This is a genomic window from Kutzneria sp. NPDC052558, assembly GCF_044547355.1.
GTDB lineage: Bacteria > Actinomycetota > Actinomycetes > Mycobacteriales > Pseudonocardiaceae > Kutzneria.
The window spans coordinates 1-57671 of record NZ_JBIUAG010000050.1 but is presented as its reverse complement, the minus strand read 5'-3'; the positions used below and the strand labels follow the sequence as shown (position 1 = coordinate 57671).

Below are 57671 nucleotides of genomic sequence, written 5' to 3'. Positions count from 1 at the left end.
CTGGACGGCGCGATCGGCGACGACGCGCTGGAGCTGCTGGCCACCGGCGCCGACATCTACGTGACCAACGTGATCGTGTTCGCGCTCTGGTACTGGGAGTTCGACCGCGGCGGCCCGGCCATGCGGGCCCGCGGCGAGCGCGAGTACCCGGACTTCCTGTTCCCGCAGATGTCCAGCCCCGAGATGGCGCCGAAGGACTGGGAGCCCTGGTACCTGGACTACCTGTACCTGTCGTTCACCAACGCCACCGCGTTCAGCCCGACCGACGTGCTGCCGATGCGCCCCTGGGCGAAGCTGGCGATGATGGCCCAGTCGCTGGTGTCGCTGGTGATCGTGGTGCTTGTGGTGGCCAGGGCGGTCAACGTGCTGCACTGACCGGGAAAAGCACGGAGCCCCCGTCAAGGGACGGGGGCTCCGGTTTCCCGTCACCAGGGGGGAGGGGTGACGGGAGGTCTGTGTTGTTCGAACTAGGACCAGCCTAGGGCATCCGACGCAGAGAGCAACCCCCGGGCCCGGGAAACCTGTCGATTGGCCAGGAAAAAGGTACCCAAGGGGCGGCTTGACTGCACGTAAGTGCTCGGAAAAGGTTTGCTACGCCAACCTCACTGCGCGTTTGTGAACGGGCCGTTCGGCGTTAGCCGTATGTGATCAACACCACAGTCGACCTCCAGTCCGTGCCACATCGTGGGCCACTCCCAACATGGGCGAACCGTAGAATGGGGTCATGAACGCGCCGGACCGGACCACCTCGCTGGAACTGCCGGAACGGATGCTGCGCCTGCCCAGTTTCCTGTTCGTGCACCTGGCCAAGCAGTGGCGCCGGCTGGGCAGCCAGAAGAGCGGCGGCCAGTTCGGCACCGACCTGCGCGGGCAGCACCTGATGATCCTGGCCTCGCTGGAGGACCACGGGGCCTCCTCGCAGAAGGAGATCAGCGAGCGGCTCGGCATCGACGCCAGCGACCTGGTGGCGCTGCTGGACGACCTGGAGAAGGCCGGGCTGGCCAACCGGAAGCGGGATGAGCGGGACCGTCGGCGCTACGCCGTGATGCCCACCCCCGCCGGCACGAAGACGCTGCGGCAGCGGCTGGTCGACGTGGAGCAGCTCAACCGGGAGATGCTCGCGCCGCTGACCCAGGAGGAGCGCGACGAGCTGCACCGGCTGCTGCTCAAGATCTTCGAGGGCAATCGCTGACCGACCCCGGACACAGGTGTGGGCCGGCGCGGTCCCTGCCACCGCGCCGGCCCACCGGTCAGGTGTCCGTGTGGTCCCTGCCACCACTTCGGCACCTGGTCCTCGGAACTTGTCGTTCCATGAGGTCTACGGTCGGCCAACGCCCGAGCTCACCAACCTTCACTCGAACGGCTGAGCAAGCGGCCGGAACGACCAGTCGTCACGTGACGTAGATAACGGCCAACCGGCAGTGACAGCAAACGTTGTTACACCGTAGACACAAACGGGGCGCACGACGCCGTGCGCGACAGAAGATTTTTTCGCGAACCTAAATGAATTCGCAACTTCTTCCTGACGTGCCTACGAGAGGACGGCAATGCGACAGCAGCCACCGGGCCAGACCTACGAGGTCCCGGCCCGGTTCTGGGAGGAGTGCGCCAAGGTCCGGCCCCAACTGGTCGGAATCGCGGCCCGGCACACCGCGGGCAGCGGGCAGGCGGAGGACATCGTCCACGACGCCCTGCTGCGCGCCGCGCACTTCTCCGAGCTGGACCTGGACCGCCTGCACCCCTTCCTGGTGACCGTCGTCAAGCGGCTGTGCGTGGACGAGGCCCGCCGCCGCTCCACCGCCACCCGAGCCCACTCGCACACCAAGCTCGACCCGCTGGCCGACGCCGACCCGGCCGAGCTCACCTGCGACAAGGCCGAGGCCGACTGGGTGGCGTCCACCCTGGCCCGGCTCACCGCCTACGAGCGCGAACTGGTCGGCCTGGTCGCCGACGGCCACCCGCACAGCGATATCGCCCGCATGCTCGGCACCACCCCCCGCGCCACCCAGACCGCCATCCACCGCGTCCGCGGCAAGATCAAGTCCTGGGCCCAGTGACCACCCCCGGCGAGTCCCGCTCACCGACACACCGAACGTAGGTTTCCGGCACCCCCCACCCCCAACCAACACCACATGTGGCCCACATTCGACTCCTGGAGTCGAATGTGGGCCACATGTGGCAGAACTGGGGGGGTGTGGAGGGGGCTCAGGGAGCGGGGTCAGTAGCCTCCGCCGCCGGAGCCTGAGGTGCCGGCGGTGCCGGTGTTGTTGCTGTTGGGGTCGGTGCCGGCGACGCCGCCGGGGTTGTCGGCGGGCGGCGGGGCCTGCGGCACGGTCGGGGCCGGCGGCGGCGAGGACGGCACGCAGGTCAGGTTCTTCTTGCCCTTGGAGTCGATCACCCACCAGGTGTTGCCGACGGCCTGGCCGGCCCACTTGCCCGGCTCCTTCTCGTTGGAGAAGTTGTAGAGCGGCCAGCCGGCCAGGGTGACCTGCATGGTGCCGTCGGGGCGGGCCACGGTGCCCACCAGGGACGGGTCGACGCCGGCGATGGTCGGGGTGCCGTTGGTCAGCACCGGCGGCCAGATCAGCGCGCAGGTGTCCACGCAGTTGGACTTGGGCGGATTGGCGGTGTCCTTGTCGAATCGGTACAGCACGAATCCCTTGTTGTCCTCGACCACCGACCCCATCTTGGGGATGTCGGTGGCGGTCAGCGCGGCCGGGCCGAGCGCGTTGGCCGCGGGCGGGGCGCCGGCCGATGAGGACGGCGCGCCGGCGCTGGGCGAGCCCGGCGCGGACGAGGAGGGATCACCCAGCTGCACGGTGACCGGGGCTTGGGCGGCGGCGTTCGTCACCGAGCCGGGTCCGGACTGCGCCTGGTTCGCTCCCAGCTCCTGGATGCCGAGCCAGGTCAGCGCGGTCACGGCGGTCAGGCCGCTGGCGATACCGATCGCGATACGACGGCCTCGTGTCACGAGAAGCCTCCGTGGGTAGGTGGTGGTGCCCTTGCTGCCCACCTCTACGACTTCCCCGCCCGGGCGGTTCAGTCCCCCGGGAGAAAAAGGATCAGGCGATTCGCGTGGTTGATCCGACACGGGCGGTGATGTTCACCCGCTCGTGACCGACTCCCAGGTTCCTCCAAGGATTCGTCCAGCGTGCTCGCACAGTGGGCCGCCATACCTGAACGTGGGCTCGATCCAGAGCCGTTACCGCGACTGGGGTCAGGTGGTCTGACATGAGTGGAGCGGCCGTTGCCGGGGAGACCGACACGGATGCCCGATCAGGGCACTGGTCGGTCGGCAAGACCGCGACCGTGGACATCGTCGTTCCGGTCTACAACGAGGAACGCTCGCTGCCCGGGTGCATCGAGGTGCTGCACGGCTTCCTGACCGAGCAGTTCCCGTTCGAGTGGACGATCACCGTGGCCGACAACGCCAGCACCGACGCCACCATGGAGGTGGCCAACGGGCTGGCCGACAAGTACCCGGGCGTGCGGGTCCTGCACCTGGACCGCAAGGGCCGCGGCCTGGCCCTGCGCAAGGCCTGGGGCTGGAGCGACGCGGACATCGTGGTCTACATGGACGTGGACCTGTCCACCGGGCTGAACGCGCTGCTGCCGCTGGTCGCCCCGCTGGTCAACGGGCATTCGGACGTGGCCATCGGGTCCCGGCTGGCGCCGGGCTCGCGCACCATCCGCGGCCCCAAGCGGGAGATGATCTCCCGCTGCTACAACGCGATGATCCGGCTCTCGCACGGCGCCAAGTTCTCCGACGCCCAGTGCGGCTTCAAGGCGGCCCGCACCGACGTGATCCGGCGGCTGCTGCCGCACATCGCCGACGACTCCTGGTTCTTCGACACCGAGCTGCTGCTGCTGGCCGAGCACAACGGCCTGCGGGTGCACGAGGTGCCGGTGGACTGGGTCGAGGACATGGACACCCGGGTCAACGTGACCAAGACGGCCACCGAGGACATCCGCGGCCTGATCCGGGTGGCCCGGGCCAAGGCCACCGGCGCGGCCCAGGTCGCCGACCTGCCCCGCCGGCCGGACCCGAAGCCGGAGCACCCGGACGCGGTGGTGGCCCGCCGCGAGACCGGCCTGCTGTGGCAGCTGCTGTCCTTCGCGGCGATCGGCGTGGTGTCGACGGTGGCCAACCTGCTGCTGTACGGCATCATGCGCACGTGGTGGCCGGCCCTGGTGGCGAACTTCGTCGCGCTGACCGTGACGACGCTGCTGAACACCGAGGCCAACCGCCGCTTCACCTTCCTGCGGTCGTCCGGCTCCCCGAGCCGGATCCACCTGCAGGGGCTGATCGTGTTCGCGCTCTACTACGCGTTCACCTCCGGCGCGCTGCTCGCGCTGGGCGCCTTCGACCCCACCGCGTCGAAGGCGACGGAACTGCTGGTGCTGCTGGCGTCCTCGCTGATCGGCACCGCGGCCCGGTTCGTGCTGCTGCGCGCCTGGGTCTTCAAGAACACCGTCAAGGAAGGACAAGCATGACGACGGCCGCAGAAGCGACCGCGCCACCGGCGGGCCCGGCGACTCCCAGCGAGTCGCCGGGCCTTCGGCCGAAGTGGCGTCCGTACGCGCTGGGCGCGATCGTGGTGGTCGCGGCCCTGTTGTACGGATGGGACATCTGGGGAACCGGCTGGGGCAACGAGTTCTACTCGGCGGCCGTGAAGTCCATGTCGCAGAGCCTGACCAACTTCGTGTTCGGCTCGTTCGACCCGGCCGGCGTGGTCACCGTCGACAAGCCGCCGATGGGCCTGTGGCCGCAGGTCGTGTCGGTGTGGATCTTCGGCTTCCACCAGTGGTCGCTGGCCCTGCCGCAGGCGATCGAGGGTGTGGCCGCGGTGTTCCTGCTGCACCGCACCGTGCGCCGCTGGGCCGGCGAGAACGCGGCGCTGATCGCCGCGGCCGTGCTGGCGCTCACGCCGATCACCGTGGCCATCGACCGGGTCAACAACCCGGACGCCGCGCTGACCCTGATCTGCGTGGCCGCCGCGTACGCCTTCACCCGCTCGGTGGAGATCGGCATCCCGGCCCGCAGCGCCACGAAGTGGTTGCTGCAGGCCGCTTTCTGGGTGGGCTGCGGCTTCCTCACCAAGAGCCTGGCCGCGTGGATGATCGTGCCGGCGCTGGGTCTGGGCTATCTGTTGGGGCGCAACGCCTCCTGGGGCCGCCGGATCGGCGACCTGGCGGCGGCCGGCGGTGTGCTGCTGGCCAGCTCGTTCTGGTGGGTGCTGCTCACGGTGGTGTGGCCGAGCCCGAAGCCGTATGTGGGCGGCAGCACCGACGGCAGTGAGCTGTCGCTGATCTTCGGCTACAACGGCCTGGGCCGGGTGTTCGGCGAAGGCGTCGGCGGTGGCGGTGGCGGTGGCGGGTTCCCCGGCGGCGGTGCTCCCGGCGGCGCGGCCCCGGGCGGCGCTGCCGGCGGTGCGGTTCCCGGCGGCGGCGCGGCCCCCGGCGGTGCGGCTCCCGGGGGCGGTTTTCCCGGCGGTGGCGGCGGTTTCGGCGGCGGCGGTGGCGGCCGGGGCGGGGGCGGCGGCGGTTTCGGCGGCTTCAGCCAGGGCAACGGCATCGGGCGCATGTTCGGCCAGGAGGTCGGCGGCCAGATCAGCTGGCTGATGCCGCTGTGCCTGTTCGTGCTGGCGATCGTGGCCGTGATCGGCGTGATCTCCATGCGCCGCAAGCTTCCCGCGGACCACCAGCAGCGGGCCGGCTGGTGCATGTGGGGCGCGTGGCTGATCGTGCTGAGCCTGGTGTTCAGCTTCCAGCAGGGCATCTTCCACCAGTACTACACGACCCAGCTGGGCCCGTCGATCGCCGCGCTGACCGGCGGCGGCCTGGTGCTGCTGTGGCGCTACTACCGCAAGCCGGTCGGCTACAGCTGGCTGCTGCTCCCGGCCGGCGTCCTCATCACGGCGGTGTGGGCGTGGGTGCTGGTGGCGCGTGACACCTCGTGGAACGGGTGGCTGCGCTACGCGGTCGCGGTCGTCGCCGGCATCGCGATCATCGGTCTGGTGCTGGCCAAGCTGGTCAACCTGCCCGGGGTCCGGGTGATCGGCGTGCTCGGCATCGTCGCCGTGCTGCTCGCGCCGGGCGTGTGGTCGGCGGCCGCGGCCATCGACCAGGCCAGCGCCGGCGGTCCCGGCGGCCTGGCCACGGCCGGCCCGCCCGGAGGGGCCTTCGGCGGCTTCGGCGGCGGTGGCGGCGGTGCTCGCGGCGGCGGTGCCGGTGGCGCCGGCGGGGCCGGCGGCTTCCCGGGGTTGCCCGGCGGCGAGCAGCCGACCGAGCAGCAGCTGGAGGAGCTGATGGAGCAGTTCGGCGGCGGCGGTCGCGGCGGTCGCGGCAGCGGGCTCACCGCCGACGACCAGAAGATCCTCGACTACGTGGTGAAGAACGCGCCCAACGCCAAGGTCAAGCTGGCCGTCGAGGGCGGGGCCAACGCGTCCGAGACCTACATCGTCAACAGCGACGTGACGGTGATCGGCATGGGCGGCTTCATGGGCAGTGACAACGCCCCGAGCGTGGATCTGCTCAAGCAGTGGAAGTCCGAAGGCAACCTCGGTTTTGTGCTCACCAGCGCGCCCGGGGCGACCACCGGGGCCCGGGGCGGCGGCGTCGCCGAGCAGCGGACCCAGTGGGTGCAGCAGAACTGCAAGGTGGTTCCGTCCAGCACGTACGGCGTGACCGCTTCGTCCACTTCGGACCAGCCGGCCGGCGGGTTCGGCGGCGGCCGCTTCGGCGGGGCCCAGACCCTGTACGACTGCCTGGCCAAATAGGACGAAGGACAGCGGTGGGGTCCCCCGGACGGGCGGTCCCACCGCTGTTCTCAGGTTCCTCCCAGCGACCTCACAGGTTCGCCGACCAGACTTGCCGGGTGGACACTCCGACCGCCGGGCCGCCGGCGACCGTCCTGGTCGTCGACGACGAGCCGAACATCCTGGAGCTGCTCTCGGCCGCGCTGCGGCTGAGCGGCTTCGACGTGCACGCCGCCGACACCGGTGTCGCGGCGCTGTCGGCGGCGGCCCAGGTCAGACCGGACATCGTCGTGCTGGACGTGATGCTGCCCGACTACGACGGGTTCACCCTGGCCCGCATGCTGCGGGCCGGCAACGACCGGGTGCCGGTGCTGTTCCTGACCGCCCGGGACGCGGTGGAGGACCGCATCGCCGGCCTGACCGCGGGCGGCGACGACTACGTGACCAAGCCGTTCAGCCTGGAGGAGGTCGTGCTGCGGCTGCGGGCCATCCTGCGCCGCACGCACGCCCTGGACGACCCCGAGCCCAACGACGGCCGGCTGCGCTACGCCGACCTGGAACTGGACGAGGACGCGCACGAGGTGCGCCGCGACGGCCGGGAGATCCGGTTGTCCCCCACCGAGTTCAACCTGCTGCGCTACCTGCTCGTGAACGCCGAGAAGGTGGTGAGCAAGACCCAGATCCTGGACCGGGTGTGGAACTACGACTTCGGCGGCGACAGCCGGATCGTCGAGTCCTACATCTCCTACCTGCGGCGCAAGGTGGACGCCGAGGGCCCGCCGCTGCTGCACACGATCCGCGGCGTCGGCTACACCCTGCGGCTGCCGCGGGCCGACGGCGAGCACTGACATGGCCGGCCGACCCTGGACGCTGCGGACCCGGCTGCTGGTCTCGCTGCTGGCCTTCGCGGCGGTCGGGCTGGCCCTGTTCGGCACGGTGACCGGGCTGCTGCTGCAACAGTCCCTGGTGGCGCGCATCGACTCGCAGCTCAAGGACAACATCGCCAAGATGGTCGCCCGGGACCGGCCGCCGCCGCACCGGGGCCCGCTGATCACCGCGACCTCGCTGCCGACCAACTTCCGGATCTACTTCTTCCATCCGGACGGCAGCCCGGACGCCACGATCACCCCGGACGACGCGGAAACGGTGGCCCCGCAGCTGCCGCCCATGTCCATCGCCTCGGTGGCCCAGCACGGCTCGACCCCGTACACCACCGACGACGCCGGCACCGGATCCGGGCAGTGGCGGGTGGCCGTCGGCGTGCAGGCGCCCAACCAGTGGCAGCCGGCGGGCGGAACCGTCGCGGTGGCGGCGATGCTGGACGACACCCAGTCCACTGTGGTCACCATGGCCGGGGTCGAGATGGCGGCCGGGGCGATCCTGTTGCTGCTGCTCGGTTTGACCGGGCTGATCGTGGTGCGGATCGGGCTGCGGCCGCTGACCCGGATCGAGCACACCGCGCAGGCCATCGCCGGCGGCGAGCTGGACCTGCGGGTCGCCGACACCGACCAGCGCACCGAGACCGGCCGGCTCGGGTCGTCGTTGAACGTCATGCTGGTCCGGATCTCGGCGGCGCTGACCGCCAGCGCCCAGTCCGAGCAGCGGCTGCGCCGGTTCGTCGCCGACGCCTCGCACGAGCTGCGCACTCCCCTGACCTCCATCCGCGGCTTCGCCGAGCTCTACCGCCGCGGCGGCGCGCCGTCCCCGGCCGACGTCGAACGGCTGATGGCCCGCATCGAGAGCGAGTCCATCCGGATGGGGCTGCTGGTCGAGGACCTGCTCATGCTGGCCCGGCTGGACCAGGAGCGCTCCCTGGACTTCGCCGAGGTCGACCTGCTCGTGGTGGCCGCCGACGCCGTGCACGACGCCCGGGCCGCGACCCCCGAGCGGGACATCGTGCTCGACGCCCCGCACGGCGCCGTCCGCGTCATCGGCGACGAGCACAAGCTCCGGCAGGTGGTGATGAACCTCGTCACCAACGCCGTCACCCACACCCCGGCCGACGCCTCCGTGCGGATCGCCGTCCGGCAGGAGCGGACCCGGCCCAGCAACCACGCCGTGGCCGTGGCCGGCGGCGACCTGCCCAAGATGTCCCGGTTCGCCGTGCTGGAGGTCATCGACAGCGGCCCCGGCATCCCCGATGACCAGGGCAAGCTGGTGTTCGACCGGTTCTACCGCGCCGACCAGGCCCGCTCCCGGGCCAACGGCGGCTCCGGCCTGGGGCTGGCCATCACCGCCGCCATCCTGGAGGCCCACGCCGGCCGCATCGAACTGCTCAGCACCCCCGGCCGAGGCACCCGTTTCCGCGTCCTGCTGGCCCCCGCCTGACCACCCCCGCGAGTCCCGCCCGGCGTCAGACCGAATGGGTGAAACGGATTCATTCACCCGGTATGTCCGTGGGCGGGACTCGCGGGGGTTCGGTGCGGAGTTCGGGGGTGAGCAGGCGGCCGACCTTCTGGCGCAGGGCCATCATCTCGTAGGCGAGCACGCCGATGTCGCTCTCCGGCGCGGCCAGCACGGCCAGGCACGAGCCCTCGCTCACGGTCATCGTCAGCAGCAGGCCACGGCGCATCTCCACCACCGTCTGGTCCACCTCGCCGCCCTCGAACAGGGTCGCCGCGCCCTTGGTCAGGCTCTGCAAGCCGGACACCACGGCCGCCAACTGGTCGGCACGGTCGCGCGGCAGCGAGTCGGAGGCGTTGAGCAGCAACCCGTCGCTGGAGACCACGACGGTGTGCGCGGCCCCCGGCGTGCCCCGGGTGAACGAGCTGAGCAGCCAGGTGAATTCGTCCGAAGTGGACAGGCTCGGGGAGGTCACGGAGTAGCCCTTCCGGTGGTGTCGTGGGGATTCGCCGCCGGCACGCTGCCGCGCAGCAGCAGCGCCCCCTTCACCCGGCGGGGCAGCCCGGCGGCGGTGAAGCCGGCGGTCACCGGGTTGTCCAGGGGGTCGCCGGCATGCCAGAGCACGTCGGCGTCGGCGCGCCAGTCGCGGTCGTCGTCGTGCCGCCCGGTGGACCGGAACCAGGCGGAGGCGACGGCCTCGTACAGCGGCGTGCCCTCGGCCGGCTCGTCCACCGGCCACTCGGGCTGGGCCGGGTCGGCGGGCTTGCGCTGTAGTTGGCTCGCGACGACCGCGGCCAGCGCGAAGTTGCGCTGCCCGGGCACGACCGCGACGTGTCCCGGCTCGGGCGACTCGATGGCCGGCCGCAGCAGGTCAGCCGGCAGGTCGACCTCGGCGACCGTGCCGGCGCCGGTGTTCGGCCGCAGCCGTACGGAAATCTGCCGCCGAGCGGCCAGCCGGCTCACCACGAACAAGCCCATCCGCCGCGACGCCGCCGCCTCGATCGGGGCCTGATCGGTCAGCTGCCGGTTGAGCGTGGCCAGTTCGTCGGGTGGCAGCCCGACGCCCTCGTCGGCGACGCGGAGCCGCAGCGCGCCGTCGCCGTCCCTCTCGCACGCCACGGTCACCGGGGTGTCCGGCGGGGAGTAGGACGTGGCGTTGTCCAGCAGTTCGGCCAGCAGGTGCACGATGTCGCTGACCGCCGCCCCGACCACCACGTCGTCCGGCGCCGGATCCAGGGTGATCCGGGTGTACTGCTCGACCTCGGACACCGCGGCCCGCAGCAGGTCGCCGACCGGCACCGGCTGGCTGCTCGTCCGGCGCGGCGTGGCCCCGGCCAGCACCAGCAGGTTCTCGCTGTTGCGCCGCATCCGGGTGGCCAGGTGGTCCAGCTTGAACAGCCGGTCGAGCTGGTCGGGGTCCAGCTCGTCGGCCTCCATGCCGTCGATCATCTTCAGCTGGCTCTGCACCAGGCTCTGGGTCCGCAGGGACAGGTTCACGAAGATCTCGTTGACGCTGTGGCGCAGCGCCGCCTGCTCGACCGCCAGCCGCACCGCGGCCGCGTGCACCTCGTCGAAGGCCCGCGCCACCTGGCCGATCTCCTCGGTGGAGGTGACCTCGACCGGGGCCGGGGCCAGCTGTCCGGCGTCGGCCGGGTCGTGCGCGAGCCGGTCGATCACGCCGGGCAGGTCCCGTTCGGCGATCTCCAGCGCCCGCCGCCGCAACGTCCACAATGGACGAATCATGGTGACGGCGAAGTACAGCGCGACGGCCAGCCCCAGCAACAGCGCCCCGACGATGATCCCGCTGTCCCGCAACGAGTTCGCCCGCGCCGACTCGCCGAGGTGCTGGACGGTGCTCCGCAGCGAGCCGGCCAGCGCGGCCTCGAACACCGTCAGCTGGTCGGTCACCGGCTGCACGGCCTGCTGCCACGCCGGCGTGGTCAGGACGGGCGACTTTCCCGCCTCGGCCCGGGACAGGGCTCCGTCGCGGAGCTGATCGAGCCGGAGCAGGGCGGCGCCGTCGACCGAGCGGCTGTAGTTGGCCCGCTGGTCCGGGGCCAGGGATTCGCGCATCTCGGCCAGGGCGTCGTCGGCCAGCGCGCCGGCGACCCGCACCCGGGCATAGCCGTCGGCGCTCAGGGTCGAGCCGAGCGCGAGCACCGTCCGCTCCACTTGCACCTGCTCGATCGCCTTGCCCACAGTGGAAAGCGCGTTGGCGGCGGCGATGACCGACGGGTCGCCGGCGTCGACCGGCACGGTCACGCGCACGGCCAGCAGCGGCGCGATGACCGTCGAATAGTCGTCGAACACCGCGAGCCGGCCCGGTCCGGCCGAGTCGGCCGCCTTGCGCGTCGTGGCCAGGTCGCGCAGTTTCTGGCGCGCGGCTTGGACATCGGCCGATCCGGCGGCGACCGGATCGGCGGCCAGGTCCGAATCAAGGGCGACGATCGCGCCGTCGACCTCCGCCCGGGCCGCGTTCAGGTCCTTGCGCGTGGCGCCCGGCGTCACCGCGAGATCCCGTTCCCGTTGCAGGCTGTGCAGGACATCGGTCACGCGGCCCACCGCCGCCACCCGGCCGCCGAGGTCGTCCGCCTGCCCGGACAGGTCCAGTTGCGCCCGCACCTGGGCGACGCCCAGCACCACCGCGACCACCGTCGGCGTCAGCAGCACCATGGCCAGCTTGGTGCGCAGCGGCCAGTCCGCGACCCGGCGCAGCCGCGCCCCGAGCGCGCGAATGGCCAGGTGGTGACGCCCACTGGAGGCGGTCAACACGATCACTTCCTCGCTTCGACGGGCACCCGATCAGGCGACATTCCTAACTTCCTGTGACGGTTCCCGCCAGGGGCCCACGGACTTGACCACACTTCCAGGTGACAGATACCCGTTGCCCCGTAACGAATTTCCCGAGGTCCCGCTCTACCCAGGGCCAACCCGGCCTGACGTTGGGTAATCAAAAAAGGCCCTTTCCCCGCGGGGAAAGGGCCTTTGGCTCCTGGCGGTCAGGCGCCGGGCAGGGTGTCGCCCTGGACGGCCTGGATGTCGAGCTCGACCCGCAGCGTCGCGCCGATGGCGCCGATGCCGGCCCGCAGCACCTGGTTGTAGGTGATGGCGAAGTCGTCCCGGTGCAGCTCGGTGACGGCGTGGAACGCCGCCCGCGTGCCGCCCCAGGCGTCCGGGCCGGTGCCCAGGTAGGTCAGGTCCAGCTGCACGGGGCGGGTGACGCCGTTGAGGGTGAGCTCCCCGTCCAGCGCCCAGCGCTCCTCGCTGAGCTGGGCCAGTCCGGTGCTGCGGTAGGTGATCACCGGGTGCGCCTCGACGTCCAGGAAGTCCTTGGAGCGCAGGTGGTCGTCCCGCATCTTGTTGGCGGTGTCGATGCTGGCCGCCCGGATCTCGGCGGTCACCGATGACCGCTCGACCGGCTGGGCGATCGTGACCCGGCCGCCGAAGTCGTCGAACCGGCCCCGCACGCTGGACATGCCCAGGTGCCGGGCGGCCACGTTGATCGACGAGTGCGCGGGGTCGATGGTCCACACGCCCGGCGGCGGCAGCTCGGCCCCGCCGACCCGGTTCAGCGTGATGGTGCCGAGCGGGGCCGAGCCGCTGGCGGTGACCATCGCGGTGCGCGCGACCGGCGCGTAGCCGGCGGCGGTGAGGATCGCGGTGTAGGTCCCGGCGGGCAGCACGTCGGTGCTGACCACGCCGTCCTGGTCGGCCCCGCTGCGGGCGACCTGGTTGCCGGACAGGTCGGTGACGGTGAGCACCGCGTGCTGCACGGCCCAGCCGTCGCCGGTGCGGATCAGCGCGTGCACGCCTTCGGCCTGGCTCATGGCGAATCCCCTTTTAGAAACTCAACTCGATGTCGTGCCGGCTCTGGTTGCCGCCGCCGATGCGCAGGGCGCTGGCCGCCGGCGGGTAGCCGGTGGCGATGATCGTGTACTCGCCCTCGGGCACGTCCTCGAAGACGTAGCTGCCATCGGGCTCGGTGGCCGTCGCCGCCAGCACCGCGCCGGCGGCGTCGACCAGCGTGACCCGGGCGTCCGGCACCGGCCGCTCGCCGCCGGCCCGGACCACGCCGCGCACCCGCGCGCCGCCGGCCAGCTCCACGTCCTGCGTCACCCGGCCGGTGGCCGGCACGGTGACGGTCAGGGCGACCGGCCGCAGCGTGGCGGCGCTGACCGCCAGCGTGTACGTGCCGGCGACCAGCTCGTCGAACGCGTAGCCGCCGTCCGCGCCGGTGACCCGCGAGGCCACGACCTCGCCGCGGCCGTCGGCCAGCGTCACCGCCGCCGACGGCACCGGGGAGCCGCCGGAGGAGTGCACCAGCCCGCTCAGGCCGCTGGTGCCGGTCAGCGTCACGTCGATGCGGGAGCCGTTGGGTTCCACCATCACGGTGACGGCCTGGGGCTGGTGCCCGGGGGCCGTCACGATCAGCACGTGGCCGCCGCTGGCCGCCACGTTGAAGTGGTACGTGCCGTCCACTTCGGACGTTGTCCGGCCGACCTGCCGCCCCGCCGAGTCGATCAGCGTGAGCGCGGCCCGTCCGATCAGCGCGCCGTCCGCGCCGATCACCCTGCCGCGAATGAGCGAGGAGTCCATCAGTGCCGCTCCTGTTCCGTGCCCGTCGCGAAATCCTCCAGCACCTCGAGCGCCCGGGCCAGCGCACGCACCTGATCGGCTGGCAGTCGGCTGATCCGGTCGGCGAGGTAGCCGGTGCGGATGCCGCGCATCCGCTCCAGCAGCGCCTCCCCGGCCGGGCTCAGCGCGACGTTGCTGACCCGCAGGTCCTTGGTGCTGCACGCCCTGGTCAGCAGCTCGTGCTCGACCAGCCAGTCCACCAGGCGGGACATGGTGGCGGCGGCGATGCCGACCCGGTCGGCCAGGTCGCTGATGCGCAGCGGCCCGTGCTCGGCCACGGTGGCCAGGGTGACCAGCCGGGTCGGCGTCAGCTCGTCGCTGGCGGCGTGTGTCTTCATCCGGTGCGAGATGGCGCTGATGGCCATCTGCAACCGGCCCGCGAGTTCCTCGTCGTCACGCACGGCGCTGTGCGTCATGACGGTTCACCTCCCGAAGACCACATCGGCCGTGGCCAGCTCGCCGGCGCGGGCGCTGACCCGCACCGCGACCGGCTCGTACACGCTGGTCACGACGGTGTAGTCGCCGCTGGGCAGTCCGGTCAGCCGGTAGCTGCCGTCCGGGCCGGTGACCGCGCTGGCCACGACCCGGCCGTCGCCGTCCAGGGCGGTCACGGTCGCGCCCGCCACCACCGGGCCGTCGGGCGCGGTGACCACACCGTGCACGGCGGCCGGCACCGGCAGGTCCAGGTCCACAGTGGACGGACGGGTGGCCGAGACGCCCACCGGCTCGGCGGTCGGCTCGTAGCCGGGCGCGCTGGCGGTCAGCACGGCGTCGCCGTCGGGCAGCCCGTCGATCCGGTAGCGGCCGGCCTCGTCCGCCGCGACCTGGGCCAGGATCTGGCCGTCCACGTCGCTGGCCAGGATCGCCGCCAGCGGCACCGGGATGCCGTCGGAGCGGACGATGCCGCTGACCTGGCCGCCGCCGGCCAGCTCGAAGTCCTGCTCGCCGGGCGTGCCGGTGATCGCGACCGTGCCGGCGGCCGGGCGGTAGCCGGGGGCCGTGACGATCAGCGTGTACGTGCCGTTGCGCAGGTCGTTGAGCTCGTAGTGGCCCTCGGTGTCGACCGGCACGCGGTCGACCTGCGAGCCGTCGGGGCCGGTGACCGTGATGATCGCGCCGCCGACGCCCGAGCCGCCGCGGGTGTGCACCCGTCCGCTGAAGACGACCTCACGGACCGGCACCACCAGGTCGGAGTCGGTGAACGCGCCCTCCCCGGCCACCGCGGCCAGCTCCTCGCCGACCGACTCCGGCTTGATCGCCTTGTTCCGCTTGCCGACCAGCCAGGAGGCCACGGCGGCGACGACACAGGCGATGACCGCGAACCAGAACACGACCTGAAGGCCTTCCTGGAACGGCCCGGAGATCAGGTTCGGGAAGAAGCTGCGGCCGGTCAGGAAGCTGGCCTTGTCGGCCGGCAGCTGCTGCAACACCGGGCCCAGCAGCTGCTGGATCGGGTTGTAGCCGAGGAACGCCGCGAACAGCACGCCCACCGCCGGCAGCGCGGCCACCTGGTCGGCGGCGGCCTGCGGCACGCCGTTGGCGACCAGGCCGCTGGACAGCGTGCCGGGCAGGCTGCTGGACAGGCCGGCGATGATCAGGCTGAAGAAGATGCCGATGGACAGCACCATCGCCGAGTTCTGGAAGGTGGCGGTCATGCCGGCCCCGACGCCGCGGGCGTTGGTGGGCAGGCTGTTCATCACGTCGGCCCGGTTGGGCGAGGAGAACAGGCCCATGCCGATGCCGTTGACCAGCAGGATGGCCGCGAAGGCCCAGTAGTTGAAGTCGACGGGCAGCACGATCAGCGCCACGAAGCTGGCCGCGGTGATCAGCATGCCGCCGGTGGTGAAGGCGCGGGCGCCCCAGCGGTCCGACAGCACGCCGGACAGCGGCGCGGACACCAGGAAGCCGACGGTCAGCGGCAGCATGTAGATGCCGGCCCACAGCGGCGTGGACTCGAAGCTGTAGCCGTGCTGCGGCAGCCAGATGCCCTGCAACCAGATGATCAGCACGAACTGGAGGCCGCCCCGGCCCAGCGAGGCCAGCAGGTTGGCGACGTTGCCGGCGGTGAAGGCCCTGATCTTGAACAGGCTCAGGTTGAACAGCGGGTTGGCGACCTTGGTCTCGATGACGCCGAAGGCGACCAGCACCAGCGCGCCGAAGATCAGCGAGCCGTAGACCCAGGGGTTGCCCCAGCCCATGCTGGAGTCGCCGTAGGGCTGGATGCCGTAGGTGATGGCGACCAGGACGGTGATCAGGCCCACCGCGAAGGTGATGTTGCCCCACCAGTCCATCTTGGCCTTCTGCCGGATGCCGTTGTCGTGCAGCTTCAGGTAGGCCCAGATGGTGCCGAAGACGCCGAACGGCGCGGAGACGATGAAGACCAGGTGCCAGTCGACCGGGGCGAGCACGCCGCCGAGGACCAGGCCGAGGAAGGAGCCGGCGATCGCGGCGACGGCGTTGAGGCCCAGGGCCGTGCCGCGCTGGTTGGGCGGGAAGGCGTCGGTGAGGATGGCGCTGGAGTTGGCCATCAGGAAGGCGCCGCCGATGCCCTGGACGATGCGCCAGCCGATCAGCCACAGGGCCGCGTTGCCGCCGTCGAACCAGGTGACGCTGAGCAGGACCGACGAGATCGCGAAGATCGCGAAGCCCATGTTGTACATCTTGACCCGGCCGTACATGTCCCCCAGCCGGCCGAAGCTGACCACCAGCACCGCGGTGACGACGAGGAAGCCCATCATCATCCACAGCAGGTAGCTGGTGTTGTCCGGGGCCAGCGGGTTGATGCCGATGCCCTTGAAGATGTCGGGCAGCGCGATGAGCACGATGGACGAGTTGATGGTGGCCATCAGCATGCCCAGCGTGGTGTTGGACAGCGCGATCCACTTGTACCGCGGCCCTAACGCTGCTGTGGTCCTGGTCGGCGCCTTGGCGTGTTGAGCCGTCGACACTGGTCCTCCCCTCGGACGGAACTTGCTTGACGTAGGCTAACCGATATTGTTGCTTCGGACAACTATCAACGTCGAGCAGGTCTTCCGTTCAAGGGAGAAGGTGTCGGGGATCACACGAAATAGCGGAACTCCGGGGCCTTCGGCCAGCCCGGGTCGCCGGTCCTGGTGAACTGCGCCACGGCGTCCCCGAAATCCGTGGTCCGCGGCTTGTCCGGGTCCAGCATCGGGCTTGCGGCGAAGGCGTCGAACGTGCCGAACAGATACGGCAGCTCGACGCAGTGCGGGGCGCCCAGCGGGCCCGTGCGGTCGAACCGGTAGGTGAAGGCGGTGGCGCTGGCCTCGGCGATCGTCCGCACACTCGCCTCGAACATGCCCTGCAAGCCCGGGAAGGCCGCGGCCTCGTCCTTCGTGAAGCCGATCAGGACGTCGAGGTCGGACAGATCGGCGTCCGGCCAGGCCTTCGGGTACCCCGGGCCGCCCAGCACCGGGTAGAACGCCGGCGCGCCCGGGGCGTTGCCGGGGAGGGTGGTGGTCGCTTGCAGGATCTGCTCGGCCGGGGCGTCCCGGTCGACGTGCTCGAAGAAGGCCTTCGCCGTGCGCTCGGCGACGTCGGGATCCATCGGCGGCAGGCCCCAGGGGCCGCTCTCCAACACGATCCGGCGGATCAGGGGCTTGGTCGCCGGATCGATCGCCAGATAGAGGCTCGAGTACGCGCCCGCCGACTGGCCGCCGACCGTGATCTGCCCCGGGTCGCCGCCGAAGGCCGCGATGTTCTCGTGCACCCACTCGAGGGCGGCTTGCTGGTCCTGCGCGCCCAGATTGTCGGCGCCCAGGTAGCCGAACGGGCCCAGGCGGTAGTTGATCGTCACCACCACGATGTCGTGGTTGGCCGCCAGCAGGCCGCCGTCGTACCAGTCCCAGCCGCCCGAGCCGCTGCTGAAGCCGCCGCCGTGGATCCAGAACAGCACCGGCTTCCCGGCGTCGACGCCCGTGGTCCAGACGTTCAGGTTCAGGCAACCGTCCTCCGCCCAGTTCGCCTCGTGCTCGCCCATGACGTGGGCCAGGCGCGACCGGAGCTGCGGGGCCGCCGGTCCCGGGTTGCTCGCGTCTTTCGTCTCCGTCCACCGGGGATGCGGCGACGGCGGCTGGAATCGCTTCGCCGTGGCGTAGGGGATGCCGCGGAAGGCGGTGACCGTGCCTGTCGTGGTGCCTCGGACCGGGCCGCCGGTGGTGTTCACGTCCATGCCTCAGGTCTACGACTTCCCGGCACCGATGGGGAGCTTTGCGGGGTTCGTCGGACATATTTCGGTCTAGAATCGCCGAAGTGCGACAAATGCTGGATGAGACCGAGCGCCGGATCGTCTCCGTGCTGCTCGCGTCCCCCCGTGCCTCGTGGCGGGCCGTCGGCGAGGAGCTCGGCATCTCCGAACGCACCGTCGTCCGCCGGGCGCTGCCGCTGTTCCAGGATGGCACCCTCCGCGCCACCGCCGTCCGCAACCCCATGCACTTCCCCGGCCACATCCCCATGGCGCTCCGGATCCGCTGCCGCCCCAACCGCATCCGCGCCGTCGCCGCCACCCTCGCGAAGCGGCCCGACACCGTCACCGTGGACATCATCGGCGGCGGCGACGAGATCTGCGCGCTGTTCCAGCTCGTCGGCACCGAGGCCCGGAACCTGTTGCTGCTGCGGGATCTCCCCGCCACCGCCGCCGTCGAGTCGTGGACCTCGTACACCATGCTCCGCGTCTTCCCCACCGCGTTCCTGTGGAACGGCAAGGCCGTCAAGCCTTCATTCGCCACGGCGTCGCTCGTTCCCCCTTCCCATCACGAGGTCGACGAGGCCCTCATCGCGGGGTTGGTCGCCGACGGCCGCGCCAGCTACACGGAGCTGGCTGCCCGCTGCGGCACCTCCGCTCTCACCGCACGACGCCGGGTCGATGCTTTGGTGCGCGGCCTGAGCCTTCGCCTGGCCATCGAGGTCGACGTCGGTTTGCTTGGGGTGCATGGGGAAGCGCTGCTGTGGCTCAACGTCGCCCCCGGGGAGCTCAACGCCACCGGGGAGGTCCTGAGCCAGCACCCCTCCGTCCGGTTCGCCGCCGCCACCACCGGCCGCGCCAACCTCGTCGTCGCCGTGGCGGCGGCGGATCTGGGGGCGCTGTACGGATTTCTGACCGGGGGCGAGTTGGACCGGAGTGTGGGTATGGAGGTCACCCCGATCCTGACCACCATGAAGCGGACGGGATTGGTTAGGGCCGGCGTGTGAGGCGGGGTGGTTGTGTCGGATTCCCTGCCCTTCCTCCACGCCACCTCGCTCTTCCCGCGTCGCCGTCAGCCAGTCATGCTCGTTGCACCCCCAACGCGACACGCTCCTACTTGCTGCCAGTGCGGCGGCGGCAGCGCGTCAACGGACGCCGCTAAGGGCCCGCACCATCTCGTACAGCTTGGCTGTCAACGCTTGGGGATTGGCGGGCGCGGCGTACACCCAGTTGCCGCCGGCCCCGTTCGTGGCCTCCTGCGTCATCCACCGGCCCTCCGCTGAGCGGCCAGGGGCAACGTCGATGACGCTCAGGTTGTGCGTGGCCCGCACCCGCCGGCCGAGGCCATCGCGCACCGCCACATAGAGCTGGCTGGTTGCGGTACGGGGCTCGTTCATCAACGTGTTGAACAGCTTCACGTCGGTAGACGGCCCCGTCTGCGAGCCGAATCCCGCAAACCCCTCGTCGCTGTCCTGGGCTGGTCGCGCCCCGCTCAGATCGGTCTCCGGCACGTTCAGCGACCGCCCGTGCGCCGGTGGAACGGCGGGCAGCTGCGCCACGACCGCCTCAGCGAGGCTGTCCGGCCGCGCGGCGTACAGCGTCACGGTCTCGTCATGCCGGATGATCAGCACCGCTTCCGAGCCGGACGCCACCGCGAGCACACCGGTCATGTCTGGGCCGGTGGAGATCCAGCCGTAGAACTCCACCGCCGGCCGCGCGATCGCGCCCATCGTCGCCCGGAAGCCGGCGTCAACACCACGACCGTCGGCCAGGCCACGATTGGCGAGCTCGGCCAGCACCTTCCGGTCGACCTCACGGCGGGTGTCGTCGTCCATCCACAGCGCGGTGACGGCCAGCACCGTGTGCGGGCGGTCGATGCCTTCCCAGCGCAGCACTGTGGTCAGCACGTCAGCGGGTAGCTCGACGCGATCGCGCAGCACGCAGTTCCCCCAGCGGTCTCGTGTGTCAGTCCATGCCGATGACCGGCGGCACCGTGCGCGGCAACTCGCCGACGATGTCATCGGAGTAGTCGTCTTCCAGGTAGGCCGCCGTCTTGTGCTCGGTGTCCTCTTCCTTCTTGCCGCCGCGCCCGCCCGCGCCCATGCCGCCGGCTCCGGCTGCACCGGCCGCACCGGGACGGCCCACAACGGACGCTGCACCCGGACCGCTCTCGCCGGCTACGCCACCGGCACCGGCGCGGTTGCCTGCTCCCTGGGCGCTACCGCCCCCCGCTGAGCCCGAGCCGCTGAAACCGCGGGCTGTGCCGCTGCCACCGCCGGCCGAGCTGCCGCCATACCCGCCGCCACCGAAACCGCCACCCAACGCGCCACCCCCGAACGCCGCGGCATCCGCACTTCCGCCGGGGCCGAACGGGGACTGCGAGCCATAGCCGGGCTGCCCGTACCCGGGGTTGCCGTAGCCGGGGCCTTGGCCCGGTGCTCCGCTGCCTGGCCACCCTTGGGTGCCGGTCGAGGACCCGGGGCCGCTGTATCCGCCGCCGACCGGTCCGCCGCCGGGTTGGCCTCCGGAGTTGGCCCCGCCGTAATTCGGCGTGTTAGGGCCGCTGGAACCGCCAACACCGGAGTAGGTGCCGTATTGTGTGTATCCGCCGCTGTGACCGGGGCCGTATCCACCCGTTCCGGGGCCCGGCCCGGGGTTCGGCGGAGCGCTCGGAGTCTGCGTGATCTGCACGTTCGTCGGCGTGCTGCTGTTTGACACGTCGCCGTAGGTGGTCGGCATGTTGTCGTGGTTGTAGTTGCTCGCCGACGTGTAGCTGTTGTAGACCGCGATGTTCTTGCTCTGCGCGTCGTTCCACTGGTTGATCTTGTCGTCAAGATCTGTGTGCCACGGTGTCATGACGTTGAGAAGGTTGTTGCTCGGCTTTGCCGGGACAGGCACCAACGAGTGGGTGGCGTCATGGAACGACCCGCTCTGCCTGGATGAGATGTTCTGCGCGTGCCCCAGGTCGTCCTGCGATTTCTGCAACACGGCCTGCAAGGGCGTGATGTTGTCCTGCGCGTACTGCGCGGCGTCACCCTTCCAGGCGTCCATCAGCTTGGACAGGACACCGCCAACGTGGCCTTCGATCTCCGCGTGGATTCCTTGAACCTGAGTGGCGGCGCTGGAAGCGGCGTCCAGCGTGGGGGTCCCGTTGGCAGCGGCACCCTTCATTTTGTCCACGATCTGTTCGGCACTCAATCCGCCTGATGTCGCGTCATCGTCAAGAAAGGCCATCACGAACCTCCCCGCAAGGTCGTCATCACCAAATCAGCGATCTTCTCCGCCACCGGGCACGGGTCGCTCCTGCTCGGAGCCGTGGTCGCCGACGTCAAGGCGACTGAGTAGTCCAGAGTGTCGGACACCCCGACCGCGACGCCACAGGTCCCGCTACTGCGGTCGTCAACCGGCGAGTACAGAACGGCGGGATATCCCTGAATGTCGGCGATTGGCGTGAAATATCCGCCGTCGTTCAGCGAGTCCTTCTGAGCGTAGAGCGTGCTCAAACCCTTAGTGTTAGAGGTGACGAACTGGACGGTGAAGCCCGTCCCACCGTCGTTTTGGGTCCAGCGGCAACCTGGACCGAGAGCGGTGGCGACATCAGCGGTACTAGCTTGTGCGTTAATCCCAACGGATTGCACTTGAGCGGAAGTGAGAGTACTGCACGGGGCGGCCTGGAATTTCATGGTATCCAAGGGGGTCTTCACCTTTGGGGCACCGGAACTAGCCGCCGAATCACTATCCGTTGTGGTTGTCGTGCCGGTCGGGGTCGGCGAGGGAGTTGGCGAACATCCACTTGCCAGCGCGGCAACCGCGGTGGTACCGAGAACGACTGCCACAATACGGTTTCGCACTACATGTTCCCTTGGATTTTGTTGATCGAGCCGGCCGCGTGCTGTTCCTGGGCGAGATAGTCGTCCCGAGCCTTGGTCAAGCTGTCACGAAGACCTTCGAAATGAACTCTCAACTCGTCGTTATGCTTCATGTACGACTTGCCGCTGTTGTTGACTCCGTCTGCCGCGTGATGGCTTGACGGCTCATCGCCCATAGGTAGGACCTGGACCATGGGCAGTGCAGCTGAACGGGCAGCTGCGATCTTGTTCAAGATGGTGTTGATGTCGGTGAGGACGCTGTTGAATCCGGCTTCGTCGAATTCGTAGTGTCCGCTCGCCCCGGCCGGTGCCGCCTGCGGCGCTCCACCAGGCGTCAGGATGGTGTTCATGATCCCAGGCACCCCGTCGCCGGTGGTGGGCGTGACGGGGGTACCGGGCAACGGCAACGGGGGCAACGCCCCTTGGCTGTTGGCGTTCTGCCCCATGCTCCCTACCCCCAAGGTCGTCGCGGTCACCATCGTTCGACGGACTTCGACTCACCGTGGTTCCCCGGTTTGTCACAGTCTGGCGCTCGATCGTAGCGCTGCGCAGTCCCCAGCCGGGTGGGGTTGCGAACACGAACCACCCGACCAGTCCATGCCGCTACAAGCGGGCGGTCACCTGGTCGGGTAGATACGCGACATCCGTCACACAGACGGTCGACGGCCCGCGATGGCCTCCAAGTTCTCCAGCAACATGCCCAGCTCAACACCGGAAAACGTGAGCACCTCGCCCGAGGCCGTGGTCAGCACCACCTTGCCGTCCACCACGGCCATGGCCAGCTGCACACGGTTGCCGGCCGCGTCCGCGTAGAAGCACCAAAAGGGGCTGAACATCGCCATGTTCGGGGCGCTTGGCGTCTCGGCGGCCTGGCGCTCGTCATGGGAGGGGGTGTCGCTCGACATGATGCTCCACTTCATCGACAACAAGACGCTCGTGAGTAAGACGCACGAGCGCGGTCAGAAGATCCTTAGCGGTCACGCACCATCCGCTGATGGCATCCACAGGACCGGTACGGACGCCACTGGTCAGGCAACACAGGACGGCTTCACAGCGGTGCACGGTCACTGCATGGTGTGATGTCCGCGCCGGGTGCGGTGAGCGGGGCACCCGGCTGTCCCTGGCGCGGCAACCGCGCCAGGGCGAACAGCAACCCGGCCACAGTGCGATGGCGAGGTCCAGCGGGTTCACGCGTCGTCCCCCCGGACGGACCCGGCGGAGGTGATGGCCGGGGTCGGGGCACGGAATGCGCGGTCACGACGGGAAGCTACCTCCAGTTCGTGGGGGACTAGAGCTAACGGCGCTTCGAGGGGGACTGGGGGCGGGGGAAGACGCCGGCGGACGGGGACTCGGAGACCAGTTTCAGGGGCTGGGCAACGGAAAGGCCGGTGACGGGGTGGGCAAGGGCGGCGGAGATCCACTCGATGGTGGGGCCGTCCTGCCAGCGGAGCTCGCCGGCGACAACTCGGGGCGGTAGCGGGAAAAGGCACGAGCGGCGGAGCAGGGCGCTGAGGACGGGGGCCAGCTCCGGCGGCGAAGAAGGGGACGACGACACGGAGAAGTCGTCCATGAGGGCGGTCCAGCGTTCGCCGCCGACACCGGCCAGGACGACGGTGGCCTGACCGAGGGACAAGAAGACGTGCATGCCGATGGGCCGGGAGATGAGGCCGGGGAGACGGGCGTAGAGGGCCTGCACGAGCTCGGCGGCGACATCGGGCATGAGGGACAGGCGGACCTGGTCTGGACGGGGCTGGATCATCCAGAAAACGGGGCGGGGCAAGGTGGAGGCGGCGTCGAAGACGGCGGCCTCGAAGCGTTGTTGAACGGGGTCGAGGGCGTCGGGCAGCACCAGGCGGCGGACGCGGTCGGGGACGGGACCGGGGAGATGGCCCAGCAGGTGCGAGAGCTCCACCGGGGAAAGATCAGCCAGCGCACCGCCGACCTCGGGCTCGACGGCCCACTGCGGCTCGCCGGTGTAGGGCCGGCGAAGACGGGCGACTCTGGACACGAGCGGGGAATGACGGGGCATGGCGCGTCCTCGGGAAGCGGGCCGCCCGGCACGGCGCACGTCCACAGGAGACGCGGTGGGCTATGAGCCAAAACCCTTCAACGCGATGCGCCACCGGAGCCGGGGATGTGACGCCGCTCGGCACCCGCGTGGTGCCTTGTCACGCACTGTACCGCGCGGCGGCAAGACCCGTCACCAAGGGTCACCCGGCTGCGCCGGCCTGGAAGGCGACGATGGCCAGCTGGGTGCGGTTGTCCAGGCCCAGCTTGGTCATGGCCCGGCTGACGTGCACCTTGACGGTGGCCTCGCTGACCGCCAGGCGCGCGGCGATCTCGGTGTTGCCGGCGCCGGTGGCCACGGCCAGCACGACCTCGCGCTCACGGTCGGTGAGACTGTCCAAACGGGCCTGGGCGGCGGCCTGCCTGGCCACGGCCCCGCCGGAGTAGCGAACGGCCATGCGCCGCAGCGCGGACGGGGCCAGCACGGCATTGCCGGCGGTGACCATCTCCACGCCCCGCACCAGATCCCGGGGCGGAGTGTCCTTGAGCAGGAAGCCGGCCGCCCCGGCGCCGAGCGCCTCGTACACGTACTCGTCGAGATCGAACGTGGTCAGCAGCAGCACCGGCGGCGGGGACGGCAAGGCGCGCAGGCGATGGGTGACCTCCAGACCGTCCACAGTGGGCATCCGGATGTCGGTGACGACCAGGTCGGGCCGGAACTCCCGCACCAGGTCCACGGCGTCGACGCCGTCGTCCCGGTCGGCGACGACCGCGATCCGGCCGGTGCTCTCGAGGATCATCTTGATGCTCAGGCGCACCAGCTCCTCGTCCTCCAACAGCACGACCTTGATCACCGGGGCTCCTTCGGAAACGTGGCGGCCACCTCGAAACCGCCCTGGGGGCGCGGCCCGGCCGACAGGACGCCGCCGGACAGGGCGACCCGCTCACGCATGCCGATCAGACCGAAACCCGACTTCGGAGGCGCGGGCACGGACCGGGGCGGGGCGGCGGTGTTGACCACCCGGACCTCCAGCCGGCCATCGAAGTCCCGCAGGGAAACGGAGATCTCCGCGCCGGGGGCGTGCTTCGCCGTGTTGACAAGGGATTCGTGCAGCAGCCAGTACACGGCCCGAGCAGTGGAGCCGGGCACCTCGGGCAGCGAAGCCGGCAGCTCGGCCCGTACGTGCTGCCCGGCGGCGGTGGCCTCGTCGATCAGGGCGCGCGCGGCGGCCAGGGTGGGCTGGGGATGCTTGGGGGCGTCGATGTCACCGTCCTCACGACGAAGCACGCTGAGCATCTCCCGCAACTCCTCCATGGCAGCGGCGCCGTTCTGGCGCACGCCCTCGGCGAAATCGGCCAGTTCCCGGTTGGACGACAGGGAAACCGCCCCGGCCTGCACGGTGAGCAGGCTGACCCGGTGGGCCACGACGTCGTGCAGTTCCCGGGCGATCCGGGCCCGCTCGTCGGCGACGGCCTTGGCCGCCAACAGATCCCGCTGCCGCTCGGCCTGGCTGGCCCGGTCCCGCAGGCTGATGATCAGCTGCCGGCGCTGCCAGACCCACAGCCCGATCAGCAGCGGGAAGCCGATCAGCACGGTCTCCAGCAGGAAGCTCAGGAAGAAGTCGTTGACGTCCAGTGTGGACCGGAACCGCAGCTGGAAGCCGGGCCACCACGGCACCAGCATCACCACCAGCGCCCAGGCGGCGACCAGCCAGGTGTCCCGGGTGTTGCCGCGCCTGGCCCCGAGCGTGTAGACGGCGAACAGCAGCGGGGTGAACACGCCGTCGAGGATCATGAGCAGCGAGGTGGCCAGCACCACCGAGCGGGGGAACAGGCTGCGCACGGCCAGCGGCAGCGAGCCGGCCACGGCGACCGCGATCGCCACCGGCCCGTAGTACAGCAGTCCGAAGGAACTGGTGAACGCCTCCTGGACCGACAGCCACGCGACAAGGGCGGCGATCACCGTGTCTCGGGCGATAACGCCGTACCGGCTGTCCACCCAGGACAGAAGCTTCCTCACCCGACAGACCCTAGGCGTCGCGACGGCTCAGCGTCACCCAGCTCGCGGCCAGGAACGCCGCGGCCAGCACGAGCAGCGTCACCGGCGCGGACCACTGCGCGGTGGTGATCAGCCGGGCGGCCGAGGAGAACGGGATCAGCGCCGCGTCGACCTTGCCCAGCGTCATCAGCGTCTCGACGATCGTCGGGAAGCCGATCATGGCGACCAGGGCGACCACCGAGTTGCGGCTGACGGCGGCGACGCCGAGCCCGAGCAGGCAGCTGAGCACGGCGAACACGATCGCGCCGAGCAAGGCCTGGCCGATGGCGGCGCCGTCGGTGAACAGGGCGCCGGCGACGGCCTCGGCCAGCAGCGTGGCGGCCACCAGGGCAGCTCCGGAGACGGCCCCGAACAACGCCGTCACGACCGCCTTGGCACCGAGGATCCGGGCCGGCGTGCGCAGCGTGAGCGTGGTGGTGACGATCGTTCGGAACCGGTACTCGTGGCCGAACGCCCCCACCCCGACGGCGACCGCCGGCAGCACGGCCAGCACCAGGAACACACCGATGAAGGCGTTGTCGAACCGGGTCCGCAGCGGCATGTCCCGGTGCGTGGCCCAGATCAGGGCGAACAGGAACTGGATCACCGGCCCGGTCGCGAACAGCACCCATGTGCTGCGCAGCGAGCGGAGTCGGAAGGACTCGTAGCGAATGGCGTCGAGCATCGGATCAGGCCCTTCCACGGTACTGCGCGGCGCCGGCGGTGGCGGTGAAGAACGCGTCTTCGAGGCTGCTGTGGCGAACGGTCAGCTCCCGCAGCACGATCCCGGCGCGCATGGCGATGGTGGCGATGGCGTCGGTGTCGTGCGTGGCGACGACCAGCGCGCCGTCGGGGTGCGGTGTGACGGCGAACCCGGCGCGGCCCAACAGGTCGGCCAGCATGCCGGGGTCGGCCGGGCGGACCAGCACCTCGGGCCGGGAGTTGCGGGCGACGAAGGCGTCGGTCGACTCGGCGGCGACCAGCCGGCCCTGCCCGATCACGACCAGGGCGTCGGCCAGCACGGCCATCTCGTTGAGCAGGTGCGAGGACACGAACACGGTTCGGCCCTCGGCCGCCAGCGCCTTGAGCAGGTCACGCAGCCAGCGCACGCCCTCGGGGTCGAGGCCGTTGGCCGGCTCGTCCAACATCAGCGCCTGCGGATCGCCCAGCAGCGCGCCGGCCAGACCGAGCCGCTGCGACATGCCGAGGCTGAAGCCGCCGGCCCGCCGGTCGGCCACGTCCAGCAGGCCGACACGGTCCAGCGCCTGGTCCACGCGTGAAGCGGGCAGCCCGGCGCCGGCGGCGATCATGCGCAGGTGGGCGCGGGCGGTGCGGCCCGGGTGCACGGCGCGGGCGTCCAGCAGCACGCCGACAGCGCGGGCCGGGTGGGCCAGCTCGCCGTAGCCGCGGCCGTCGAACTCGGTGCGGCCGGCCCCGCGGTCCAGGCCCAGCATCAGCCGCATGGTGGTGGACTTGCCGGCCCCGTTCGGACCGAGAAACCCGGTCACCACCCCGGGATGCACGGTGAACGACAGGCCGTCCACCGCCGTCACCGCTCCATAGCGCTTGGTCAGTCCCCGCGCGACGATCATCGCTCACACCTTCCCGGTCAGCCTCGGCTGCGTCGGGGTCAAAGATCGCTCCGGGCGGGCTGCGGCGTCGTCACCACGAGGTCGGAGTTCCCCGTACGACAAAAGATGTAGCCGTTACGATGACGGCAATGGCTGCCTCACCCGATCGGCCCCCGCTGCGGCGGGACGCGGAGCTCAACCGTCGCCGGCTCATCGCGGCGGCGCACGAGGTGTTCCGGGAGCGCGGCCTGAGCGCCACCCTCGACGACGTGGCCCGGCACGCCGGGGTCGGCGTGGGCACGGCGTACCGCCGCTTCGCCAACAAGGAGGAGCTGGTCGACGCCCTGTTCGAGGACATGGTCGACCAGGTGGAGGCGATCACCCTCGACGGGCTGGCCGATCCGGATCCCTGGCGGGGCATCGTGTCCAGCCTGGAGCGGCTGTGCGAGGTGCAGGCGTTCGACCGGGGCCTGCGCGAGGTGATGCTGGGCGCCGGGCGGGCGACCCAGCGGCAGGCCCAGATGCGCGACCGGGTGAAGCCCTCGGTGGACCGGCTGGTGGCCCGGGCCCAGCGGCACGGGGTGCTGCGGGCCGACCTGATCCCGCTGGACCTGCCGATGGTCCAGGTCATGGTGGCGGCGGTGACCGAGCAGACCGGCGATCCCCAACTGTGGCGGCGCTACCTGCACCTGCTGCTGGACGGCCTGCGGGCCGAGGCGGCCACACCGCTTCCCCAGGTGATTCCACCCGAGCTCTGAGCAAGATGTGGATAAAGGCTATCCGCTTACCGGTTACGGTTGACCGGCACACGGAAATGCCAGCTCCATTGATGTTTCGGAGGTCACAAGTGGTCGATTCGACGAGGACGGTCGCCGCGCTCGCGGCCGCGACCCTCCTGCTCGCCGCGGGCGCCGGCCAAGCGGCCGGAGCGACGCCGACACCGGCCGCGGCCTGCCCGTCGTCGGTGATCCCGATGCCGCCGGGCATGGGCCTGACGCTGGCCACGACGATCAAGCCGGTCAACACCGCCAACAGCACCGTGCTCAACCCGAGCGAGCCACAGATCCAGTGCGGAACGAAGCCGCTGACCACTCACAACGACGTCGTCTACACCTCGGGCACGGCCCAGCTGAAGCTGGACATCGTGGCCCCGGCCACGCCCGGACCCAAGCCGCTGGTCGTCTACCTGCCCGGCGGCGGCTTCATCACCGCGGACCGCACCCAGACCCTCGGCAAGCGCACGTACATCGCCGAGCAGGGCTTCGTGGTGGCCAGCGTGCAGTACCGGGCGGCGGCCGACGGGGCCGTCTACACCGACGCCCTACAGGACGTGAAGGCGGCGCTTGCCTTTCTGCGCCTGCACGCCCCGGAGTACGGCATCGACCCCGGCCGGATCGCCCTGTGGGGCCAGTCCGCGGGCGGCTACATGGCCGCGATGGCCGGACTGGACGGCAACGGGGTGCGGGGAGTGATCGACGCGTTCGGACCGTCCGATCTGTCCGCGGTCGGCGCGGACTACGACGACACCGCCAAGGCCGCGGATGTCGCCCCGGGCAACAACTACGCACGGTGGGTGTACGGGCCGGGGACCACGAAGTCGACCGCCGACTACACGCCCGAGGTCGCCGCGGCCGACCCCAGCACCCACGTGACCCCGCTGTCGCCGCCGTTCCTCCTCCTGCACGGCACCGCCGACCAGCTGATCTCCCCCAGCCAGACCCTGCTGCTGGCCAATGCCCTCAAGGCCAAGGGCGTGCCGTTCACGCGCTACCTGGTGCAGGGCGGCAATCACGGCGACTTCGCGTTCACCGACAACGACCCGGCGGTCGCCCTCTGGACCTCGGTGACCGTGATGTCGAAGATCGTCGACTTCCTGAGGCAGCGCCTGCGCTGATGTGATCCAGGCCCAGAAGTGGAGAACACCTCTCCACTTGGTGCTAGCGTGGCCAATAAGCGGAGAAGACTTCTCCGCTTATTGGGAGGTCACGATGATCAAGTCAACGAAGGCGGCCGCGGTCGTCGCCGCCGCGGCACTGCTGCTCACCGCCTGCTCCAGCAGCACGACCGGCGCATCGTCGACCACAACAACGACGACCTCGGCGGCGGGCAAGGACTGCCCGACCACGACGCTCACCGGCACGCCACCCGAAGGTCAGCAAGGTCAACAGGGCCAGCAGGGCAGTCTCGGGGCGGCCACCTCGATCAAGCCGGCCGACACCGCCAACAGCACCGTGCTCGACCCGACCGGACCGCAGATCCAGTGCGGCAAGGTCGAGCTCACCAGCCACAAGGACGTCGTCTACGCCACACCGACCACCGCCGGCAAGCAGGTCGAGCTGAAGATGGACATCCAGGCCCCCGCGACCGGCGGCGCGAAGCCGCTGGTGATCTACCTGCCCGGCGGCGGCTTCATGAACGTGAGCCTCGACGACAACATCGGCCAGCGCACCTACGTCGCCGAGCAGGGCTATGTCGTGGTGGCCATCGAGTACAGAACCGAGTCCGACGGGGCGATCTACAGCGACGCCGTGCAGGACGTGAAGTCGGCCATCGCCTTCTTGCGCCAGCACGCCACCGAGTACGGCATCGATCCCACCAAGATCGCCGTTTGGGGCCAGTCCTCCGGCGGCTACATGGCCGCGATGACCGGGGTCAGCGACAGCGGGGTGCAGGCGGTGATCGACCAGTTCGGGCCGTCCAACCTGTCCAAGACCGGCGACGACTTCGATGATGCCGCCAAGGCCGCCAATGTGGCCGCCGGCAACAACTTGGCGAAGTGGGTCTACGGGCCGGACACCACGAAGTCGACCGCCGAGTACACGCCCGAGGTGGCCGCCGCCGATCCCAGCACCCACGTGACCTCGTCGACGCCGCCGTTCCTGCTGCTGCACGGCACCGCCGACGCGCTGGTGTCCCCCAGCCAGACCCTGTTGGTGGCCGACGCCCTCAAGGCCAAGGGCGTGCCGTTCACGCGCTACCTGGTGCAGGGGGCCAATCACGGCGACCTGTCGTTCGTCAGCGACAGCGGAGCGACGAAGTACTGGACCACCGTGACCGTGGTCTCGAAGATCACGGACTTCCTCAAGCAGCGACTGGGCTGAGAGCAAACCTGCGGATGCCCCAGGGCTTTGGGGCATCCGCAGGCGGCACAGCGGCCGTCCCCACCGGCGAACGCCGGCCCTCCGCGGGGAATGGCCGCCGCGCGTCAGAAGCGCGGAGATCAGAAGTACGTGATGTCCCAGTGGTTGCCCTCGTCGCAGTAGAGGTTGCCGGCCGCGGACTGCCACTGCGGGTAGCCGTCGCCGCGCAGCCCGATGTAGCTGAAGCTGTTGTGCACGTAGCCGTCGATGCAGCTGTTGTGCGAGATGTCCACCTTGTAGCCGTTGTAGTGGCTGTAGGTGCCGGCCGCGTGGCCGACCTCGGTGCCGCCGGTGATGTTGATGGCGCAGCCGCTGGCGTGCTTGAGCGTGACCACGCCGGTGACCGTGCTGGCGTTGATCTGGTCGAACGAGGTGCAGTGCGAGTTGGTTCGGGTGGTGCAGTTGCCGCTGGAGGACCAGGTGACGCCGGCCGCGCTGAGCTGGGCGGCGGCCTGGGACTGGGTCAGCTTGGTCACGGCCGGGGCGGCGGCGGCGACACCGGCGCCGGCCAGCAGGGATCCGGCCACGGCCGCGGCGACCAACAGGGCTCTCATCAAGACACTCCTCGGGTGCGTGCAGGGGAGCGCCAGTGAAACCACCCCCGTTAAATGCTCGCTAAACGCGAACCCCCGCGAGTCCCGCCCACCGGCATACCGAACTGATGAAACGGTTTCAGCAGTTCGGCATGCCGCACAGTGTTGAATCAGCGGGGTGAACTCGCGGGGGTGGTCAGGGCACGGAGGGTGTGGCGGGCTTCGGACTGCCAGAAGGTGAAGCCGAGGGCGGTGAACAGGCGCAGGGATTCGCGGACGGCACGGCGGCCGGCGACGGGATCCCCGGCGCGGTGGCGGAGTTGTCCCAGGCCCAGCAAGGCATAGGCGCGGCCGCGGCGGTCGTCGATGCCCTCGAACGCCTTGAGGCTGGCGGTGAGCAGGTCGGTCGCGCGGTCGTCCTGGCCCCGCCGCCGGTGCCACTCCCCCAGCGACCGCAAGGCGTAGGCGGTCGCGTGGTCCCGCCCGGACTCCTCGAACATCGCCAAGGCCCGCGCCAGCTGGTCCTGCTCGTCGGACAGCTCCCCCAGGCTGCGCCGCACATGCGCCTCCCAGTGCCGGTCGGCCAACCGCACGCAGTCGGCCAGCGCCGCCTCCAGCAGCGCGCCGGCCCGGTCGTGATCACCGTTGCGCCGCAACACATCGGCCAGCTGCTTGCCGGCGTGGGCCTGCCTGCGGCGGTCGCCGAGCCCTTGGGCCAGGCGGAGGCTGTCCTCGAAGCAGCGGGTGGCGGCCCGCGCTTGGCCGCGGTCGGCGAGCAGAGCGCCGAGCTGGCGCAGCACATCGGCCTGCCCGATCTGGTCGTCGACCCGGCGCAGCATGGTCAGGCCGTCCTCCAGGGCGACCTGGGCCAGCTCGATGTCGCCGCGTTCGACGTCGATGTCGGCCCGGGCGGCCAGGGCCCGGCCGAGGCCGGAGTGGTCGTCAAGGCCGGTGAAGATGCGGCACGCGATGTCGTAGTAGACGCGGGCCCGGGTGGCGCGGCCGTAGGTCTCCCAGTGCAGGTCGCCGAGCCGGCACAGGCTGACGGCCTCGGCGCGGCGATTTCCGGTGCGCCGGGCCGAAAGCAGGCCGATGACCTCGACGCGCCGGTCGCCGGGGTCGCCGGCGCTGACCTCGGCCAGCCGGCCGGCCAGCGCCCACCGACCGTGCCCGTGGGCCAGCCGCACCAGGCAGCGCAGCATCCCGGCCTCGGCGGCCCGCCAGGCCAGCGGATCCGCCTCGGCCCGCCGCACCACCGCCGGATCGGCGACCTTTTCCGGCGGGGCGAGGGGAAAACGGCCGACCGGCAGCTTGCGGTCGACCCGCACGGCTATGTCCACATAGGACTTGATCAGACGGTCCAGCGCCGCCAGCCGGGTCGGTTCCTCGACCAGCAGCCGTTCGTGACCGAACACGCGGATCAGCTCGTGCGGGCGGTAGCGCAGCTGCCCCAACCCGTCCCGCCCGGTCACCGCCACCAGCTGCGCCTCGACCAGGCCGGCCAGGGCCTGCGCGGCGTCCGCGCCGAGCAGCGCGGTCATGGCCCACTCCGGCAGATCCACCGAAGGGAACCAGCCGAGTAATCGCACCAGCTTGCGCTGCAACGGATCGCAGGCCGAGTAGCCGAGCTCGACGCCGGCCCGCACGTCCAGGTCGCCGACCTTCAGCTCGGCCAGCCGATGCCGCTCGTCGGCCAACCGCTCAGTTAATTCCCGCACCAAGGAAAACCTGGCCGACGCCAGCTTCGCGCCGGCCACCCGCACCGCCAGCGGCAGGCAGCCGCACAGCCGGACCAGCTCCAGCGCGGATTCCGGTTCCGCCGCAACACGTTCCGCGCCGGCGACGGCCGAGAGCAGCGCCACCGCCTCCGGCTCCGTCAACGGGCCGACCTCGGCGACCACCGCGCCCTCCAGCCCGGACAGCCGGCTGCGAGAGGTCACGATCACCGCGCACCCGGCCCCGCCGGGCAGCAGGGGCCGAACCTCGGCCTCACACGAAGCCCCGTCCAGCACAACCAGAATCCGGCGATCGGCGGTGACGCTGCGGAACAGCTGCTGCCGCTCCACCAGGCCGAACGGCGCCTCGCAGCCCAGGGCGGACAGGAACGCCCCCAGCACCTCGGTCGTCTCCACCCCGCCGAGCTGGGCGTACAACTGGCCGTCGGCGAAGTCCGAACGCCGGTCGTGGGCGGCCCGCACCGCCAACGCGGTCTTGCCCGCCCCGGATGGTCCACACAGGACGGTCAACGGGCCGGAGGGAACGGCGAAGCGTCCGACAAAATCGGCGACCACCGGCGGCAGCTGGGCAATCCGGGCCGCCGCCCGCGGCAGCTCCCACGACGAGGGATCCGTGACCAAGCGCCGCAACACCGGCCCGGGATCGGCCTCGACGAAGGCCGCGACCCGGTCGAACACCTCCGCCGCCTCAGCCGCCCGCCCGGCCATGTGCAGCGCCACCATCAACGAGCCGGCCAGCACCTCCTGGCCGGGGTCGCGGGCCAGCAGCACGGTCAGCTCGGCGATCACGTCGTGACAGCGCCCGGCGGCCAGGTCGATCCGCACCCGACTGTCCACAGTGGATAATCGCAGCTCCTCCAGCCAGCGGGCGTGCGCGGCCAGCACCGGACCGCAGGCCACGTCCCGCAAAGCGTCCCCGCGCCACCGGCCCAGCGCCGCGCTCAGCAGCTCCCGCGCCGGCGCCAACCGCCCGGCCGCCACCAACTCGCGGCCGCGCCGGGCCTCGGCCACGAACTCCGACTGGTCGAACTCGCAACCGTCAAGCGTCAACAAATAGCCCGACGGCCCGGTGCGGATCGCGTCGGGCGGCAGCACCTTGCGCAGCTTGGACACCGCGACCTGGACGATCACCTTGGCGCTGCGGGGAATGCCCGACGGCCACAGCTCGTCGACGATGGTGCTCAGCGACACCCAGCTGCCGGCGTTGGCCAGCAGCAGGGCCAGAACCGTGCGCTGCTGGGGCGTGCTGGGCGTGACCGGCCGGCCGGTGCGGGTGACCTCAAGTGGTCCGAGGAACCCGTACCGCACGGCCGCACCTGCCTTCAGTGTGTGGCGCTGACCTCGGGCGGAGCGGTCAGCCGGGCCAACAGTACCTGCTCGATGACCGTGACCAGCACGTCTTTGACGGATTCGCGGTCGCGGGCGTCGCAGGCGACCAGCGGGATGGACTCGTCCACGCCCAGCGCCTCGCGCACCTCGTCCAGGTCGAACTCCCGCTGCCCCGGGAAGTGGTTGACCGCCACGATGAACGGGGTGTCCCGGCGCTCGAAGTAGTCCAGCACCGGGTAGCAGTCCTCGATGCGGCCGGTGTCGACCAGGATGACCGCGCCCAGCGCGCCCTCGACCAGGTCGTCCCACATGAACACGAAGCGGTCCTGGCCGGGCGTGCCGAACAGGTACAGGATCAGCGACGAGTCCAGGGTGATGCGGCCGAAGTCCAGCGCCACCGTGGTGGTGTGCTTGTCGGTGAGATTGCTCGGATTGTCCACGCCGACCGACCTCTCGGTCATGTCGGCCTCGGTGACCAGCGGCTCGATCTCCGAGATGGCCCCGATCAGGGTGGTCTTGCCGACGCCGAAGCCGCCGCTGATGACGATCTTCACCGACGTCGGTCCGACGGTCGTTGGCCCGTGTTCAGAGCGCCCGGACAAGGTCCCTGATCCTCTCGATGGTGGAGACGGCGAGTTGGGTCGCCTGGTGCACGGTCACGTGCCCGGCGGCCATCAGGTCGCCGATGACGACCTTGGCCACGCCCAGCGGCACGTGCAGCGTGGCGGCGACCTCGGCGACCGAGCGGGGCTGCTGGCACAGCCGCACCACGGTCAGCAGCTCGAACCGCAGCGGCGCGGTCAGCGCCGCCCGGTTGGCCACGACCAGCGTCTCGATGCGCAGGTCGTCGCGCAGCGGCATGGTCCGGCCGCCGGTGACGATGAACGGCCGGACGAACGACTCCCTGGCCTCGGCCGGCGGCTCGGGCTCGGGCTGCGGCTGGACCGGGGTGTTCGGGGAGAACCAGGACGGGGCCTGGTTCATCTGGATCATCCGGGGGTCCGGCACACGCGGCTGTTCGCTGCTCATCGCCGTAGCGTCTCTCTCAACTCGGAGATCAACGCCGGCGTGAGCAACGCGCCGGCGCGGTCGGCCAACACCGCGATCTCGTATCCCACCAGGCCGATGTCGCACTTGCTGTCGGCGATCACGCCGACACAGCTGCCGTCGTCGATGGCCGAGACCAGCAGGAAGCCCCGCTTCATCTCGATCATGATCAGCTTCAGGCCGTCGAAGTCGTAGTTGCGCGAGGCGCTCTTGGCCAGGCTGGACAAGCCCGACACCAGGGCGGCCAGCCGGTCGGCCGAGGTCCGGTCCAAGCCCTCGGACATGGCGATCAGCAGGCCGTCGGAGGACACCGCCACCGCGTCGCGGACCCCGTCGGTGCCCCGGACGAAGTTGGCCAGCAACCAGTTGAACGTGTGCGGGTCGGCGTGCTGCACCTCGGCGGTCACCGGTGCTCCTCCTGGGTGGTGTTGACTCGTGCTGGCAGCGGTCCGCGCTCACCGCGCTGGTGGCCCGATCTGAAGCTGGACAGCATCGAACGGACCTCGTCGGGCGAGCGCTTCTCGACTGCGGTCGGCGGGCGGCTGGACGCGGCCGGCCGCGACGACGTGGGTTCCTCGGCCCGGCCCCGGTTCCGTTTCACCAGGCCGTTCTTGGTGCGCTGCACCGGCGCGTCGCCGTCGGGCGAGGCCTCCACCGGCGTCGGCTGCGCGGGCACCACCGGGGCCGCGGCGGCGGCGGGCGGCGGCGTGACCGGCGTGCCGGACAGGCGCTCCTGGCGGGTGCGCACCGGCGTCGGCGGCTGCGGCTGGTGCTGCGTCGGCCGCTGGGGTTGAGGCTGTTGTTGCGGCGCCGGACGTTCGGTGAACGTCATCGGCTGCACGCTGTCGGCCCGCAGCGGCGCGATCTCGCCGACGCCGGTCGAGGACAGGGCCGGGGCCTCCGGCTCCGAGCTCGGCCACTTGATCTCGGCCTGCTTGGGCGTCTCCGGCTTGTTCTCGGCCAGGATGTCCACCGGCAGCAGCAGCCGGGCCACGATGCCGCTGACCGGCGACACGGTCAGCTCGACCTCGATGCCCAGGCGCTGGGCCAGCCGGCCGACCACGTAGTGGCCGAGGAAGCGGGTCGGCGCGACGATGAAGTCCTCCTCGCCGCGCAGGCGGGCGTTGGCCTTGGCCAGCTGCTCCTTGGACATGCCGACGCCGTGGTCGACGACCGCGAGCATGTAGCCGGTGGCGACGCGCCGGCCGTAGATCTCGACCTCGAGGTCCGGCGGCGAGAAGGCCAGGCCGTTCTCGATCAGCTCGGCCAGCATGTGGGCCAGCTCGCTGACCACCGCGCCGGCGATCAGCGCCTCGTCCACCCGGCGCAGCACCACCCGGCGGTAGTCCTCGACCTCGGACAGGCCGGCCCTGATCACGTCGGACAGCGACAGCGGCTCGGCCCAGCGCCGCGGGCTGGTCTCACCGACCAGCACCAGCAGGCTCTCGGCGTTGCGGCGCATGCGGGTGGCCAGGTGGTCCAGCTCGAACAGGTTGCCCAGCGCCGACGGGTCGAGCTCCTCCTGCTCGAACTCGCTGATGAAGTTGAGCTGGCGGCGCACCAGGTTCTGGTTGCGGCGGCCCAGGTTGGCCAGCGACTCCGTGGTGTTGCGGCGGACCAGCGCCTGCTCGGAGGCCAGCTCGAAGGCGGTGGTCTGGACCCGGTCCAGGGCCTGGGCCACCGAGGCGATCTCGGCGCCGGCCTTGCGCGGCGTCTGCACCGGCTGCGGCGGCTCCGGCTCGATCTCGCCCGGCTGGTGCCAGGCGGCGACCGAGGCCGGCAGGCGGCGGCGGGCCACGTCGTCGGCCTCGACGGCCAGCGCGGCCAGCGGGCGGACGATGGAGCGGATACTGCTGATCACCAGCACGATCTCGGCCGCCACCGCGAGCAGGGCCAGCCCGAGGAAGACGGCCAGCGTGGTGCTGGCCTGGCCCTGGAGGTCCTGGGCCCGGGTGGTCAGGTCACCGCCGACCTTCTGCTGCACCGCCCGCTCGGCGTCGATGACCGCGGTCATCCACGACCACCACTGCACCGGGTCGGTCTGGGTCTCGATCGGACCGCGGGTGGAGGCGATGGCGACGGCCTCGGAGGCGGCGGCCTTGGTGGCGTTGTCGGAACGCAGCGCCTCGTCCAGCGCCGCCTGCTGCGGCTGCGTGGCGTAGCGGGCGTACTCGGTCAGGCCGGCCTGCTTGCTGGCCCGGATCTCGGTGAAGTGGATGTACTCGCCGGCGCCGAACTTGTTGGCCGCGAACACACCGTTGAGGAAGCCTCGCTCCTGGCCGGTGTACTCCTTGGCGTCGGCCAGCGCGTACAGCGCCTGCAGGCCGCGGCGCAGCTGCGGGTCCTGGGCCTGGTCCAGCCCGAGCTGGAGGCCGTTGAGGGCGGCGATGCCCTCCGTGTAGTAGTTGAACGTCGCGCCGCGGTCGGCGCGGCCGGCGTCGACGCTCTCACGCGTGGAGGTCAGGCCGGACAAGTGAGACAACGCGTCGCGCACCTGGGTCACGCCGGGCGCGGAATCGTCGGCCAGGGCCTGGTTCAGCGCGGTCTGCGCCTTGTCGGTGGCGGTGCGCTGGGTCAGCACCGTCTTCTGGAACCGGGTCTCACCGCCGAGCATGCCATTGGTCAGACCGCGCTCGCGCTGAACCTCGTGCACGAAGTCCTGGACCTTCAGCGCCAGCGACACCGAGCTCACAGTGTCGCCGGCGGCCAGGTAGGAGCTCACCTGGCCGGCGATGGTCACGCCGAGCAGCGCCAGCACCAGGACCAGGGAGAACACCAGGATGCGGGCCAGCCGGCCCCGAATGGTGCCGGGTCTGACCAGTGTCGCCAGCCCGCCGGATGCCGGGCCATCGACCTCGCCGATGGCCGGCCGGTGCCGTGCGCTCACCACGTGCTCCTGTCCTTGAAACGCGCATGCAGGAACTTGAAACGCACCCACAACGCCGCGAATGCGCCATCCAGCCCCAGTAGCAGGGAAGCTTTCACATCGTCACAAGGACTGTCAATACCGCGAACGGCGTAGCCGCATCACATAGTCACACACGTAATGTCAAATGGCGGATGGACGACACCGCCAACTGGCATCTAAATCACAAAAACTCGGCTAACACTACTGTCGGTGAACGTTTTCACCGACCGTCTCACCGCCACTTTTCGGGCGCTGTGCGGTCGTGCTAGCTTGCCTCCCGGTGATTGCGCCGCGGGGAGCGCACCGGTCCAAATCTCGCGCTGAGAGGACGTCGGAACAGGCCTTTTACGCCTGATTCACGGCGTCGGGAGCACGCCGTTGAGAGGCTCCGTGCCGCCGAAGCCTCGCGATCCCGTGGAGGTCCAACCATGTCGGTCGGCGCACGAGTCGAGGTCGACACCCACTGCCCGTACTGCGCGCTGCAGTGCGGCATGGTCGTCCGCGACGAGCCGGCCGAGACGACGGTCGCGCCCCGCGAGTTCCCCACCAACCGGGGCGGGCTCTGCCAGAAGGGCTGGACGGCGGCCACGCTGCTGACCACTCCCGGCCGGCTGACCACGCCGCTGCTGCGCGAGCACCGCGGCGCCCCGCTGCGACCGGTCGGCTGGACCGAGGCCCTGGACTACGTGGCCCTGCGCCTGCGCGAACTGCGCGAACGGCACGGCGCCGACGCGGTCGGCGTGTTCGGCGGCGGCGGGCTCACCAATGAGAAGGCCTACCAGCTCGGCAAGTTCGCCCGCCTGGCGCTGGGCACCTCGAAGATCGACTACAACGGCCGGTTCTGCATGTCCTCGGCCGCCGCCGCCGGCATCGCAGTCTTCGGGACCGACCGCGGAATGCCGTTCCCCGTCGCCGATCTGGCCGAGGCGGACGCGATTGTGCTGGTGGGAGCCAATGTCGCCGAGACCATGCCGCCGTTCATGCGGCACCTGCGGCCGGCCGCCGACAAGGGCGGGCTGATCGTCGTCGACCCGCGGCGCACGGCCACCGCCGAGGCCGCGTCCCTGCACCTCGCGCCCGCCCCGGGCACCGATCTCGCGCTGGCGCTGGGCATGCTGCACGCGGCGGTGGCCGACGGGCTGCTCGACCACCGCTATATCGCCGAGCGCACAACGGGATTCGACGAGGTGTGGCGGATCGCCGCCGCCTGGTGGCCGGAGCGGGTGGAGCGGATCACCGGTGTGCCGGCCGCCGACCAGCGGGCCGCCGTCGCCCTGCTTGCCCAGGCGCGCAACGCATACGTGCTCACCGCGCGCGGCGCCGAGCAGCACGCCACCGGCGTCGCGACCGTGTCGGCCTGGATCAATCTGGGCCTGGCGCTGGGACTTTGCGGCCGCCTCGGCTCGGGTTACGGCTGCCTGACCGGGCAGGGCAACGGGCAGGGCGGCCGGGAACACGGGCAGAAGGCCGACCAGCTGCCCGGATACCGCAGGATCGACGACCCGGCGGCCCGCGCCCACGTGGCCGGCGTCTGGGGCGTCGACCCGGCCGAACTGCCCGGCCCCGGCCCGTCGGCGTACGAATTGCTCGATTCGCTGGGCGCCGAACAGGGCCCGAAGGCTCTGCTGGTGTTCGGCAGCAATGTCGTGGTGTCCGCGCCCCGGGCCGGACATGTCGGGCGCCGACTCGAATCACTCGAACTACTGGTCACCTCGGACTTCGTGCTGTCCGAAACGGCCGCCGTCGCCGACGTCGTATTCCCGGTCACCCAGTGGGCCGAGGAGGACGGCACGATGACCAACCTGGAAGGCCGGATCCTGCTGCGCGGCAAAGCGGTCACGCCGCCGATCGGGGTACGCGGCGATCTGGACGTGTTGCACGGACTGGCAATCCGATTGGGCCAACCGGCTGACCGATTCCCAACCGATCCGGAAACCGTGTTCGCCGAACTCGGCCGGGCCTCGGCCGGCGGTCCCGCCGACTATTCCGGCGTCAGCTACGAACGGCTGCGGGCCGGCGAGGCGCTGCACTGGCCGGTGCCCGCGGCCGATCATCCCGGCACACCAAGGCTTTTCCTCGACCGATTCGCTCACCCGGACGGCCGTGCCCGCTTCCAGCCGGTGGAGCACACCGGACCGGCCGAACCGCCGGACCCGGAATTCCCTTTGCACGCCACCACGGGCCGCGTGCTGGCGCATTACCAGTCCGGCGCGCAGACCCGGCGGGTGCCGGAGCTGATGGCCGCCAGTCCCGAGGCGTTTGTCGAGGTGCACCCGGATACGGCCAGGCTGGCCGGCGTCCACGATGGACAGTGGGCCGAAGTCGCCTCGCGGCGGGGCAGTGTCCTCGCGCGGGTGCGCTGCGTGACAACCATCAGGCCGGACACGGTTTTCCTGCCGTTCCACTTCCCCGGCGCGCAACGGGCCAATCTGCTCACCAATCCGGCGCTCGACCCGACCAGCCGAATGCCGGAGTTCAAGGTGTGCGCGGTGCGATTGGGGCCGGCATGAGGATCGCCATCATCGGTTACGGCATGGCCGGCGCCCGCCTGGCCGATCACCTGCGCGGATCCGCTGTGTCGATCACGGTGATCGGCGCGGAGCGGCATCCGGCGTACAACCGCGTCCTGCTGTCGAACGTGGTGGCCGGGGCGATGGAGCCGGACACCGTGCTGCTGCACTCGCCCGACTGGGCCCGGGACAACGGGATCGACCTCCGGCTGGGCGTGGCCGCGACAGCCGTCCACCCATCCGACCATCGGATCGATCTCACCGATGGGTCCACTGTGGACTATGACGCGCTGGTGCTGGCCACCGGCAGCAGCCCGTGGATCCCGCCCGCCGATGGCCTGATCGTCGACGGCGAACCGGCCCCGGGCGTGGTCGCCTTCCGCAATCTCGACGACTGCCGGCGGCTCGTGGAGTTGGCCACCCGGGGCACGCCGGTCGCGGTGCTCGGCGGCGGGCTGCTCGGCCTGGAGGCCGCCCGCGGCCTGGCCGGCCGCGACTGCGCGGTGACCGTGGTGCATCCCGTCGGCCATGTGATGGAACGCCAACTGGATCCGGCCGGCGGGCACGTGCTGGCCCGGGTGCTTGCGGCCAGGGGCATCGACTTCCGGCTCGGGCAGTCGGCGACGAAGTACTTGCCGGGCAAGGGACTCCAGCTCGACGACGGCACCGTGGTGGCCGCCGAGGTGGTGGTGGTCTCGGCCGGCTCGCGGCCAGAGACCGGCCTAGCCGATGCGGCCGGCATCGCCGTCGACCGCGGCGTCCTCATCGACGATTCATTGCGCACCACCGCGCCCGACGTGTACGCGATCGGCGACTGCGCGCAACACCCCGGCACCGTCGGCGGCCTCGTGCAGCCGGCCTGGGAGCAGGCCTCGGTGCTGGCCCAACTGCTGACCGGTGCGGACCCGCACGCCCGCTACCGGGGAACGCCGGCGGTGACACGGCTCAAGACCCGTGACGTGGACCTGGCCTCGATGGGCGAGGTGCACGTCGAGCCGCACACCACCGACGCCGAAGTGGTCCGGCTGGAAGACCCCAGCCGCGGCCGCTACACCAAGATCGTGCTGCGTGACGACCGGGTCACGGGCGCGATCGTGTTGGGGGCGCCCGATGTGGCCGCCGCCGTCACGCAGCTGCACGACCGGGGCACCCCCGCCCCCGCCGACCGGATGGCGCTGCTGCTGGGCCGCGCCATGCCCGCCGGCGGCGGCGCCCCGGAGGCCGATCCGGCGGGGCTGCCGGCCTCGACGCTGATCTGCCGCTGCAACACCGTCGACAAGGGCCGGCTGGTCGGCGCGTGGCACGCCGGCGCCCGGTCGTTCGATTCCCTGGTCAGCACCACCATGGCCGGCACCGGCTGCGGTGGCTGCCGGGACACCGTGTGCGCGCTGTCCCGCTGGCTGGCCGAGCAGGACCCCCTCACCGAACCCGAGAAGTTGGGCTGCAACGCGACATGACGACCACGACCGAAGCACCTGCCCGCGGCGGACGCACCTGGATTCAGCAGTGGGACCCCGAGGATGAGGGGTTCTGGGCGGCGACCGGCCGCCGTATCGCCAACCGTAACCTGATCTTCTCCATCTTCTCCGAGCACCTGGGCTTCTCGCTCTGGGGCATCTGGAGCGTGGTGGTGCTCTCGCTGCCCGCCGCCGGCTTCAAGTTCAGCGTGGACCAGCTGTTCTGGCTGACCGCGCTGCCGAACCTGATCGGCGCCACGCTGCGGCTGCCCTACACCTTCGCGGTGCCGCGCTTCGGCGGCCGCAACTGGTCGATCATCAGCGCGCTGCTGCTGCTCGTCCCGTGCGCCATGCTGACGGTGGCCGTGACCAGCCACGCGAGTTTCGGCTTCTTCCTGTTCGCGGCGGCGACCGCGGGCCTTGGCGGCGGCAACTTCGCGTCGTCCATGACCAACATCTCCTTCTTCTACCCGGAGAGCCGCAAGGGCTTCGCCCTGGGCCTCAACGCCGCCGGCGGCAACCTCGGCGCCGCGCTGGTGCAGCTGATCATCCCGCTGATCATCGCCGCCACCACCGGCATCGGGCTGGCCGCCGCCGGCCTGTTCTACATGCCGTTCGTGATCGCGGCGGCGGTCTGCTCGGCGCTGTTCATGGACAACCTGGCCACCGCCAAGTCCGACTTCCCGGCCCAGATCTCGGCGGTCAAGCGGTCCCAGACCTGGGTGATGTCCTTCCTCTACATCGGCACCTTCGGCTCGTTCATCGGCTTCTCGGCCGCGCTGCCGCTGCTGATCAAGACTCAGTTCCCGACCGTGCACGGCACCTACTTCGCCTGGCTCGGCGCGCTGGTCGGCTCGCTGTCCCGCCCGGTCGGCGGCTGGCTGTCGGACAAGATCGGCGGCAGCCGGGTCACGCTGTGGAACTTCGTGCTGATGGGCGTGGCCGCGGTGTTCGTCGTGGTGGGCGAGCGGTCCGGCAGCTTCGGCCTGTTCTTCGGCGCGTTCCTGCTGCTGTTCGTGACGGCCGGCCTCGGCAACGGCTCCACGTACCGGATGATCCCGGCCATCTTCGTGGCCCAGGCCAAGCGCGAGACCGCGGAAGGCGCGGACGCCTCGGAGGCCGTGCGCAAGGGCAAGCGGGAGGCGGCGGCGGCGATCGGCATCGTGTCGGCCATCGGCGCGTTCGGCGGGTTCTTCGTGACGCGGATCATTGCCTCTTCCGTCGCCGCGACCAAGGTGGCCGACAACGCCTTCTACGGCTTCATCGTGTTCTACGTGCTGTGCTTCGCCGTCACCTGGTGGTTCTACCAGCGGCGCAGCTTCGCGGTGGCCAAGCTGCCCAGCCTGGCCGTGGCCAACGTCTAAGCCTTCTCACACACAGTTCCCAGCTAACGGTTGTCCGCTCACAGCCTGCACTCAGTCGAGCCCGCTTCACTGAACGCAGGCAACCGACCACGAGCGGATAGGACCAACAAGCATGGCTGTTGCGGCCCCGGAGGCCCCGCCACGCCGATCTGTCGGACTGAAGATCGGCGTGGCGGCCGTCGTGGTGATCGCCGCCGCTGCGCTGCGGATGGCGTTCCTGAACTACGAGACCGGCGACGGGCGGATCTTCCTGTCCTGGTACGACCACATCGCCCAGAACGGCGGGTTCGCGGCGCTGAAGGACATCAGCTTCGCCAACTACAACGTCACCTACCTCTACATCCTGGCCGCGCTGAGCTACCTGCCGGTCACGCCGCTGATCGGCATCAAGATCGTGTCGGCGCTGTTCGACTTCCTGTTGGGCTGGTTCGTCTACCGGATCGTGGCGCTGCGCTACCCGGGCAAGTGGTGGCCGGTGCTGGCCGGGACGATCACCCTGTTCCTGCCGACCGTGGTGGTCAACGCCTCCATGTGGGGCCAGGCCGACGCCATGTACGCGGCCTTCGCCGTCGGCGGCGTGTACTTCATCCTGCGCAAGCGGCCGTGGCTGGCGTGCGCGTTCATCGGCATCGCCTTCGCGTTGAAGCTGCAGACCGTGTTCCTGTTCCCGCTGCTGCTGATTCTGGTGCTGCGCAAGGGTTTGCCGTGGAAGTCGCTGCTGGCCATCCCGCTGGTGTACGTGGTGCTGGACATCCCGGCGCTGATCATCGGCACCAGCGTCTCGCAGCTGGTCTCCGTGTACGTGGCGCAGACCGGGACCTTCGAGCTGCTGACGTTGAACGCCCCCAACGTGTATCAGTACCTCGGCCCGTCGGTGACGTCCTCGGCGCTGCGCATCGCCGGCATCCTGCTGACCGGATTCCTGGTGCTGGCGCTGGTGGTCGCGGTGTGGTGGCGGCGGGTGGAGCTGTCGGCGACGCGGATCATCCTGGCCGCCACGGTCTCGGTGCTGCTGGTGCCGTACTTCCTGCCGGCCATGCATGAGCGGTACTTCTTCCTGGCCGACGCCCTGACCGTGGTGGCGGCGTTCTACCTGCCGCGCAAGCTGTGGGCGCTGCCGGTGCTGGAGCAGTTCGCGTCGTTCTTCGCGTACCTGCCGTTCCTGATCGGTGCCGGCGGCGGCGGGCGTGGCGGCGGCGGTTTCGGTGGCGGAGCCGGGGGCACCGGCGCCCGTCCCACGTTGCCGCCCGGCGGCACCGGTTCTGGCGGCGCCGGCGGCTTTCCCGGTGGTGGCGCCGGCGGCTTCCCCGGTGGCGCCGGTGGTGGTTATGGCGGCGGCGGTTTCGGCGGCGGCACCGGTCGGCCCGGCGGTGGCGGCGGCCTGGGCTCGGGCGGCTTCGGTGGCGGCGGTTTCGGCGGCGGCTCGGTCAACCCGTCGTTCATCGACATGCGGATCCTGGCCACGGCCATGCTCGGCGCCCTGGTGCTGTCGATCTGGGTGGCGGTCAAGGAGTTCCGCAAGCCGGTCCTGACCGACGGCGACGCCGCGCCTCCCGCCCAGGATCCCTTGCCCACCAGTCAGGACGCGGTCGCCACCGACTCGGCCGACCAGCAGCCCGTGCCGGTGGCCCCGGGATCGGCCGATCAGGATTCCGCTTCGACTCCGTGAAACAGCTCGGCCAGGAGTTCGACGCCGTCGACCACCCGTGGGCCCGGCCGGTTGAAGTAGGCCGGTCCGTCCACGATGTACCTTCGGTCGGCGGCGTCGAATCCCTTGAGCCGCTTGAGTTCCTGCTCGGTCTTGGCCGGCGGGAACCCGCAGGGCATCAGCAGCAGCAGGTCCGTGTCCAGCGTGTAGATGCCCGACCCGTGGTGCACCGTCTCCGAGATCTCCCGGCTGTCCATGCGCTCGGTGATCTCGCTGGCCGTCAGCAACGAGACGATCCGCACGGCGGACTCAGCCTTTCTTGTCCGATTTGACGGCCAGCAATTCCGGCGCCGCCTGCCGATAGAACGCCACCCGCCGCTGAACGAAATCAACAAGTTCGTCCGCTTTGTCCAACGGAATCTGCTGACGAGGCTGTCCGCCGCCACCCAGCAGAACCCCCGGCCCAGGATCGGTGTGCGCGGGAATGTTCTTCTGCCGTGAGGTCGCGACCGTCCACTGAATACGGTCCGCCGATGGGATGAACGGCGAAGGCGTGACAGCCAGGTCGCCGAGCGCGTATTGGCCGCGGGCGGTGGCGCTGCTGTTGTACAGCGGGCTTCTTATCGACCAGTGCAGCCTGGTCTTCTCCAGCTCCACCGTCCCCTTGGGCCGTGACCGCAGCTTCCAGACCACGGTGAACGTCGTCTCCGCCAGCTCACGGGGCTTCCCGGCCAGCAGCACCGCAGTCGCCGCCAGCGCGAGGACCACAGCCACGGCGTCCAGGCCGAACCCGACGAGATAGGCGGAGTCGCTGATCGAGCGGGGCTCGTAGACGACGGCGGGGCTGATACCGATGAAAACCTGAACGGTGCAGGTCATCAGGGCCGTCAAGAACCACGTCGTCGGAAAGAGCAGACCCTCGCGTCGTAGCGACCGGTGCAGCACCAGGAACGGGATCCACGCGCCCAGCACCGAGACGAACGCCGTCCACTGAAGGCCACGGGCGGCAGTGTCGCGGACCATCAGGTAGGTCGCGGCGCCGGCCATGACCAACGGGATGACGACGAAGGCGAGAGACAGCAGCACGCCCACGACGGCCCACCGGCGCGCCAGCGCCGCCCGCGCCTGCGGCGAGATCGGGCTCGGCGGCGCGGAAATCCACCACATGGCTGGCTCCTCGGTCGGGGACCGCCCCATCATGCCATCAGGTCACGAAGATTTTTTGGCGGATACGGGAACCGATCGCCGCCCGGCGTGGTCTGATCTGACGGGTTCCAGCTTTTCGACATGAAAGGGGGCTGGGTGGACGCGAACGTCTGGCTGCGCGATTACCAGCAGGACATCCAGAACCGGCTCGCCCGCGCCGAGCAGGTTAAAGAAATGGTCAATTCGGCGACCGGCTCTTCGCGCAGCGCCGACGGCGCGGTCCTGGTGACCGTCGGGCCGACCGGCGCGCTCCAGGACCTCCAGCTGTCGCCCAAGGCCGACAGCCTGAGCTCGACCCAGCTCGCCCAGCTCATCCTGCGCACGGCCCGCGAGGCCCACCGCAAGGTGGCCGAGCAGATGGCGCAGTCGGTCAAGCCGCTGATCGGCGACAGCGAGGCCATGTCCTTCCTGGAGAGCCAGATCCCGCCGGCCGAGGAGCCCCCGGCCGCCGCCCCGGAGCGTCCGACCCGGCCCGCGTGGGACGACGACAACGACGACAACGGCCCGATCCTGAGGTGAGCACCGGTGTCTGACATCGAAGTCGAAGTGTCCGAACTGCACACTCACGCCAAGAACGTGGACGCCATCGCCGACCAGATCGCCAACTGCGCGCGGACCGCGCAGGGCATCGACTTCGGCATTGACACGTTCGGCATCGTCGGCCAGGCCTTCGCCGCCTTCATCAAGCCGAACTCCCAGCAGCAGGCCGCCAATCTGCTGTCCGCTGTGGACGCCGCGCGCGGCGTGAGCAAGAACCTCGACGCCACCGCCGAGCTCTACCACCAGACCGACAGCGACAACGCCGACCTGTTCGGTGGCATCGAAGGGGGCATGTGATGGCGACCGAGACGCTGCCCGACCTCAAGGGCGAGGCGCCGGCCGAGAGCCCCACCTCGGGATTCGACGGCTCGGGCATGATCTCCGACGTCGCCAACACGGCCAAGGACCTCGCCAACGGCGACGCGCTCGGCGTGGCGATGGACGGCGCGGCGTCCGCTTTGGACACTCTGGGCGTCATCGAGGATCCGCTCGGCTCGCTGCTGTCGGCCGGCGTCGGCTGGCTGATCGAGCATCTCGACTTCCTCCGCAAGCCGCTGGACATGTTGGCCGGCAACCCCGGCGAGATCGCTGCCCAGGCCGCCACCTGGACCAACATCGGCGCCGAGATGAAGAAGCTCGGCGAGGACTACCAGAAGTCCATCGACGCCGACATTCCCCAGTGGAAGAGCGGGGCCGGCGAGAACTACCGCACCAAGGGCAAGGAACTGGCCGAGTCCCTGTCCGCCTTCGCCGAGGCCGCCGATGGGGCGGCCGGCGGCATCACCCTCGGCGGCGTGCTGGTCGGCACCGAGCGCGGCATCATCCGGGACCTGATCTCCACCTTCATCGGCAAGCTCATCGAGCGCGCCATCATCGCCCTGGCCAGCTCCTGGTGCACCTTCGGCGCCTCGGTCGCCGCCTTCATCGTCGACGCCGTCGCCGAGGGCAGCATCCTCGCCGGCAAGTGCGCGTCCCGTATCGCCAAGGTCCTCGACCAGTTGGCCCAGCTGATGGGCAAGTTCGGCAAGCTCGGCCACGCCATCGAGTCCCTGGCCCTCAAGCTCAAGGGCTTCGCCAAGGACGCCGGCCAGTTCGCCGGCCGGGTCAAGGCCGGCAAGGACGCCGCGACCGAGTCCGGCCGCCAGTTCGGCAAGGACGCCGAGGCCTTCGTGCGGGCCAAGTCCAGCAAGGACATCGTCGAGTCGGTCGACAAGGGCGAGCCCCTCAAGCAGGTCGTCCCGGACACCATCAAGGACGCGCTCGGCGAGCAGTTCACCACCGGCAGCGAGCACGACAAGTTCCCCTTGGCCCCGGTCGAACTGGGCCGCCAGAGCCACGAAGCCAACGAGCACACCGAAGAGGCCGAGGAACACGCCGAGAAGGCCGTCGAGTTCCCCCGCAAGTCCGGCAGCCTGGCCGAGTGATTCCCTTGGCCCGCGCGGAAAGGCGGCTCGCCGTGGCGAGCCGCCTTCCGTCTCAGAACGGCCAGGCCTCCCGGCCGCCGGCCTCGACCAGCGGCACCATGCCGAAGGCCGCGTCGCTCAGGCCGCCGAACGTGTACCGACTCTCGGTGTGGCCGAACTCGTAACCGGCCAGGTTCCACGTGTAGACCGGCACTTCCCGCGGCACCACCGACGCCGGCAGCGTGTTTCCGTTGTGCTGCTCGTCGGTCACGATGACCACGCGGTCGTGGCCACGATAGAACTGCCGCAGCGCGCCCACCGTGTCCGTGCCGCCGAGGCTGTCGAACCGGTCCCGCACCACCGGCAGCACCGACTCGCTCTCCCGCAGCTCGACCCGGTGCGCCGTGCTGCCGTACTGCACCAGGTCGGCCTTGGCCGCCCGCAACGCGATCGCCGTCCCGAACAGCGCCGCCGCGTCCGCCCTCGTCAGCTCGGACCGCGCGGAAACCTTGCTGTAGAACATCGATCCCGACCGGTCCACCAGCACCAGCGTGCGGCCCGGCAGGCTCGGCACGTGCACCAGGCTGGCGTTGAGCGCCTTCTCCAGGGCCCACGCCCAGCGCAGCGACGGGGCCGCCCGAAACGCCGACAGGAACCGCATCGGCAGCTGCCGGGACCGCGTCACCTGCTCCGGGTCCGCCAGCTCAGCCGCGACCTTCGCCGCCACCTCATCGGGCACACCTGCCTGATCGAAGTTGCGCAGATTTCGAAGCTTTGCCATGTAGCCCATGGTCGGGATCAGCGCCGTCCACACCTCGGCCGTCAGCGGGCCCTGGAGCCAGCCGGCGACCGACTCCCAGGTCATGCCCGCCTGCCGCAGCACCGGCGTCGCGTCACCCTTGAACAGCTCGCGGCGTCGCTGCACCGGCCAGTCCAGCAACTCCTCACGGGCCTTCACCACCGGCAGGCTCGCGGGAATTTCCGCCACGTTTCCGTAACGGCGGTCGAGGGCGTGCGTGAACAGGGCACCCTGGCCGTCTTCCGCCGGCTTGGGGTGCGTCAGGTTCAACACGTCACCCATTCGCACAGCCCGCGTTTCGCTGTCCCACTTCAGCAGGGATCGCTCGTCGTAAAGACGGCGCACGGCGTCACCGATTCCGCGCCGCACCGGCTTCGGAATCGCCCGCCCGTGCTCCTTGAGCCAATAGGCCAGGAATTCCCCCGGCTCATCGGCTCGCTGCAACACTGAATCCACGACCTGGCGGGTCAAGCCCGGCTCGTCACGCGCGTACGCGAATTCCGCCGCCCCGACGATCGCCGCCGAGCGCATGTTCGCCGTGCCGCGCAGCCAGGCCAGCAGGCGCGCCGTCCACTCCGGGTCCGCCACCGTCACCGCCCGCACGAGCTGCGCATACCGGCCATCCCGCTGGTCCGAGGTCTCGTAGAAGGTCGACTCGCCGACCATGTTCGCCACGGCGAGCAGGAACAGCTCCCGCTTGTCGTCGCGCTTCACCGTCGCGCCACCCTCATGGGTCCGCGGCCGCCGCAGAACGTTGAACTTCGCCATTTTCCTACCCCCTCTCGGCGATCACGGACGCGTCCGAGATCAATGTCGGTGACGGTGTGGCCAACTGCTCTACCCACTGAGCTACCGGGTCGCCCCGGGCGGGACTCGAACCCGCGACCTGTCGATTAGAAGTAACCGTCGCCTGCGCACCGGACGCACCCGCGACCCGCACTCCCGAGATCATGGCGTCCCACGGCGTTTGTCTTCTTACTAGGAAGTATCCGTTGGACTTCGCACCGGGAGTGCTCCGCAAGAGTAGATCTCTCCCTGGACTCTCCGCGACGCATTAATCAGGCACCGGCCAGCAGGCTGACTCCCACCACCGCCATCGTCGCCGCCACCAGCCCGTCCAGCACCCGCCACGACGCCGGCTTCGTGAACAGCGAGCTCAGCAGCCGGGCCCCGAACCCGATCGCCGTGAACCACGAGACGCTCGCCAACACCGCCCCCAGCGCAAAATCCCACCGCAGCGCCCCATACCCCGCCGCGATCGACCCCATCAGCAACACCGTGTCCAGGTACACGTGCGGGTTCAGCCACGTCATCGCCAGGCAACTCAACGCCGCCCGCTTCCGCGACCCCGTCGTCACCCCCTCCACCGACATGCTCGACGGCTTCATCGCCCGCCTCGCGGCCAGAAACCCGTAGCACAGCAGGAAAATCCCGCCGACGAGCGCCACCGCCGTCACCGCCGCCGGCCACGCCTGCACCAGCACCCCCACTCCCCCCACGCCCAGGCTGATCAGCACCGCGTCCGACACCCCGCAGATCGCCACCACCGTCAGCACCGCGTCCCGTCGAATGCCCTGGCGCAGCACAAAAGCGTTCTGCGCACCGATCGCCACGATCAGGGACATGCAGGTGCCGAAGCCCGCCGCCAACGCGAGCACCACGTTCGTCATGCCCCGACGCTATGTTTGCGCTGCTCAACAGTCCAGCTAATGATTCTTACGTATCATTACCTCCCGTGATGACCGACCTGCCCGCCGACCACGTCCGCACCCTCCTGGCGGTAGTCGACGCCGGCACCTTCGACGCCGCCGCCGCTGCCCTCCACGTCACCCCCTCCGCCGTCAGCCAACGCATCAAGTCCTTGGAGCAACGCACCGGCCGCGTCCTCCTCCTCCGCACCAAACCCATCCAGCTCACCGATTCCGGCCAGGTCGTCGTCCGCTTCGCCCGTCAACTCACCCAGCTCTCCCTCGACGCCCAGGCCGAGCTCGGCCTCACCACCGCCGACCAGCCCACCCGCCTCCCCATCGCCGTCAACGCCGACTCCCTCGCCACCTGGTTCCTCCCCGCCCTCACCCAGGTTCCCTCCGTCGCTTTCGAGCTCCACCGCGCCGACGAGGGCCACACCGCCCAACTCCTCCGCGAGGGCCTCGTCATGGCCGCCGTCACCTCCACCCCTGACCCCGTCTCCGGCTGCTCCGTCCGCCCCCTCGGCTCCCTCCGCTACCTCGCCTGCGCCTCCCCCTCCTTCCCCTTCCAGTCCTTCTCCACCTCCCCCGTCATCTACTTCGACCGCCACGACGCCCTCCAGGACCGCTTCGCCTCCGCCGGCCCCGACCAGGCCCCTCCCTCCGGCGCCAGCCCCTTCCGCCACCAGATCCCCTCCTTCACCGCCTACCTCGCCGCCGTCTCGGCCGGCATGGGCTGGGGCCTCATCCCCCTCTCCCACGCCCTCCCCGCCTTCACCGCCGGCACCCTCGTCAACCTCGCCCCCACCCGCCACATGGACGTCCCCCTCTTCTGGCAGCAATGGAAACTCCACTCCCCTGCCCTCGCCGCCCTCGCCCAGTCCGTAGCCACCACCGCCGCCACCGCCCTCGTGCAGGCCTGACAGCCAGCACGAATCGCCAACACAAGCCCAAAAAGGGAACATCCTCATGAGCTCCGGACTAGCATCTGAACGCCCACGACCGGGCCCGGAATACCGATGGCTGGGCAGGAAATCGAGCCGGTAGGGAGAGCGAGTGACCGAGCCTCGTAGTGCCTCAGCATCAGGGATGGCTTTCCCTACGGACAGAAGACAACCTGCTACATAGAGGTCAGCCGTGACGGCCAGGTCAGACAAGGCGATTCAGGGTCATACGAACGAGCAGTCGCCGGCGAGCAACGGGCCGCAAGCGCACGACACGGCTCGTACCGGTCTCGCTGACCACCAGCACCAGGTCCGATGGGCCGTGAGCCGCGTCTCGGCGGGATCCGGACGCCGACCTCAAGCTGACCGAGATCGGCCGCGCCCATGCCGATCGAATACTCGCCGAGCTCGGGAAGTCCTTCGAAAGTCCCTGAACCGGCCTGTGGTCAGTCGGCCAGCGCCTGGCCCCGGTGGTACTCGAAGAACGGTTTGCTCTTCGCGCCGTAGGCACCGCACGCCCGGTCGGCGAAGGTGAGCTTGACGAAGTCGGCCACCGCCGGGAAGACGTCGCAGCGCGGACCGGGCCTGATCTTTCCTTCGTCGTCGACGTAGATGTAGCCGTGCTCGAAGACCTCGTCGCAGCCGAGGGCGCAGGCGGCCATGATGTTCTCCGGCTTGAGCTGCTCCGGATACGCGCAGTCGGCCCGCCGCTTAATGTGCGCGGCCCGGACGAACCGCCGCGGCAGCACTCGTCCACAGAGGTCGCACGTGACTTCCGTGGCCTCGCCGAACTTCAACTGCTTCAGCCGTCGCTGCTCCCGCCGATACGCCATCAACCGCTTGCCGTCGACCGGCCCGTCGAAGCGAAAGGCGTCTTCCTCGTCGACCTCGGGCGCCGCCGCCACGACGTTCTCGTACCCGTCAGGCGCCGAAGCGACGACAGGGGTTCCCTGCTTGTTGGCCGACAGCCGCAGCGATTCCATGCCGACCTCGCCCAGCGCCAGGCCGTGGACCTGCTCCTCCTCGCCCACGTATTCGAGATCGATGCGCCAGAGGTACGGACGGTCCGGCCACACCCACTCGTCGGACCGGTAGAGAGACCGGGCGACCTTGGCGAACACGACCTTGTCGAGCCGAACGTCCTTCCACCCGCCCGGCTGGACCCGACTGTTCGGTCCGCGATGTCCGAACACCACGGAATCACCGGGCTCCAGCGAACCGGCCATCTCCTTGCCGTCCGCTTTGGACAGCGCATCGTCCTCCCAGCCCCACACCCGCCGAGTCAGGCCTATCTCCAGGTTGTGGGCCGAGTTCCTGGGCACATAGACATAGGCGGTTCGCGTCACCGAGCCTCCACCTCCACCGGGCCAACTCTCATCGAGAGTACTTCCGCAGGAACTCGTTCGTCTCGTCGTCGATCGAGTGCAGGCAGACGCCGTGCATGCCCCGGGTGAGCAGCACCTTGTAGGTGTTGCGGACAAGCTCGTCGAACCGGGCCTCGTCTTTCTTGACGACGCTGTCCCGGGATTTGCCCAGCTGGGCGACCCACCGGCCGTCCCGGACGACGAGATCCTCACCGAAGATCACGCCGGCCCAGTCGTACTCGAATCCCTGCGCGGTGTAGATGCACCCGACCTGGTTGAAGCCCTTGGGATCGGACGCCCACAGTGCCGACGGCGGCGCGTCGTCGACCTGCTTGCCGTCGGGTGTGTTCCACGGCCGCCGCCAATCCCCGATGGCCACGTCGTCCACCAGGCGACGGCCGCCTCGGCCGTTCGACACCGGATCGCTCCAGGGCCAGCAGAAACCCGCGGCGATCCGTGCCGTGTACTCGGTCTCCCGCGTGCGGTCCAGGAGCCATTGCTCAAGGCTCGCGGGGGATTCCTCGGTGCGCACGACGTATTCGTCGCCCGTACCCGCGACCAGGTCCGACCAGACGACCGGCGGCTCGTCGGACAGACCGAGCAGGCGGCGCACCCACTCGTCGTACAGGACGGAGCCACCGCACCGGAACTGGCCCTCGAGCCGAACCACCTCGACGTCGCACCCTCGTGCCGTCGCGGCGCTCTCGATGTACTCCTGGGTCCCGACCTCGTTGGGCCGCACGACCTGGCGTTCGTCGAGCAGGAACACCGGCACCTTGGCCACGTCGATCAGTTCCTCGATCTGCAGCCGCTGGTCGCCGCTGGTCGCGCGCGTGTCCCGAATCCGATGAGCCTCGTCGCAGATCACGACATCGAGCTCGTTCTTGCGGTGCCCCCTGAAGTCACGGAAGTACACGAACAAAGACTTCACCCGGCTGTCACCGCGGGCAACCCGCTTCCACAGCGTCTGGGTGAAGGCTCGGGACCCGGTGGCGTGCACCGCTTTCGCGTCGGTCCGAGCCAGCTTCGCCAGCAGGGACATCGCGATCGCACTCTTGCCGGATCCCGGGCCACCGAGCACGATGACGACCCTCTTGCGGTTGTCCCCTCGCCGCGTCGCCCCGACCGCGTCCATCACCATGTCGTAGGCCAACTTCTGCTCGTCGAGCAGCACGAAGTCGCCCCGGTTCTCGAACATGCCGGCCGCTGTCGTCAGCAGTGTCTTCGCCGGCGCCGCCCTGGCGTCGATCAACTCCTTCGCCACCCGCCGGTTCGTGGCATGGTCCGCCGTGGCGTCCAGCGCCCGTCGCAACATGCCCTCGAGCACCGACACCCTCGTCTTTGTGGCGAGGTAATCCTGAGCGGTGAACTTGGGTCGGTTCAGCGCCGCGCACTCCCTGTCCTCCGCGTTGTGCAGGTAGGCGATGCCACGGATTCGGTGCGGAGCGCGGGCGAGGTCGGGATGAAAGTCCAGTAACTGCCGGCCGTACCGGAAAACCTGTTCGGACGGGTGCAACTGCAGACTGTCCAGGCCGTTGACCCGGAAGCCGCCGGCCTCCGCAACGATCGGCCCGGACCACTGCTTGAGCTCCACCAACATGTACGACGGCTCATCGGTCCCCGGGTGCACGCCGCAGAGAACCGCGTCGACCCGCTTTGGGCTGTACGGCAGCCGGTGTTCGAGGACCACCTGAACGTTCGCCATGTCGGCCCGCCGCATCAGGTCCAGGAGGATCGGGAGACTCTTACGCCAGGCGCCCACCTCGCCCGTCTCCGCGTTCACCGGCTGCCGCGATCCCGTCGCCCGCACGAGCTCGCCGACCAGCGTGCCGTCGTCCATCCGTTGCCGCAGTTCGGCAACACTGCCGCTGACCACCTGACTCAACCGCGCTCCCCAGTGCCTGACCCGTGACTCAGCCGTGACGAGTAGCCGTATCACACGATCGGGTGACGCATGGCCGGATCGGTACGGAACCGCCCGATCACCGGGCCTTGACGTATTCACCGCGGCCGCGGTGATCGTCCGCAGCAAACTTGCCCCCGGTCCGCTGCTCGATCCGCCTCACCAGGGGCGGCGGCACGGCTACTCTCGATCCGCTGTGAACTGCCGTGGTCGAGCGACAGGCCTCTCATGAGCGAGCCGTTTCGCCGGGTCGGGCGAGTGAACCATTATTCGGAAAGCGTGTTCACGGTGCAGGGGCACGGGGTTCACACGGCCCTGCTGACATTGGCGTCGGCGCAGCGGAAGCTGGGACTGCCGGTGACGGTGAACGCCCGGCGGTCGGAGAGTGTGCTGCACGTGCACAGCGCGGGGCCGCTTGCGCTGCGCCGGCTTCGCGGGCATCGGGGCGTCAAGGTCATCTCGGCGCACGTCACGCCGGCCACGTTCCCTGGCAGCGTCATAGGCGCGACCAGGCTGGCACGGTCGGTGAGAAGCTACATGCGGTTCTTCTTCAACCACGGGGACCTCGTCATCGCCTTGAGCGAGGATGTCGCGACGGAGCTGCGCGAACTGGGCGTGACGAGCCGGATCACCGTCATCCCGAACGGAGTGGACTCGGTCCTGTTCACCAGGGAGACCCCGACCCGGAGCGAGGCCAGGAGGCTGCTCGCCCTCCCGTCGAGCAAGACGATCGTGCTGACCGTCGGCCAGCTTCAGCCACGGAAAGGCGTGCAAACGGTCATCGACGTCGCCAGACGATTACCCGAGGTGGAATTCCTCTGGGTCGGCGACACGATTTTCGGTGCGTTCTCCGCCGATCGCAAAAAGCTCCGCCGAACCATCGCCGCGGCTCCCCCGAACGTCACCTTCGCAGGCCTCGTGCCCCACTCCGCGATTCCCACGTACCACCGTGCGGCGGACATCTTCCTGTTCCCGTCCCGCCAGGAGACCTTCGGCCTCGCCCCGGTTGAGGCGGCACTGTCCGGACTTCCTCTGGTCCTGAGCAATCTGCCGGTCTTCTCCGAGGTCTTCACAAGCCCCGCGATGCCCTATCTCGCGGCCACCACCACGAACGACTACGTCGACGCGGTAGCCAAACTGGCCGCATCCGCCAGCCTCCGAGACACCCTCGGCCACCAAGCCCGCACCGTCGCCCTGCGCTACGACGCCGACCTCATCGCCCACCGCACAACAGAGGCCTACCTGGACGCGATCGACCAAGCGCCACGCAAAGCCCGAACGGGGAGGCCGTGAACGGTAGGGCGGGTGGGGCTCGAACCCACGACCTGACAGATTATGAGTCTGCTGCTCTAACCAGCTGAGCTACCGCCCCAAGGCGCCGGGGATGGCGCGTGGTGGGCAGACTACCGGCCGGACGGCAGGCGGGTGGTGGGCGGTCCCCTGGTCGGGTGGGTGGGCTCAGACCCATGACCTGACAGGTTATGAGTGTGCTGCTCTCACCTGTCGAGCTACCACACCGTTGGTGGTCGCGGTTGGTGCCGGCGGGGTCGCGGTGCGTGGCGAGGCACGATTGGGGTCCAAAGCAACAGGGAAGCAGTGCGGTGCAGGTGATGGGGGCGATTGCCGGCATGTGAAAAGTTTCGCCTTGACCGGCCTGGTTGCGGCTTCAATGATCATCGGCGTCAGCGGTAGCTCGACACCATGCCGCCGCTGGCTGCTGCCGGCGGCGGGACGACCCTTGCGACCGGAGGACCAATGCCCGACGCTCAGCCGAAGCCGCCGAGTGGGCTGATCGGGTCGGTGCAGCGAGCGCTCCGGGTGTTGGAGACGGTGGCGGACGGCGGGGACGGGATCACGGCGAAGGCGGTGGCCCGGAGGACGGGGTTCAAGCTCTCGACGACGTACCACCTGTTGAACACACTGGTGCACGAGGGATATCTGGTACGGCTGAAGAACGCCAGGGGCTTCGGCCTGGGCTACAAGCTGCCGGAGCTGCACGGGAGCCTCCAGGAGCAGCTGTCGGTGACCCCGGAGATCGCCTACACGCTGAGAGACCTGCACAAGCGGGCGAAGGCGGCGATGTACTACGCGGTGGTCCGCGACGAGGAGCTGGTGGTGGCGGAGGTCGCGGACTCGCCGGAGCACCGGAAGGCGGAGCCGCTGGATCTGGGGTTCGACAGATCGGCGCACGCGACGAGCTTCGGCAAGGTGCTGCTGGCGGCGATGTCGCCGACGGCGAGGCGACACTACCTGGCCGGCGCGGGCCTGGCGAGGCTGACGAATCGGACGATCACCCGGCTGGAGGACCTGGACCGCGAGCTGGCGGTGGTCCGGAGGACGGGAATCGCCGCCGAGATCGAGGAGTTCCAGCCGGGGCTGGCCTGCTTGGCCACGCCGGTGAAGGACGCGGAGGGCCGCACGACGGCGGCGGTGGCGCTGTCGGTGCCGGTGAAGGACTTCGCCAAACGGCGCCGGCAGCTGGAGACGCTGATCCGGCACGGCGGCGAGGAACTGTCCCGTCTGCTTTCCTGAAACCGGTTCCAGAAATGCGAGGAAGGGCCCGATACTGGCGTCCAGTGCTTGGGTGAAAGGGCCTTTCCGGGCGTTTGGGGGTGTCATGAAGGGGCCCTTCCTGACGTTGAACCTGGATCCACCGTTGATCTTTGATGGTGATCTTGGTGGCTGCGGGATGGTCGAATGGCCATGCGGTCCTGACGCAGGCGCGTC

General features: G+C 70.1%; 51 protein-coding genes, 1 tRNA gene and 1 pseudogene (1 of these 53 running past the window's edge). 21 read left to right on the top strand and 32 right to left on the bottom strand.

The features are described from left to right. The 3 genes from ACIG5F_RS46150 to ACIG5F_RS46140 form a co-directional block, all read left to right on the top strand. A protein-coding gene (locus ACIG5F_RS46150; protein ID WP_396526615.1) for a hypothetical protein crosses the window boundary here: on the top strand, positions 1-375 show its 3' portion. It extends 282 nt beyond the left edge of the window; only the last 375 of its 657 coding nucleotides appear in the window; its start codon lies off the left edge, out of view; it ends in the stop codon at positions 373-375. 349 nt (positions 376-724) lie between these two features. After that, complete coding sequence (locus tag ACIG5F_RS46145) at positions 725-1192, top strand: MarR family winged helix-turn-helix transcriptional regulator (protein ID WP_396526614.1); 468 nt, start codon at positions 725-727, stop codon at positions 1190-1192. A 355-nt stretch (positions 1193-1547) separates the two neighbouring features. Continuing rightward, positions 1548-2057, top strand: a complete 510-nt coding sequence (locus ACIG5F_RS46140) for an RNA polymerase sigma factor (RefSeq protein ID WP_396526613.1) — start codon at positions 1548-1550, stop codon at positions 2055-2057. A gap of 161 nt (positions 2058-2218) precedes the next feature. Here the strand turns inward: ACIG5F_RS46140 and ACIG5F_RS46135 are convergent, their stop codons facing one another. Next, entirely contained in the window at positions 2219-2971 is a 753-nt protein-coding gene (locus ACIG5F_RS46135; RefSeq protein WP_396526612.1) for a hypothetical protein, read from the bottom strand. Between the two features lie 260 nt (positions 2972-3231). Between ACIG5F_RS46135 and ACIG5F_RS46130 the strand changes: the two genes are divergently transcribed. The 4 genes from ACIG5F_RS46130 to ACIG5F_RS46115 all read left to right on the top strand — a co-directional run bounded on the left by ACIG5F_RS46130 (position 3232) and on the right by ACIG5F_RS46115 (position 9086). Then, positions 3232-4494 carry a glycosyltransferase gene (locus ACIG5F_RS46130; protein ID WP_396526611.1) on the top strand — a complete coding sequence of 421 codons (1263 nt, stop codon included), beginning with the start codon at positions 3232-3234 and terminating at the stop codon, positions 4492-4494. Further along, a complete protein-coding gene (locus tag ACIG5F_RS46125) occupies positions 4491-6779 on the top strand; it encodes an ArnT family glycosyltransferase (RefSeq protein ID WP_396526610.1) in 2289 nt (762 codons plus the stop codon). The genes ACIG5F_RS46130 and ACIG5F_RS46125 overlap by 4 nt, the downstream gene beginning before the upstream one ends. 98 nt (positions 6780-6877) lie before the next feature. Further along, entirely contained in the window at positions 6878-7606 is a 729-nt protein-coding gene (locus ACIG5F_RS46120; RefSeq protein WP_396526609.1) for a response regulator transcription factor, read from the top strand. A 1-nt stretch (position 7607) separates the two neighbouring features. Further along, positions 7608-9086, top strand: a complete 1479-nt coding sequence (locus ACIG5F_RS46115; protein ID WP_396526608.1) for a sensor histidine kinase — start codon at positions 7608-7610, stop codon at positions 9084-9086. Positions 9087-9135: 49 nt separating this feature from the next. Here ACIG5F_RS46115 and ACIG5F_RS46110 read toward each other — a convergent pair whose 3' ends face one another. The 8 genes and pseudogenes from ACIG5F_RS46110 to ACIG5F_RS46075 form a co-directional block, all read right to left on the bottom strand. Beyond that, positions 9136-9576 carry a roadblock/LC7 domain-containing protein gene (locus tag ACIG5F_RS46110; protein ID WP_396526607.1) on the bottom strand — a complete coding sequence of 147 codons (441 nt, stop codon included), beginning with the start codon at positions 9574-9576 and terminating at the stop codon, positions 9136-9138. Beyond that, positions 9573-11873, bottom strand: coding sequence for a nitrate- and nitrite sensing domain-containing protein (locus ACIG5F_RS46105; protein ID WP_396526606.1), 2301 nt, complete (start codon positions 11871-11873; stop codon positions 9573-9575). The genes ACIG5F_RS46110 and ACIG5F_RS46105 overlap by 4 nt, the downstream gene beginning before the upstream one ends. A 227-nt stretch (positions 11874-12100) precedes the next feature. Further along, positions 12101-12928 (bottom strand): YceI family protein, encoded by an 828-nt coding sequence (locus ACIG5F_RS46100; protein WP_396526605.1) that lies wholly within the window; start codon positions 12926-12928, stop codon positions 12101-12103. A 13-nt stretch (positions 12929-12941) separates the two neighbouring features. Beyond that, on the bottom strand, positions 12942-13697 hold the full coding sequence (locus ACIG5F_RS46095; protein ID WP_396526604.1) for a collagen binding domain-containing protein: 756 nt from the start codon (positions 13695-13697) through the stop codon (positions 12942-12944). Continuing rightward, a complete protein-coding gene (locus ACIG5F_RS46090) occupies positions 13697-14152 on the bottom strand; it encodes a MarR family winged helix-turn-helix transcriptional regulator (protein WP_396526603.1) in 456 nt (151 codons plus the stop codon). Before ACIG5F_RS46090 ends, ACIG5F_RS46095 begins: the two co-directional genes overlap by 1 nt. 6 nt (positions 14153-14158) lie before the next feature. Further along, entirely contained in the window at positions 14159-14884 is a 726-nt protein-coding gene (locus ACIG5F_RS46085; RefSeq protein WP_396526619.1) for a carboxypeptidase regulatory-like domain-containing protein, read from the bottom strand. A gap of 18 nt (positions 14885-14902) precedes the next feature. Next, positions 14903-16588 (bottom strand): annotated as a pseudogene (locus ACIG5F_RS46080) (MFS transporter); the annotation flags it as partial. 206 nt (positions 16589-16794) lie between these two features. Beyond that, positions 16795-17928 carry a carboxylesterase family protein gene (locus tag ACIG5F_RS46075; RefSeq protein ID WP_396526602.1) on the bottom strand — a complete coding sequence of 378 codons (1134 nt, stop codon included), beginning with the start codon at positions 17926-17928 and terminating at the stop codon, positions 16795-16797. 89 nt (positions 17929-18017) lie between these two features. Between ACIG5F_RS46075 and ACIG5F_RS46070 the strand changes: the two genes are divergently transcribed. After that, positions 18018-18947, top strand: coding sequence for an Lrp/AsnC family transcriptional regulator (locus ACIG5F_RS46070; RefSeq protein WP_396526618.1), 930 nt, complete (start codon positions 18018-18020; stop codon positions 18945-18947). A 138-nt stretch (positions 18948-19085) separates the two neighbouring features. Here the strand turns inward: ACIG5F_RS46070 and ACIG5F_RS46065 are convergent, their stop codons facing one another. The 10 genes from ACIG5F_RS46065 to ACIG5F_RS46020 form a co-directional block, all read right to left on the bottom strand. Then, entirely contained in the window at positions 19086-19880 is a 795-nt protein-coding gene (locus tag ACIG5F_RS46065; protein WP_396526601.1) for an ESX secretion-associated protein EspG, read from the bottom strand. A 25-nt stretch (positions 19881-19905) separates the two neighbouring features. Next, positions 19906-21174 (bottom strand): hypothetical protein, encoded by a 1269-nt coding sequence (locus ACIG5F_RS46060; protein ID WP_396526600.1) that lies wholly within the window; start codon positions 21172-21174, stop codon positions 19906-19908. After that, positions 21174-21776: a DUF3558 domain-containing protein gene (locus ACIG5F_RS46055; RefSeq protein WP_396526599.1), complete on the bottom strand. Its 603-nt coding sequence runs from the start codon at positions 21774-21776 to the stop codon at positions 21174-21176. The genes ACIG5F_RS46060 and ACIG5F_RS46055 overlap by 1 nt, the downstream gene beginning before the upstream one ends. Positions 21777-21790: 14 nt before the next feature. Then, positions 21791-22255, bottom strand: a complete 465-nt coding sequence (locus tag ACIG5F_RS46050) for a PE domain-containing protein (protein ID WP_396526598.1) — start codon at positions 22253-22255, stop codon at positions 21791-21793. Positions 22256-22456: 201 nt separating this feature from the next. Continuing rightward, positions 22457-22714: a hypothetical protein gene (locus ACIG5F_RS46045; protein ID WP_396526597.1), complete on the bottom strand. Its 258-nt coding sequence runs from the start codon at positions 22712-22714 to the stop codon at positions 22457-22459. A gap of 389 nt (positions 22715-23103) precedes the next feature. Beyond that, a complete protein-coding gene (locus tag ACIG5F_RS46040; RefSeq protein ID WP_396526596.1) occupies positions 23104-23817 on the bottom strand; it encodes a hypothetical protein in 714 nt (237 codons plus the stop codon). A 202-nt stretch (positions 23818-24019) separates the two neighbouring features. Then, positions 24020-24670 (bottom strand): response regulator, encoded by a 651-nt coding sequence (locus ACIG5F_RS46035; protein ID WP_396526595.1) that lies wholly within the window; start codon positions 24668-24670, stop codon positions 24020-24022. Continuing rightward, entirely contained in the window at positions 24667-25836 is a 1170-nt protein-coding gene (locus tag ACIG5F_RS46030; protein WP_396526594.1) for a sensor histidine kinase, read from the bottom strand. Before ACIG5F_RS46030 ends, ACIG5F_RS46035 begins: the two co-directional genes overlap by 4 nt. A 10-nt stretch (positions 25837-25846) precedes the next feature. Continuing rightward, positions 25847-26539 (bottom strand): hypothetical protein, encoded by a 693-nt coding sequence (locus tag ACIG5F_RS46025; RefSeq protein ID WP_396526593.1) that lies wholly within the window; start codon positions 26537-26539, stop codon positions 25847-25849. A gap of 4 nt (positions 26540-26543) precedes the next feature. After that, positions 26544-27446 carry an ATP-binding cassette domain-containing protein gene (locus ACIG5F_RS46020; protein WP_396526592.1) on the bottom strand — a complete coding sequence of 301 codons (903 nt, stop codon included), beginning with the start codon at positions 27444-27446 and terminating at the stop codon, positions 26544-26546. A gap of 128 nt (positions 27447-27574) precedes the next feature. Between ACIG5F_RS46020 and ACIG5F_RS46015 the strand changes: the two genes are divergently transcribed. The 3 genes from ACIG5F_RS46015 (at position 27575) to ACIG5F_RS46005 (ending at position 30526) form a co-directional block, all read left to right on the top strand. Further along, positions 27575-28183, top strand: coding sequence for a TetR/AcrR family transcriptional regulator (locus tag ACIG5F_RS46015; protein WP_396526591.1), 609 nt, complete (start codon positions 27575-27577; stop codon positions 28181-28183). 89 nt (positions 28184-28272) lie between these two features. Further along, positions 28273-29319 carry a prolyl oligopeptidase family serine peptidase gene (locus tag ACIG5F_RS46010; RefSeq protein WP_396526590.1) on the top strand — a complete coding sequence of 349 codons (1047 nt, stop codon included), beginning with the start codon at positions 28273-28275 and terminating at the stop codon, positions 29317-29319. Between the two features lie 94 nt (positions 29320-29413). Then, entirely contained in the window at positions 29414-30526 is a 1113-nt protein-coding gene (locus ACIG5F_RS46005) for a prolyl oligopeptidase family serine peptidase (RefSeq protein WP_396526589.1), read from the top strand. A gap of 119 nt (positions 30527-30645) precedes the next feature. Here ACIG5F_RS46005 and ACIG5F_RS46000 read toward each other — a convergent pair whose 3' ends face one another. The 6 genes from ACIG5F_RS46000 to ACIG5F_RS45975 all read right to left on the bottom strand — a co-directional run bounded on the left by ACIG5F_RS46000 (position 30646) and on the right by ACIG5F_RS45975 (position 38097). Beyond that, positions 30646-31119 (bottom strand): hypothetical protein, encoded by a 474-nt coding sequence (locus ACIG5F_RS46000; protein WP_396526588.1) that lies wholly within the window; start codon positions 31117-31119, stop codon positions 30646-30648. Positions 31120-31268: 149 nt separating this feature from the next. After that, complete coding sequence (locus ACIG5F_RS45995) at positions 31269-34142, bottom strand: BTAD domain-containing putative transcriptional regulator (protein ID WP_396526587.1); 2874 nt, start codon at positions 34140-34142, stop codon at positions 31269-31271. Positions 34143-34156: 14 nt separating this feature from the next. Then, positions 34157-34717 (bottom strand): GTP-binding protein, encoded by a 561-nt coding sequence (locus ACIG5F_RS45990; protein WP_396526586.1) that lies wholly within the window; start codon positions 34715-34717, stop codon positions 34157-34159. A gap of 31 nt (positions 34718-34748) precedes the next feature. Beyond that, positions 34749-35192 (bottom strand): DUF742 domain-containing protein, encoded by a 444-nt coding sequence (locus ACIG5F_RS45985; RefSeq protein ID WP_396526585.1) that lies wholly within the window; start codon positions 35190-35192, stop codon positions 34749-34751. Then, on the bottom strand, positions 35189-35617 hold the full coding sequence (locus tag ACIG5F_RS45980; protein WP_396526584.1) for a roadblock/LC7 domain-containing protein: 429 nt from the start codon (positions 35615-35617) through the stop codon (positions 35189-35191). Before ACIG5F_RS45980 ends, ACIG5F_RS45985 begins: the two co-directional genes overlap by 4 nt. Beyond that, positions 35614-38097, bottom strand: a complete 2484-nt coding sequence (locus ACIG5F_RS45975) for a nitrate- and nitrite sensing domain-containing protein (RefSeq protein WP_396526583.1) — start codon at positions 38095-38097, stop codon at positions 35614-35616. The genes ACIG5F_RS45980 and ACIG5F_RS45975 overlap by 4 nt, the downstream gene beginning before the upstream one ends. Before the next feature lie 449 nt (positions 38098-38546). Between ACIG5F_RS45975 and ACIG5F_RS45970 the strand changes: the two genes are divergently transcribed. The 4 genes from ACIG5F_RS45970 (at position 38547) to ACIG5F_RS45955 (ending at position 45118) form a co-directional block, all read left to right on the top strand. Next, positions 38547-40628 (top strand): molybdopterin oxidoreductase family protein, encoded by a 2082-nt coding sequence (locus ACIG5F_RS45970; RefSeq protein ID WP_396526582.1) that lies wholly within the window; start codon positions 38547-38549, stop codon positions 40626-40628. Next, positions 40625-42085, top strand: a complete 1461-nt coding sequence (locus ACIG5F_RS45965; RefSeq protein ID WP_396526581.1) for an FAD-dependent oxidoreductase — start codon at positions 40625-40627, stop codon at positions 42083-42085. The genes ACIG5F_RS45970 and ACIG5F_RS45965 overlap by 4 nt, the downstream gene beginning before the upstream one ends. After that, the gene (locus tag ACIG5F_RS45960; protein WP_396526580.1) at positions 42082-43449 is read left to right on the top strand and encodes an MFS transporter; all 1368 of its coding nucleotides are present in this window, start codon (positions 42082-42084) and stop codon (positions 43447-43449) included. Before ACIG5F_RS45965 ends, ACIG5F_RS45960 begins: the two co-directional genes overlap by 4 nt. 112 nt (positions 43450-43561) lie before the next feature. Then, positions 43562-45118: a glycosyltransferase 87 family protein gene (locus ACIG5F_RS45955; RefSeq protein ID WP_396526579.1), complete on the top strand. Its 1557-nt coding sequence runs from the start codon at positions 43562-43564 to the stop codon at positions 45116-45118. Here the strand turns inward: ACIG5F_RS45955 and ACIG5F_RS45950 are convergent. Together ACIG5F_RS45950 and ACIG5F_RS45945 are read right to left on the bottom strand one after the other, a co-directional pair. Then, a complete protein-coding gene (locus ACIG5F_RS45950; RefSeq protein ID WP_396526578.1) occupies positions 45094-45399 on the bottom strand; it encodes a hypothetical protein in 306 nt (101 codons plus the stop codon). The genes ACIG5F_RS45955 and ACIG5F_RS45950 overlap by 25 nt on opposite strands. A 7-nt stretch (positions 45400-45406) precedes the next feature. Next, positions 45407-46264 carry a hypothetical protein gene (locus ACIG5F_RS45945; RefSeq protein ID WP_396526577.1) on the bottom strand — a complete coding sequence of 286 codons (858 nt, stop codon included), beginning with the start codon at positions 46262-46264 and terminating at the stop codon, positions 45407-45409. 135 nt (positions 46265-46399) lie between these two features. On the opposite strand from ACIG5F_RS45945, the gene ACIG5F_RS45940 reads away from it, so the two are divergent. Genes ACIG5F_RS45940 through ACIG5F_RS45930 form a run of 3 tightly spaced genes read left to right on the top strand, consistent with a single transcriptional unit; the run spans position 46400 to position 48267 of the window. Then, complete coding sequence (locus ACIG5F_RS45940) at positions 46400-46822, top strand: YbaB/EbfC family nucleoid-associated protein (protein ID WP_396526576.1); 423 nt, start codon at positions 46400-46402, stop codon at positions 46820-46822. A 6-nt stretch (positions 46823-46828) separates the two neighbouring features. Then, positions 46829-47140 carry a type VII secretion target gene (locus ACIG5F_RS45935; RefSeq protein ID WP_396526575.1) on the top strand — a complete coding sequence of 104 codons (312 nt, stop codon included), beginning with the start codon at positions 46829-46831 and terminating at the stop codon, positions 47138-47140. Next, positions 47140-48267: a hypothetical protein gene (locus ACIG5F_RS45930; protein ID WP_396526574.1), complete on the top strand. Its 1128-nt coding sequence runs from the start codon at positions 47140-47142 to the stop codon at positions 48265-48267. Before ACIG5F_RS45935 ends, ACIG5F_RS45930 begins: the two co-directional genes overlap by 1 nt. 52 nt (positions 48268-48319) lie before the next feature. Here the strand turns inward: ACIG5F_RS45930 and ACIG5F_RS45925 are convergent, their stop codons facing one another. After that, entirely contained in the window at positions 48320-49813 is a 1494-nt protein-coding gene (locus tag ACIG5F_RS45925) for a TROVE domain-containing protein (RefSeq protein ID WP_396526573.1), read from the bottom strand. A 290-nt stretch (positions 49814-50103) separates the two neighbouring features. Further along, on the bottom strand, positions 50104-50715 hold the full coding sequence (locus ACIG5F_RS45920) for a LysE/ArgO family amino acid transporter (protein WP_396526572.1): 612 nt from the start codon (positions 50713-50715) through the stop codon (positions 50104-50106). Positions 50716-50783: 68 nt separating this feature from the next. Between ACIG5F_RS45920 and ACIG5F_RS45915 the strand changes: the two genes are divergently transcribed. Further along, a complete protein-coding gene (locus ACIG5F_RS45915) occupies positions 50784-51656 on the top strand; it encodes a LysR family transcriptional regulator ArgP (protein WP_396526571.1) in 873 nt (290 codons plus the stop codon). A gap of 467 nt (positions 51657-52123) precedes the next feature. Here the strand turns inward: ACIG5F_RS45915 and ACIG5F_RS45910 are convergent, their stop codons facing one another. Further along, complete coding sequence (locus ACIG5F_RS45910; protein ID WP_396526570.1) at positions 52124-53023, bottom strand: hypothetical protein; 900 nt, start codon at positions 53021-53023, stop codon at positions 52124-52126. A 28-nt stretch (positions 53024-53051) separates the two neighbouring features. Further along, entirely contained in the window at positions 53052-54917 is a 1866-nt protein-coding gene (locus ACIG5F_RS45905) for a DNA/RNA helicase domain-containing protein (protein ID WP_396526617.1), read from the bottom strand. Positions 54918-55040: 123 nt separating this feature from the next. Here ACIG5F_RS45905 and ACIG5F_RS45900 point away from each other — a divergent pair, with 123 nt between their 5' ends. After that, positions 55041-56237, top strand: coding sequence for a glycosyltransferase family 4 protein (locus tag ACIG5F_RS45900; RefSeq protein ID WP_396526616.1), 1197 nt, complete (start codon positions 55041-55043; stop codon positions 56235-56237). Between the two features lie 4 nt (positions 56238-56241). Here the strand turns inward: ACIG5F_RS45900 and ACIG5F_RS45895 are convergent. Beyond that, positions 56242-56316 (bottom strand) — tRNA-Ile (locus tag ACIG5F_RS45895). Between the two features lie 383 nt (positions 56317-56699). Here ACIG5F_RS45895 and ACIG5F_RS45890 point away from each other — a divergent pair. Further along, positions 56700-57476, top strand: coding sequence for an IclR family transcriptional regulator (locus tag ACIG5F_RS45890; protein WP_396526569.1), 777 nt, complete (start codon positions 56700-56702; stop codon positions 57474-57476). Positions 57477-57671 lie beyond the last annotated feature (195 nt).

Bases quoted from the DNA above. Each gene is read 5' to 3' on its own strand.
- ACIG5F_RS46145 (WP_396526614.1), top strand. From the start codon at position 725: ATGAACGCGCCGGACCGGACCACCTCGCTGGAACTGCCGGAACGGATG.
- ACIG5F_RS46140 (WP_396526613.1), top strand. From the start codon at position 1,548: ATGCGACAGCAGCCACCGGGCCAGACCTACGAGGTCCCGGCCCGGTTC.
- ACIG5F_RS46130 (WP_396526611.1), top strand. From the start codon at position 3,232: ATGAGTGGAGCGGCCGTTGCCGGGGAGACCGACACGGATGCCCGATCA.
- ACIG5F_RS46125 (WP_396526610.1), top strand. From the start codon at position 4,491: ATGACGACGGCCGCAGAAGCGACCGCGCCACCGGCGGGCCCGGCGACT.
- ACIG5F_RS46115 (WP_396526608.1), top strand. From the start codon at position 7,608: ATGGCCGGCCGACCCTGGACGCTGCGGACCCGGCTGCTGGTCTCGCTG.
- ACIG5F_RS46100 (WP_396526605.1), bottom strand. From the start codon at position 12,928: ATGAGCCAGGCCGAAGGCGTGCACGCGCTGATCCGCACCGGCGACGGC.
- ACIG5F_RS46095 (WP_396526604.1), bottom strand. From the start codon at position 13,697: ATGGACTCCTCGCTCATTCGCGGCAGGGTGATCGGCGCGGACGGCGCG.
- ACIG5F_RS46090 (WP_396526603.1), bottom strand. From the start codon at position 14,152: ATGACGCACAGCGCCGTGCGTGACGACGAGGAACTCGCGGGCCGGTTG.
- ACIG5F_RS46075 (WP_396526602.1), bottom strand. From the start codon at position 17,928: ATGGACGTGAACACCACCGGCGGCCCGGTCCGAGGCACCACGACAGGC.
- ACIG5F_RS46070 (WP_396526618.1), top strand. From the start codon at position 18,018: ATGCTGGATGAGACCGAGCGCCGGATCGTCTCCGTGCTGCTCGCGTCC.
- ACIG5F_RS46060 (WP_396526600.1), bottom strand. From the start codon at position 21,174: ATGGCCTTTCTTGACGATGACGCGACATCAGGCGGATTGAGTGCCGAA.
- ACIG5F_RS46050 (WP_396526598.1), bottom strand. From the start codon at position 22,255: ATGGGGCAGAACGCCAACAGCCAAGGGGCGTTGCCCCCGTTGCCGTTG.
- ACIG5F_RS46045 (WP_396526597.1), bottom strand. From the start codon at position 22,714: ATGTCGAGCGACACCCCCTCCCATGACGAGCGCCAGGCCGCCGAGACG.
- ACIG5F_RS46025 (WP_396526593.1), bottom strand. From the start codon at position 26,539: ATGCTCGACGCCATTCGCTACGAGTCCTTCCGACTCCGCTCGCTGCGC.
- ACIG5F_RS46020 (WP_396526592.1), bottom strand. From the start codon at position 27,446: ATGATCGTCGCGCGGGGACTGACCAAGCGCTATGGAGCGGTGACGGCG.
- ACIG5F_RS46015 (WP_396526591.1), top strand. From the start codon at position 27,575: ATGGCTGCCTCACCCGATCGGCCCCCGCTGCGGCGGGACGCGGAGCTC.
- ACIG5F_RS46005 (WP_396526589.1), top strand. From the start codon at position 29,414: ATGATCAAGTCAACGAAGGCGGCCGCGGTCGTCGCCGCCGCGGCACTG.
- ACIG5F_RS46000 (WP_396526588.1), bottom strand. From the start codon at position 31,119: ATGAGAGCCCTGTTGGTCGCCGCGGCCGTGGCCGGATCCCTGCTGGCC.
- ACIG5F_RS45985 (WP_396526585.1), bottom strand. From the start codon at position 35,192: ATGAGCAGCGAACAGCCGCGTGTGCCGGACCCCCGGATGATCCAGATG.
- ACIG5F_RS45970 (WP_396526582.1), top strand. From the start codon at position 38,547: ATGTCGGTCGGCGCACGAGTCGAGGTCGACACCCACTGCCCGTACTGC.
- ACIG5F_RS45965 (WP_396526581.1), top strand. From the start codon at position 40,625: ATGAGGATCGCCATCATCGGTTACGGCATGGCCGGCGCCCGCCTGGCC.
- ACIG5F_RS45960 (WP_396526580.1), top strand. From the start codon at position 42,082: ATGACGACCACGACCGAAGCACCTGCCCGCGGCGGACGCACCTGGATT.
- ACIG5F_RS45955 (WP_396526579.1), top strand. From the start codon at position 43,562: ATGGCTGTTGCGGCCCCGGAGGCCCCGCCACGCCGATCTGTCGGACTG.
- ACIG5F_RS45945 (WP_396526577.1), bottom strand. From the start codon at position 46,264: ATGTGGTGGATTTCCGCGCCGCCGAGCCCGATCTCGCCGCAGGCGCGG.
- ACIG5F_RS45930 (WP_396526574.1), top strand. From the start codon at position 47,140: ATGGCGACCGAGACGCTGCCCGACCTCAAGGGCGAGGCGCCGGCCGAG.
- ACIG5F_RS45925 (WP_396526573.1), bottom strand. From the start codon at position 49,813: ATGGCGAAGTTCAACGTTCTGCGGCGGCCGCGGACCCATGAGGGTGGC.
- ACIG5F_RS45920 (WP_396526572.1), bottom strand. From the start codon at position 50,715: ATGACGAACGTGGTGCTCGCGTTGGCGGCGGGCTTCGGCACCTGCATG.
- ACIG5F_RS45915 (WP_396526571.1), top strand. From the start codon at position 50,784: ATGACCGACCTGCCCGCCGACCACGTCCGCACCCTCCTGGCGGTAGTC.
- ACIG5F_RS45890 (WP_396526569.1), top strand. From the start codon at position 56,700: ATGCCCGACGCTCAGCCGAAGCCGCCGAGTGGGCTGATCGGGTCGGTG.